Origin of the sequence: Actinomadura sp. NBRC 104412 (assembly GCF_030269515.1) — a bacterium.
Classification (GTDB): domain Bacteria; phylum Actinomycetota; class Actinomycetes; order Streptosporangiales; family Streptosporangiaceae; genus Spirillospora.
The window spans coordinates 57,040-113,844 of record NZ_BSTM01000017.1 but is presented as its reverse complement, the minus strand read 5'-3'; the positions used below and the strand labels follow the sequence as shown (position 1 = coordinate 113,844).

Annotated in this window: 50 protein-coding genes and 2 pseudogenes (1 of these 52 only partly in view); 15 read left to right on the top strand and 37 right to left on the bottom strand. The window is 72.7% G+C overall.

The window, feature by feature from the left end; all coding sequences use genetic code 11:
• Positions 1–43 precede the first annotated feature (43 nt).
• Together QSK21_RS21620 and QSK21_RS21615 are read right to left on the bottom strand one after the other, a co-directional pair.
• Entirely contained in the window at positions 44–1,282 is a 1,239-nt protein-coding gene (locus tag QSK21_RS21620; RefSeq protein WP_285698357.1) for a DUF349 domain-containing protein, read from the bottom strand.
• A 70-nt stretch (positions 1,283–1,352) separates the two neighbouring features.
• On the bottom strand, positions 1,353–2,141 hold the full coding sequence (locus tag QSK21_RS21615; protein WP_285698355.1) for a peptidylprolyl isomerase: 789 nt from the start codon (positions 2,139–2,141) through the stop codon (positions 1,353–1,355).
• Positions 2,142–2,456: 315 nt separating this feature from the next.
• On the opposite strand from QSK21_RS21615, the pseudogene QSK21_RS21610 reads away from it, so the two are divergent.
• The 3 genes and pseudogenes from QSK21_RS21610 to aspS all read left to right on the top strand — a co-directional run bounded on the left by QSK21_RS21610 (position 2,457) and on the right by aspS (position 6,263).
• Positions 2,457–3,201 (top strand): annotated as a pseudogene (locus tag QSK21_RS21610) (MBL fold metallo-hydrolase).
• 12 nt (positions 3,202–3,213) lie between these two features.
• The gene (gene hisS, locus QSK21_RS21605; protein WP_285698354.1) at positions 3,214–4,485 is read left to right on the top strand and encodes a histidine--tRNA ligase; all 1,272 of its coding nucleotides are present in this window, start codon (positions 3,214–3,216) and stop codon (positions 4,483–4,485) included.
• A complete protein-coding gene (gene aspS / locus QSK21_RS21600; RefSeq protein ID WP_285698352.1) occupies positions 4,482–6,263 on the top strand; it encodes an aspartate--tRNA ligase in 1,782 nt (593 codons plus the stop codon). Before hisS ends, aspS begins: the two co-directional genes overlap by 4 nt.
• 9 nt (positions 6,264–6,272) lie before the next feature.
• Here aspS and QSK21_RS21595 read toward each other — a convergent pair whose 3' ends face one another.
• The 18 genes from QSK21_RS21595 to pgsA form a co-directional block, all read right to left on the bottom strand.
• Positions 6,273–8,447 carry a RelA/SpoT family protein gene (locus QSK21_RS21595; protein WP_285698350.1) on the bottom strand — a complete coding sequence of 725 codons (2,175 nt, stop codon included), beginning with the start codon at positions 8,445–8,447 and terminating at the stop codon, positions 6,273–6,275.
• A 681-nt stretch (positions 8,448–9,128) separates the two neighbouring features.
• Positions 9,129–9,653, bottom strand: coding sequence for an adenine phosphoribosyltransferase (locus QSK21_RS21590; protein ID WP_285698349.1), 525 nt, complete (start codon positions 9,651–9,653; stop codon positions 9,129–9,131).
• Positions 9,654–9,724: 71 nt separating this feature from the next.
• A complete protein-coding gene (gene secF, locus QSK21_RS21585) occupies positions 9,725–10,903 on the bottom strand; it encodes a protein translocase subunit SecF (protein WP_285698348.1) in 1,179 nt (392 codons plus the stop codon).
• A gap of 1 nt (position 10,904) precedes the next feature.
• Entirely contained in the window at positions 10,905–12,725 is a 1,821-nt protein-coding gene (secD, locus tag QSK21_RS21580; protein ID WP_285698347.1) for a protein translocase subunit SecD, read from the bottom strand.
• A 169-nt stretch (positions 12,726–12,894) separates the two neighbouring features.
• Positions 12,895–13,422, bottom strand: a complete 528-nt coding sequence (gene yajC / locus QSK21_RS21575) for a preprotein translocase subunit YajC (RefSeq protein WP_285698346.1) — start codon at positions 13,420–13,422, stop codon at positions 12,895–12,897.
• A gap of 256 nt (positions 13,423–13,678) precedes the next feature.
• Positions 13,679–14,758, bottom strand: a complete 1,080-nt coding sequence (ruvB, locus tag QSK21_RS21570) for a Holliday junction branch migration DNA helicase RuvB (protein WP_285698345.1) — start codon at positions 14,756–14,758, stop codon at positions 13,679–13,681.
• Positions 14,759–14,806: 48 nt separating this feature from the next.
• Positions 14,807–15,430, bottom strand: coding sequence for a Holliday junction branch migration protein RuvA (ruvA, locus tag QSK21_RS21565; RefSeq protein WP_285698344.1), 624 nt, complete (start codon positions 15,428–15,430; stop codon positions 14,807–14,809).
• Positions 15,427–15,978 carry a crossover junction endodeoxyribonuclease RuvC gene (ruvC, locus tag QSK21_RS21560; protein WP_285698343.1) on the bottom strand — a complete coding sequence of 184 codons (552 nt, stop codon included), beginning with the start codon at positions 15,976–15,978 and terminating at the stop codon, positions 15,427–15,429. The genes ruvA and ruvC overlap by 4 nt, the downstream gene beginning before the upstream one ends.
• Positions 15,979–16,083: 105 nt before the next feature.
• Positions 16,084–17,238 carry a GNAT family N-acetyltransferase gene (locus QSK21_RS21555; protein ID WP_285698342.1) on the bottom strand — a complete coding sequence of 385 codons (1,155 nt, stop codon included), beginning with the start codon at positions 17,236–17,238 and terminating at the stop codon, positions 16,084–16,086.
• 64 nt (positions 17,239–17,302) lie between these two features.
• A complete protein-coding gene (locus tag QSK21_RS21550; RefSeq protein WP_285698341.1) occupies positions 17,303–18,055 on the bottom strand; it encodes a YebC/PmpR family DNA-binding transcriptional regulator in 753 nt (250 codons plus the stop codon).
• A gap of 4 nt (positions 18,056–18,059) precedes the next feature.
• Positions 18,060–18,680 (bottom strand): pyridoxal 5'-phosphate synthase glutaminase subunit PdxT, encoded by a 621-nt coding sequence (gene pdxT / locus QSK21_RS21545; RefSeq protein WP_285698339.1) that lies wholly within the window; start codon positions 18,678–18,680, stop codon positions 18,060–18,062.
• Between the two features lie 134 nt (positions 18,681–18,814).
• Positions 18,815–19,456, bottom strand: coding sequence for a DUF6928 family protein (locus QSK21_RS21540; RefSeq protein WP_285698337.1), 642 nt, complete (start codon positions 19,454–19,456; stop codon positions 18,815–18,817).
• A 165-nt stretch (positions 19,457–19,621) separates the two neighbouring features.
• Entirely contained in the window at positions 19,622–20,554 is a 933-nt protein-coding gene (gene pdxS / locus QSK21_RS21535) for a pyridoxal 5'-phosphate synthase lyase subunit PdxS (protein WP_285698335.1), read from the bottom strand.
• A gap of 118 nt (positions 20,555–20,672) precedes the next feature.
• Positions 20,673–21,719, bottom strand: a complete 1,047-nt coding sequence (locus tag QSK21_RS21530; RefSeq protein WP_285698334.1) for a DUF3048 domain-containing protein — start codon at positions 21,717–21,719, stop codon at positions 20,673–20,675.
• A gap of 158 nt (positions 21,720–21,877) precedes the next feature.
• Positions 21,878–22,423 carry a LemA family protein gene (locus QSK21_RS21525; protein ID WP_285698431.1) on the bottom strand — a complete coding sequence of 182 codons (546 nt, stop codon included), beginning with the start codon at positions 22,421–22,423 and terminating at the stop codon, positions 21,878–21,880.
• Positions 22,424–22,434: 11 nt separating this feature from the next.
• A complete protein-coding gene (locus QSK21_RS21520) occupies positions 22,435–23,604 on the bottom strand; it encodes a glycosyltransferase family 4 protein (RefSeq protein WP_285698333.1) in 1,170 nt (389 codons plus the stop codon).
• The gene (locus QSK21_RS21515) at positions 23,601–24,437 is read right to left on the bottom strand and encodes a phosphatidylinositol mannoside acyltransferase (protein ID WP_285698429.1); all 837 of its coding nucleotides are present in this window, start codon (positions 24,435–24,437) and stop codon (positions 23,601–23,603) included. Before QSK21_RS21515 ends, QSK21_RS21520 begins: the two co-directional genes overlap by 4 nt.
• A gap of 92 nt (positions 24,438–24,529) precedes the next feature.
• On the bottom strand, positions 24,530–25,240 hold the full coding sequence (gene pgsA, locus QSK21_RS21510; RefSeq protein ID WP_285698332.1) for a phosphatidylinositol phosphate synthase: 711 nt from the start codon (positions 25,238–25,240) through the stop codon (positions 24,530–24,532).
• A gap of 454 nt (positions 25,241–25,694) precedes the next feature.
• On the opposite strand from pgsA, the gene QSK21_RS21505 reads away from it, so the two are divergent.
• A complete protein-coding gene (locus QSK21_RS21505; protein ID WP_285698330.1) occupies positions 25,695–27,860 on the top strand; it encodes an elongation factor G-like protein EF-G2 in 2,166 nt (721 codons plus the stop codon).
• 82 nt (positions 27,861–27,942) lie between these two features.
• On the opposite strand, the gene QSK21_RS21500 is transcribed toward QSK21_RS21505, so the two are convergent.
• Entirely contained in the window at positions 27,943–28,581 is a 639-nt protein-coding gene (locus tag QSK21_RS21500; RefSeq protein ID WP_285698329.1) for an HIT family protein, read from the bottom strand.
• Positions 28,582–28,796: 215 nt separating this feature from the next.
• Here QSK21_RS21500 and QSK21_RS21495 point away from each other — a divergent pair, with 215 nt between their 5' ends.
• The gene (locus QSK21_RS21495) at positions 28,797–29,444 is read left to right on the top strand and encodes an Asp23/Gls24 family envelope stress response protein (protein WP_285698328.1); all 648 of its coding nucleotides are present in this window, start codon (positions 28,797–28,799) and stop codon (positions 29,442–29,444) included.
• A 170-nt stretch (positions 29,445–29,614) separates the two neighbouring features.
• On the opposite strand, the gene QSK21_RS21490 is transcribed toward QSK21_RS21495, so the two are convergent.
• The 3 genes from QSK21_RS21490 to QSK21_RS21480 form a co-directional block, all read right to left on the bottom strand.
• Positions 29,615–30,190 (bottom strand): hypothetical protein, encoded by a 576-nt coding sequence (locus tag QSK21_RS21490; RefSeq protein WP_285698327.1) that lies wholly within the window; start codon positions 30,188–30,190, stop codon positions 29,615–29,617.
• Positions 30,191–30,271: 81 nt separating this feature from the next.
• Positions 30,272–32,281, bottom strand: coding sequence for a threonine--tRNA ligase (gene thrS / locus QSK21_RS21485; protein ID WP_285698326.1), 2,010 nt, complete (start codon positions 32,279–32,281; stop codon positions 30,272–30,274).
• A 353-nt stretch (positions 32,282–32,634) separates the two neighbouring features.
• Positions 32,635–33,270, bottom strand: a complete 636-nt coding sequence (locus tag QSK21_RS21480; protein WP_285698325.1) for a class I SAM-dependent methyltransferase — start codon at positions 33,268–33,270, stop codon at positions 32,635–32,637.
• 167 nt (positions 33,271–33,437) lie between these two features.
• Between QSK21_RS21480 and QSK21_RS21475 the strand changes: the two genes are divergently transcribed.
• Together QSK21_RS21475 and QSK21_RS21470 are read left to right on the top strand one after the other, a co-directional pair.
• The gene (locus QSK21_RS21475; protein WP_285698324.1) at positions 33,438–34,739 is read left to right on the top strand and encodes a sensor histidine kinase; all 1,302 of its coding nucleotides are present in this window, start codon (positions 33,438–33,440) and stop codon (positions 34,737–34,739) included.
• A 39-nt stretch (positions 34,740–34,778) separates the two neighbouring features.
• Complete coding sequence (locus QSK21_RS21470; protein ID WP_285698322.1) at positions 34,779–35,459, top strand: response regulator; 681 nt, start codon at positions 34,779–34,781, stop codon at positions 35,457–35,459.
• A gap of 13 nt (positions 35,460–35,472) precedes the next feature.
• Here QSK21_RS21470 and QSK21_RS21465 read toward each other — a convergent pair whose 3' ends face one another.
• Complete coding sequence (locus QSK21_RS21465; protein ID WP_285698320.1) at positions 35,473–36,429, bottom strand: quinone oxidoreductase family protein; 957 nt, start codon at positions 36,427–36,429, stop codon at positions 35,473–35,475.
• 64 nt (positions 36,430–36,493) lie between these two features.
• Complete coding sequence (locus QSK21_RS21460; protein ID WP_285698319.1) at positions 36,494–37,258, bottom strand: SDR family oxidoreductase; 765 nt, start codon at positions 37,256–37,258, stop codon at positions 36,494–36,496.
• Positions 37,259–37,305: 47 nt separating this feature from the next.
• Here QSK21_RS21460 and QSK21_RS21455 point away from each other — a divergent pair, with 47 nt between their 5' ends.
• The 3 genes from QSK21_RS21455 (at position 37,306) to QSK21_RS21445 (ending at position 39,811) form a co-directional block, all read left to right on the top strand.
• Positions 37,306–38,529 carry an acyl-CoA dehydrogenase family protein gene (locus tag QSK21_RS21455; protein ID WP_285698318.1) on the top strand — a complete coding sequence of 408 codons (1,224 nt, stop codon included), beginning with the start codon at positions 37,306–37,308 and terminating at the stop codon, positions 38,527–38,529.
• Positions 38,526–39,203: a TetR/AcrR family transcriptional regulator gene (locus QSK21_RS21450; RefSeq protein ID WP_285698316.1), complete on the top strand. Its 678-nt coding sequence runs from the start codon at positions 38,526–38,528 to the stop codon at positions 39,201–39,203. Before QSK21_RS21455 ends, QSK21_RS21450 begins: the two co-directional genes overlap by 4 nt.
• 104 nt (positions 39,204–39,307) lie before the next feature.
• Positions 39,308–39,811: a luciferase domain-containing protein gene (locus QSK21_RS21445; RefSeq protein ID WP_285698315.1), complete on the top strand. Its 504-nt coding sequence runs from the start codon at positions 39,308–39,310 to the stop codon at positions 39,809–39,811.
• Positions 39,812–39,829: 18 nt separating this feature from the next.
• Here QSK21_RS21445 and QSK21_RS36370 read toward each other — a convergent pair whose 3' ends face one another.
• The 6 genes and pseudogenes from QSK21_RS36370 to QSK21_RS21420 all read right to left on the bottom strand — a co-directional run bounded on the left by QSK21_RS36370 (position 39,830) and on the right by QSK21_RS21420 (position 44,803).
• Positions 39,830–40,552, bottom strand: coding sequence for a PucR family transcriptional regulator (locus QSK21_RS36370; RefSeq protein WP_502871586.1), 723 nt, complete (start codon positions 40,550–40,552; stop codon positions 39,830–39,832).
• 550 nt (positions 40,553–41,102) lie between these two features.
• Positions 41,103–41,387: pseudogene (locus QSK21_RS36365) on the bottom strand (PucR family transcriptional regulator ligand-binding domain-containing protein); the annotation flags it as partial.
• A 53-nt stretch (positions 41,388–41,440) separates the two neighbouring features.
• Positions 41,441–42,712, bottom strand: coding sequence for a kynureninase (gene kynU, locus QSK21_RS21435; RefSeq protein WP_285698312.1), 1,272 nt, complete (start codon positions 42,710–42,712; stop codon positions 41,441–41,443).
• A 71-nt stretch (positions 42,713–42,783) separates the two neighbouring features.
• Positions 42,784–43,794 carry an amidohydrolase family protein gene (locus QSK21_RS21430; protein ID WP_285698311.1) on the bottom strand — a complete coding sequence of 337 codons (1,011 nt, stop codon included), beginning with the start codon at positions 43,792–43,794 and terminating at the stop codon, positions 42,784–42,786.
• A complete protein-coding gene (locus tag QSK21_RS21425) occupies positions 43,791–44,363 on the bottom strand; it encodes a 3-hydroxyanthranilate 3,4-dioxygenase (RefSeq protein WP_285698310.1) in 573 nt (190 codons plus the stop codon). The genes QSK21_RS21430 and QSK21_RS21425 overlap by 4 nt, the downstream gene beginning before the upstream one ends.
• The gene (locus QSK21_RS21420; RefSeq protein ID WP_285698309.1) at positions 44,360–44,803 is read right to left on the bottom strand and encodes a RidA family protein; all 444 of its coding nucleotides are present in this window, start codon (positions 44,801–44,803) and stop codon (positions 44,360–44,362) included. The genes QSK21_RS21425 and QSK21_RS21420 overlap by 4 nt, the downstream gene beginning before the upstream one ends.
• Before the next feature lie 156 nt (positions 44,804–44,959).
• Here QSK21_RS21420 and QSK21_RS21415 point away from each other — a divergent pair, with 156 nt between their 5' ends.
• Positions 44,960–45,922: a LysR substrate-binding domain-containing protein gene (locus QSK21_RS21415; RefSeq protein ID WP_285698308.1), complete on the top strand. Its 963-nt coding sequence runs from the start codon at positions 44,960–44,962 to the stop codon at positions 45,920–45,922.
• Here the strand turns inward: QSK21_RS21415 and QSK21_RS21410 are convergent.
• Genes QSK21_RS21410 through QSK21_RS21400 form a run of 3 tightly spaced genes read right to left on the bottom strand, consistent with a single transcriptional unit; the run spans position 45,878 to position 48,647 of the window.
• A complete protein-coding gene (locus tag QSK21_RS21410) occupies positions 45,878–46,762 on the bottom strand; it encodes an alpha/beta hydrolase (protein WP_285698307.1) in 885 nt (294 codons plus the stop codon). The genes QSK21_RS21415 and QSK21_RS21410 overlap by 45 nt on opposite strands.
• 29 nt (positions 46,763–46,791) lie before the next feature.
• Positions 46,792–47,430: a LuxR C-terminal-related transcriptional regulator gene (locus QSK21_RS21405; protein ID WP_285698306.1), complete on the bottom strand. Its 639-nt coding sequence runs from the start codon at positions 47,428–47,430 to the stop codon at positions 46,792–46,794.
• On the bottom strand, positions 47,418–48,647 hold the full coding sequence (locus QSK21_RS21400) for a sensor histidine kinase (protein ID WP_285698305.1): 1,230 nt from the start codon (positions 48,645–48,647) through the stop codon (positions 47,418–47,420). The genes QSK21_RS21405 and QSK21_RS21400 overlap by 13 nt, the downstream gene beginning before the upstream one ends.
• Before the next feature lie 110 nt (positions 48,648–48,757).
• Between QSK21_RS21400 and QSK21_RS21395 the strand changes: the two genes are divergently transcribed.
• Genes QSK21_RS21395 through QSK21_RS21380 form a run of 4 tightly spaced genes read left to right on the top strand, consistent with a single transcriptional unit; the run spans position 48,758 to position 54,022 of the window.
• Positions 48,758–49,477 carry an ABC transporter ATP-binding protein gene (locus QSK21_RS21395; RefSeq protein ID WP_285698304.1) on the top strand — a complete coding sequence of 240 codons (720 nt, stop codon included), beginning with the start codon at positions 48,758–48,760 and terminating at the stop codon, positions 49,475–49,477.
• Complete coding sequence (locus QSK21_RS21390) at positions 49,474–51,897, top strand: ABC transporter permease (RefSeq protein WP_285698303.1); 2,424 nt, start codon at positions 49,474–49,476, stop codon at positions 51,895–51,897. Before QSK21_RS21395 ends, QSK21_RS21390 begins: the two co-directional genes overlap by 4 nt.
• 55 nt (positions 51,898–51,952) lie before the next feature.
• Positions 51,953–52,783, top strand: a complete 831-nt coding sequence (locus tag QSK21_RS21385; protein ID WP_285698302.1) for a DUF4253 domain-containing protein — start codon at positions 51,953–51,955, stop codon at positions 52,781–52,783.
• A 54-nt stretch (positions 52,784–52,837) separates the two neighbouring features.
• Positions 52,838–54,022 carry a VldE C-terminal domain-containing protein gene (locus tag QSK21_RS21380; protein WP_285698301.1) on the top strand — a complete coding sequence of 395 codons (1,185 nt, stop codon included), beginning with the start codon at positions 52,838–52,840 and terminating at the stop codon, positions 54,020–54,022.
• A gap of 10 nt (positions 54,023–54,032) precedes the next feature.
• Here the strand turns inward: QSK21_RS21380 and QSK21_RS21375 are convergent, their stop codons facing one another.
• Both QSK21_RS21375 and QSK21_RS21370 read right to left on the bottom strand, forming a co-directional pair.
• Positions 54,033–56,033, bottom strand: coding sequence for an ATP-binding SpoIIE family protein phosphatase (locus QSK21_RS21375; protein WP_285698299.1), 2,001 nt, complete (start codon positions 56,031–56,033; stop codon positions 54,033–54,035).
• A 287-nt stretch (positions 56,034–56,320) separates the two neighbouring features.
• Positions 56,321–56,805, bottom strand: the 3' portion of a protein-coding gene (locus QSK21_RS21370) for a spermidine synthase (protein WP_285698298.1). It continues 379 nt past the right edge of the window; 485 of the gene's 864 nt are visible here — the last part of the coding sequence; the start codon falls outside the window, past its right edge — the gene reads right to left on this strand; the stop codon is at positions 56,321–56,323.

Here is a 56,805-nt window from a genome sequence, read left to right as displayed (position 1 = left end):
GGGGCGGTGCCGCCCCTCTGGTTCGGTCTCCCTGGCTCGGCCCCTAGGAGAACTCGGCGAGCGCGCGTTCGGCTTCCTCCAGCCAGGCCCGGCGGGCGGTGAGGGCCTCCTCGGCCTCCTTGACGGCCTTCTCGCGTCCGGCGTCGCGGGCCTTGGCCAGGTCCTTCTCCAGGCGCTCGATGGAGCCGCGCAGCCGCGCCACCGTGGCCTCGGCGCGGGCCCGCGCCTCGGGGTTGGTGCGCCGCCACTCCTTCTCCTCGGCGGCCCGGATCGTCTCCTCGATCTTGCGGAGCCGGCCCTCCAGGCGGTCGCGCTGGTCGCGGGGCACCGGCCCGGCGGCCTCCCAGCGCTCCTGGATCGCGCGCAGCGCCTGCCGGGCCTGCCGGACGTCCTTCACCGGGAGCAGCCGCTCCGCCTCGGCGAGGATCTTCTCCTTCTCCTCGGCGTGCCCGCGCAGCTCGGCGTCGCGTTCGGCGAACGCGGCGGCGCGGGCGGCGAAGAAGACGTCCTGGGCGCCCTTGAACCGGGCCCACAGGTCCTCCTCGACGTCCCGCGAGGCACGGCCGGTCATCTTCCAGCGGCGCATCAGGTCGCGGTAGGCGGCGGCGGTCTCGCCCCAGTCGGTGGACTCCTGCATGGCCTCGGCCTCGGCGACCAGCCGCTCCTTCTTCTTGCGCGCCTCCTCACGCTGGTCGTCCAGGGTCGCGAAGTAGACCTTGCGGCGCTTGGTGAAGGCGTTGCGGGCCGCGGACAGCCGCTTCCACAGGGCGGTCTCGGTGGGACGGTCGATGCGGTCGGCCGCCTTCCACTCCTCCACGAGCTGGCGCAGCCGCTCGCCGCCGTTCTTCCAGTGGGTCTCCTCGGCGGCGATCCGCTCGGCCTCGGCGACGATCCGCTCCTTGATCTCGCGGGCCTCGTGCCTGGCGTGCTCGCGCTGGGCCTTGACCTCCTCGCGGCGCCGCCCCACCTCCTCGGTCAGGTTGTCCAGACGCCGTACCAAGGCGTCCAGGTCACCGACCGCGTGCGCGTCGGTGACCGCCTCCCGCAACCGCGCGATGCTGGCCTGCGCCTGCGCGGGCTGCAGATCGGTGGTGCGCAGCCGCTGCTCCAGCAGCCCGATCTCGGTGACCAGCGCGTCGTACTTGCGCCTGAAGTAGGCCAGGGCCTCCTCCGGTGCGCCGGCCTGCCAGGAACCCACGACGCGCTCGCCGTCCGACGTCTTCACGTAGACGGTGCCGTCTTCGTCCACCCGGCCCCAGGGATCGGTGGCGCTGGACACCATTGCCTCCCATCACAGTCCGGTCTTCTCACGTTATGACCGGACCTTTCAAACCATAGTCGTATGGCCGCTATTACGCTGCCACCCCGGCATTGGCGACCTTGTCGACGATCCCCATACCGGAAGTGATCTTTCCGAAGACCGTGTAGTCGGGCGGCAACTCCGTGGAGTCCTTGTACACGATGAAGAACTGGCTGCCGTTGCTGTCGGGCATCTGGCTGTGCGCCATCGCCAGCGTCCCGCGAGTGTATTTGGCCCCGTCGGTGTTCTCGTTGGCGAAGCGGTAACCGGGGCCGCCCGAGCCGCTTCCGGTCGGGTCGCCGCACTGGAGCACCGAAAGCCCGCCGCTCGTCAGCCGGTGGCACTTGGTCTTCTCGAAGTACTTCTTCTCCGCCAGGAACGCGAAGGAGTTCACGGTGCAAGGCGCCTTGCCCGCGTCAAGCTCCACTTTGATATCGCCGAGGCTGGTCTTGATCGTCGCCTTCACGGTGCCCTTGTAGGCCGCGGTGGACGGCGGCTTGCCCAGTCCCTTGGGCGCTCCCCGGTCCTTTGACTCCGGGTAGTCGCATTTGGCCGTTCCGTTCTCGCCCCCGGAGACGCTCACCTTCCGCAGCTCGATCTCCTGCTTGGGCTTGCCGTCCTGGGAGTCGGCCTCCGTCGTCGGGGTCGGGGAGGCGCTGGCGGCGGCGTCGGAGCCGTCGTCGCCGGTGAAGGTCACGATCGCGGCCACGCCGCCCGCGATCACGGCCACGGCGAGTATCGACCCGATGATCCGGACGCGGCGCGCGCGGGCCTCCTGGGCCTGCCTGCGCTGCTGCTGCCGCTGGTAGCGCTGGCGCGCCAGCTCCTTCTTGCGGTCCATACCCGCCACGGTGCCTTGCCTCCGGTGTGATCAGATCAGGGGAACGTGCAGCGCATAGTAGCGGCACGAGGCCCACAGCGGATCCCCCGAACGCCGCCGGACCGCGCGCTTCCGGGCCGTCCGGGCCCGGCGCCGCCGACACGGCGATCGGCGGATCTCGTTCGCGGTGGCCAGGGCCGCGCCGGTACCCTCGAAGGCACCGCGCGGCTGGCCGGGTGTGGCCCCGGCCGCGGCGCGTGAGGACCGACGGCGCCGGGACGGCCACAGCCCTCCCGGCGCGCGCCTCGTTCCACGTGGCCTAAAGGAAGGACGACAGTGCTCGTCGCCGGGTTCCCCGCCGGATCGTTCGCCGCGAACTGCTATGTCGTGGCGCCCGCCGCGGGTGAGGAGTGCGTCATCATCGACCCCGGCCAGGACGCCGAGGCCGGGATCGACGAGATCCTGCGCGAGCACCGGCTGCGGCCGGTGGCGGTGCTGCTGACCCACGGCCATATCGATCACGTCTGGTCCGTCGCGCCCGTCTGCGGCGCCAAGGACGTCCCCGCCTACATCCACCCGGACGATCGCGACCTGCTGACCGATCCGGCCAAGGGCCTGTCGCTCGGCGCCGGGCAGCAGCTCTTCGGCGGGCTGGAGCTGAGCGAGCCCGACGACGTGAAGGAACTGTCGGACGGCGCCGTCCTGGACCTGGCGGGGGCTGTCGTTCACCGTCGACCACGCCCCGGGCCACACGCCGGGGTCGGTGACGTTCCGGCTGCCTCCCGCCGGGGAGATCCCCGACGTGATGTTCTCCGGCGACCTGCTGTTCGAGGGGTCGATCGGGCGCACCGACCTGCCGGGCGGCTCCTACGAGGAGATCCTGGCGAGCCTGGCGCGGGTCTGCCTGACCCTGCCCGACCAGACCGTCGTCCTGCCCGGCCACGGTGGACGGACCACCATCGGACGCGAGCGCGCGTCCAACCCCTTCCTCACCGGGCTCGTGCCGGAAGGTTCAGGGGGGTCGTCCCCCCTGAAAGACTCGGCGCAGACACCGGCCGAAGGGCCTTCCAAGGGATTCTGACCTGACACCATCATGAGTTCGAGTTTCCAGGCCCCCAAGGGGGTCAACGAATATGTTCCGCCGCGCGCGGACCTTCTCCAGGCCATCCGCCACGCGTTCGCCGAGCAGGCCAGGCTGGCCGGATACGGCTACCTGGAACTGGCGGTCTTCGAGGACACCACGCTCTTCAAGCGGGGCGTCGGCGAGTCCACCGACGTCGTCAGCAAGGAGATGTACACCTTCGAGGACCGCGGCGGCCGGTCGCTCACGCTGCGTCCCGAGTTCACCGCCGGGGTGCTGCGGGCGGTGCTGGAGCACAACCTGCACAAGCGGGGCGGGCTGCCGGTCAAGATCTGGACGACGGGCCCGGCGTTCCGCGCCGAGCAGCCGCAGGCCGGCCGGTACCGGCAGTTCTACCAGCTCGACCTGGAGGCGATCGGCACCGAGGACCCCCAGGTCGATGCCGAGACCATCGCGATCGCGTGGAACTGGTACCGCTCCCTCGGGCTCACCCGGGTGCGGCTGCTGCTGAACTCGCTGGGCTGCAAGGAGTGCCGCCCCGCCTACCGGGCCCGGCTGCAGGAGTTCCTGCGCGGGCTGGACCTGGACGAGCCCACCCGGCAGCGGATCGAGATCAACCCGCTGCGGGTGCTGGACGACAAGCGTCCCGAGGTCCGGGCGCAGCTCGAAGGCGCCCCGCTGATGGCCGACCACCTGTGCGCGGACTGCAAGGCCCACCACGACCGGGTCCGCGCGCTGCTGTCCGACCTCGGCATCACCTGGGAGGACACCCCGACCCTGGTGCGCGGGCTGGACTACTACACCCGCACGACCTACGAGTTCGACCACCCGCTGCTGGGCGCGCAGTCGGGCATCGGCGGCGGCGGGCGCTACGACGGCCTGTCGGAGGACATCGGCGGCCCCGAGCTGCCCGGCATCGGGTTCGGCCTGGGGCTGGACCGCACGATCCTGGCGCTGGAGGCCGAGGGCGCCGCGTTCGCCGCGCCGCCGCGCTGCCAGGTCTTCGGCGTCGCCATCGGGGACGAGGCCGAGCGGCGGGTCTTCGGCCTGGTGAACGAGCTGCGGCGGGCGGGGATCGCCGCCGACATGGCGTTCGGCGGCAAGAGGCTGAAGGGCGCGATGAAGGACGCCGACCGGTCCGGCGCCCGGTACGCGGTGATCCTCGGCGAGCGGGATATCGCCGCCGGGTCCGCGCAACTGAAGGACCTGGGAGGCGGCGACCAGGCCGCCGTGCCGCTCGACGAGATCGTCACCACGCTGAGGGAAAGGCTGTCGTCACGATGATCCGCTCGCACGAGGCGGGGACGCTCCGCAAGGAGCATGCCGGGCAGCAGGTCACGCTGGCCGGCTGGGTGGCCCGCCGCCGCGACCACGGCGGCGTCACGTTCATCGACCTGCGCGACGCCTCCGGCATCGCGCAGGTGGTGTTCCGGGAAGAGGAGGTGGGTTCGGGCGGTGCCATAGGCAGGGCGCACGACCTGCGGTCGGAGTACTGCGTCAGGATCACCGGAGAGGTCCGGGCCCGGCCGGAGGGCAACGAGAACCCCGAGCTGCCCACCGGCGACATCGAGGTGGCCGCCACCGACATCGAGGTGCTGTCGGAGGCCGCGCCACTGCCGTTCCCCATCGACGGCGACGTCAACGTCAACGAGGAGGTCCGGCTCAAGTACCGGTACCTCGACATCCGCAGGGACGCCGTGGCCAGGGCGATGCGGATCCGCTCGGAGGGGTCGTTCCTCGTCCACGAGGTCATGCGCGAGCACCGGTTCGTCAACGTCGAGACACCGACGCTGACCCGCTCCACCCCCGAGGGCGCCCGCGACTTCCTGGTGCCCGTCCGGCTGCGGCCCGGCCACTGGTACGCGCTGCCGCAGTCGCCGCAGCTCTTCAAGCAGTTGCTGATGGTGGCGGGCCTGGAGCGCTACTACCAGATCGCCCGCTGCTACCGGGACGAGGACTCCCGTGCCGACCGGCAGCCCGAGTTCACCCAGATCGACATCGAGATGTCGTTCGTCGAGCAGGACGACGTGATCGCGGTGGCCGAGGACCTGGTGGCGCGGCTGTGGAAGGAGCTCGCCGGGTACGAGGTCCCCCGGCCCATCCCCCGCATCACCTACGCCGAGGCCATGTCGCGGTACGGGTCCGACAAGCCCGACCTGAGGTTCGGCAACGAGCTCACCGAGCTGACCGGGTACTTCGCCGACACGTCCTTCCGGGTCTTCCAGGCCCCGTACGTCGGCGCCGTGGTCATGCCGGGCGGCGCTTCCCAGACCCGCAGGGAGCTGGACGCCTGGCAGGACTGGGCCAAGGCGCGCGGCGCCCGCGGCCTCGCCTACGTGCTCGTCCAGCCGGACGGCACGCTCGGCGGCCCGGTCGCCAAGAACCTGTCGGAACAGGAGAAGGCCGGCCTGGCCGCCGAGACCGGCGCCGCACCCGGCGACGCGATCTTCTTCGCGGCCGGCAAGCCGCACGCCATGCGCGAGCTGCTCGGCGCCGCCCGGCTGGAGATCGGCCGCCGGTGCGGGCTGATCGACGAGTCCGCGTGGGCATTCTGCTGGGTGGTGGACGCGCCGATCTTCGAGCCCGCCGAGGACGACAAGGGCGAGCAGATCGGCTGGACGCCGGTGCACCACCCGTTCACCGCGCCCAAGTCGGAGTACGCCGACGACTTCCAGCTCCGTCCCGGCGAGGCCCTGGCCGACGCCTACGACATCGTCTGCAACGGCCACGAGATCGGCGGCGGGTCGCTCCGTATCCACCGCGCCGAGATGCAGCAGCGGGTGTTCGACGTGCTGGGGCTGACCAAGGAGGAGGCCGAGTCCAAGTTCGGGTTCCTGCTGGAGGCGTTCCAGTACGGCCCGCCCCCGCACGGCGGGATCGCCTTCGGCTGGGACCGCATGATCATGCTGCTGGCCGGGGTGGACACCATCCGGGACGTGATCACCTTCCCGAAGGCCGCGTCCGGCCACGACCCGCTGACCGGCGCCCCCACCCCGATCACCGAGGAGCAGCGCGCCGAGGCCGGGGTCGACGTGATCCCCGAGGACTCCCCGGAGGAGTGACGGCCCGGGTCACCGGTGGGTGCCGCTGGTGACCCGGTACACGTCGTACACGCCGTCGATGGACCGGACGGCCTTCAGGACATGGCCCAGATGCTTGGGGTCGCCCATCTCGAAGGTGAACCGGCTCACCGCCACCCGGTCACGGGTGGTGGTGACGGACGCCGACAGGATGTTGACGTGCTGGTCGGACAGCACCCGCGTCACGTCCGACAGGAGCCTCGGCCGGTCCAGGGCCTCCACCTGGATCGCGACCAGGAAGACCGAGTCCTCGCCGGGGGACCACTTGACGTCGATCAGCCGGTCCGGCTGCGACTTCAGGTTGAGGACGTTGGCGCAGTCGGAACGGTGCACCGACACCCCGTGCCCGCGGGTCACGAACCCGACGATGTCGTCCCCGGGCACGGGCGTACAGCAGCGCGACAGGCGCACCCACACGTCGGAGTCGCCCGCGACGACCACGCCCGGGTCGCCCGTGCTGCGGGTGCGCTTGCGCGGCGTGGGTACGGCGATCTCGGCGAGGTCCTCCTCGGCGCTCTCCACCCCGCCGAGCGCGTCCACCAGCCGCTGCACCACGTGCTGCGCGGAGATATGCCCCTCGCCGACCGCCGCGTACAGCGACGACACGTCCGGGTAGCGCATGTCGCGGGCCAGGGCCAGCAGCGCCTCGGCCGACATCAACCGCTGGAGCGGCATGTTCTGCTTGCGCATCGCGCGGGCGATGGAGTCCTTGCCGGACTCGATCGCGGTGTCGCGGCGCTCCTTGGTGAACCAGTGCTTGATCTTGTTGCGGGCCCGCGCGCTCTTGACGAAGTCCAGCCAGTCGCGGCTCGGCCCGGCGTCGGGCGACTTGGACGTGAACACCTCGACGGTGTCGCCGTTGTCCAGGGTCGACTCCAGCGGGACCAGCCGCCCGTTGACCCGCGCGCCGATACATCGGTGCCCGACCTCGGTGTGGATGGCGTACGCGAAGTCGACCGGGGTGGCGCCCTGCGGCAGCGGCTTCACATCGCCCTTGGGGGTGAAGACGAACACCTCCTGGACCGACAGGTCGAACCGCAGCGACTCCAGGAACTCGGCCGGATCGGCGGTCTCCTGCTGCCAGTCCAGTAGCTGCCGCAGCCACTGCATGTCGCCGGCCTTGCGGCCGCCGACCGTCTCCTCCTTGTACTTCCAGTGCGCCGCGACGCCGTACTCGGCCCGCCGGTGCATGCCCCAGGTGCGGATCTGCAGCTCCACCGGCTTGCCCTCCGGGCCGATCACGGTGGTGTGCAGCGACTGGTACATGTTGAACTTCGGCATCGCGATGTAGTCCTTGAACCGGCCGGGGACCGGGTTCCATCGCGCGTGGATCGAGCCGAGGGCGGCGTAGCAGTCGCGGACGCTGTCGACCAGCACCCGGATGCCCACCAGATCGTAGATATCGTCGAAGCCGACATCCCGGGCGATCATCTTCTGGTAGATCGAGTAGTAGTGCTTGGGCCGTCCCGTCACACTGGCCTTGATCTTGGCCTCGCGCAGGTCGGCGGACACGTTCTCGATCACGTCCTGCAGGAAGTCGTCGCGGCGCGGGGCGCGCTCGGCCACCAGCCGGGCGATCTCGTCGAACCGCTTGGGGTAGAGGGTGGCGAAGGACAGGTCCTCCAGCTCCCACTTCAGCGTGTTCATGCCCAGCCGGTGCGCCAGCGGAGCGAACACCTCCAGCGTCTCCCGGGCCTTCTTCTCCTGCTTGTGCCGCGGCATGTAGCGCAGCGTCCGCATGTTGTGCAGCCGGTCCGCCAGCTTGATCACCAGCACCCGGATGTCGCGGGACATCGCCACGACCATCTTGCGGACCGTCTCGGCCTCGGCCGCCTCGCCGTACTTGACCTTGTCGAGCTTGGTCACCCCGTCCACCAGGGCGGCGATCTCGTCACCGAAGTCGGCGCGCAGTTGCTCCAGGGTGTAGGGGGTGTCCTCGACGGTGTCGTGCAGCAGCGCCGCGCACAGGGTCTCGGTGTTCATGCCCAGCTCGGCCAGGATCGCCGACACCGCCAGCGGATGGGTGATGTACGGGTCGCCGCTCTTGCGCTTCTGGTCCCGGTGGTAGTGGGCGGCCACGTCGTAGGCGCGCTCGATCAGCCGCAGGTCCGCCTTGGGATGGGTGTTGCGCAGCGTCTTGCTGAGGGGTTCGAGTACCGGGTTCATGGCGGGTCCGCGCTGGGAACCGAGGCGGGCGAGCCGGCGGCGCACCCGCGCGGCGGAGGGCGGGATCGACGAGCCCGTACCGGACGCACCTGGCGTACCGGCAGGGGCCTGGGCGTGTGTGGGCGACCGGCGTTCGGTGGACGCGGGCCGGGCCGGGCGGGCCTGCGCCGGACTCTGTGCCGGACTCTGCACTGGGCTCTGTGCCGGGAGCGGCTGGGCAGGGCTCGGACGGGCGGGTGCCTGTCCTGTGAACTCGGGACGGTCTCCAGCCGACTCCGTACGGCCCTCATCCGGCCGGTATGTCCCTTGCGGGGCCGACGCCTCGTTCGGACTGACTCCAGGGGTCTTAGGGCTTCCAGGGCGTTCTGGGGCCTGGGCGGGCTCACCGCCGCGCACGCGCTCCCTGCCTTCCGGCTTCACGGTCGCGCGGTCCGCGTCCTTCCCCGGCTCCGCCGCCGGGCCCGCCGCCTCGCCGGTCACCTTCCCGGTCACCGCGCCGGTCGATACCACCTCACCGGGCACCCAGCCTCCTAGACCTTGGGACGCCTCGACCTCCTCGTCCCCGCGGGATGCGCCCGTCCCCCGCCGGGCTCGCGACGCCGCCGGGGACGATCCCCCGGCCAGCTCCCGGGACGCTCCGCGTCCGGGTTAGGCGCCAGTGTATCCGCCGCCCATTTCGTACTAGACCGTAACCAGCGAATGAACGTCCAGATTCCCGAGCTTGTCCCGACCATGCAGGAAGGACAGCTCCATCAGGACCGAGATGCCCACCACCTCGGCGCCCGAACGGGCGACCAGGTCGGCCGCGGCCCTCGCGGTGCCGCCGGTGGCCAGCACGTCGTCCACCACCAGCACCCGCTCGCCCGGGGCCAGCGCGTCCTCGTGCATCTCGATGGTCTCGGTGCCGTACTCCAGATCGTAGGTCTGCTCGAAGGAGTTCGCGGGCAGCTTCCCCTTTTTGCGCACCGGGACGAACCCGGCGCCGAAGTGGTACGCGACCGGCGCGGCCAGGATGAAGCCGCGCGCCTCGATTCCGACGATCTTGTCCACGGTGCCGCGGCCGTGGTGGTTGACGATGGCGTCCACCACGCCCGCGAACGCCACATGATCGGCCAGCAGCGGGGTGATGTCCTTGAACATCACCCCCGGCTTGGGGTAGTCGGGAACGTCACGGATCCGGTCCTGGATCAGCGTGTCGAGGTCCACCTTGTCTCCTGATCAGGCACCGGCCGTGCCCGCCGCGTCGGGGGCACGGCCGGGTTGGGTCCGTTCTGGGGTTACTTGCCGCGACGCTGCTGGCGGGTGCCCCGCTTGGGCTGCTGCCGCGGGCCGCGCTGGACGACCTTGCGGACGGTCACCGAGGCGGGGATCGCGTTCTCGGGTGCGTCCTTGGGGGCGTCGTCCGGCGGCGGCTCGTCCGCGCCGGGCTCGGGACGGTCGTCCGCCGCCTTGGTGAGCATGGCACCCGCCTTGGCGGTCTTGGCCTTGCGCTTGGCGCTGCTCTCCCGCCGGGCGATGTTGGCCCGCAGCTCGCGGTGCTTGGGTTCGCGCTCCTTGAGCTGCACCAGCAGCGGGGTGGCCACGCAGATCGAGGAGTAGGTCCCCACGATCATGCCGACGAACAGCGCCAGCGACAGGTCCTTGAGCGTGCCCGCGCCGAACAGCGTGGTGCCGATGAACAGGATCGCCGCCACCGGCAGGATCGCCACCAGCGAGGTGTTCAGCGAGCGCACCAGGGTGCTGCTGAGCGCCTGGTTGGCGGCCTGGCTGTAGGTGACCTTGGAGGTGGGGCCGAGGGGTCTGGTGACCTCCTTGATCATGTCGAACACCACGACCGCGTCGTACAGCGAGTAGCCCAGGATGGTCAGGAAGCCCAGCAGCGTCGCCGGAGTGACCTCGAAGCCGGACCAGGCGTAGATGCCCGCGGTGATCAACAGGTCGTGAACCAGCGCCACCACCGCGGCCAGCGCCATCCGCCACTCGAAGGCCACGGACAGATAGCCGATGATCAAGATCATGAACACCAGCAGCGCCCGCCAGGCCTTCTCGGAGATCTCACCGCCCCAGGACGCGCCCACCACCTGGGTGCTGACCTGAGCCGCCTGGATGCCCAGGTCCTCGGCGATGCTGCTCTTGACCTCGGTGACCTCCGACGAGCTCAGGCTCTCGGTGGTCACCCGCCAGCCGCCCCCGGCCTTCTGGACGATGGCCTGGTGCGCGCCCCCGCTGGTGACCGCCTCGCGGACCTGCTCGATCGAGGCGCCCGGCTTGCTGAAGGTGAAGACCGACCCGCCCTTGAACTCCACGCCGAAGTTCAGCCCCTGGAGGAGCAGGCCGGCGATGGACAGCGCCAGCAGCAGGCCGGAGATCGAGTACCACAGCCGGGGCTTGCCGACGATGTCGGCGCTGATCTCGCCCCGGTAGACACGGGCGAGGACGGCACGCAGCCCAAGCATCTCAAGCCTCCTGGCTCTTGGTACGGGCGGACGAGGCCCTCGACGAGGCGCCGACCGCGGCCGGGGTGGCGGTGCCGCCACCGGCGCTGGCGGCCGCCCCGGCGGGCCGGGCCGCGGCGGTGGCCCTGGCGCGCAACCGGGACGGGTCCAGACCCGACAGCGGATGCCCGCGGCCGAAGAACCGGGTCCGCGACAGCAGGCCCACCATCGGCTTGGTGAAGAAGAACACCACGACCACGTCGATCAGCGTGGTCAGGCCCATCGCGAACGCGAAGCCCCGGACCCCGCCCACGGCCAGGATGTACAGGACCAGCGCGGCCATGAACGTCACCGCGTCGGCGACCAGGATGGTGCGCCGCGCCCGCTTCCATGCCGTCTCCACCGACGGCCGGAGCGTCCGGCCCGCGCGCAGTTCGTCACGTAGTCGCTCGAAGTAGACGATGAACGAGTCCGCGGTGATGCCGATGGAGACGATCAGACCGATGATGTGCGGCAGCGACAGCCGGAAGCCCATGTTCTCGCCGAGGATCACCACCGACACGTAGGTGATCCCGGAGGCCACCAGCAGGCTGGACACCGCCACCAGGCCCAGGCCCCGGTAGTACATCAGGCAGTACAGCACCACCAGCACCAGGCCGATCGCACCGGCGATCAGTCCGCCGCGCAACTGGTCGGAGCCCAGCGTGGACGACACCTCGTCGATGGAGCTCTGCGTGAACTCCAGCGGCAGCGCCCCGTACTTCAGCACGTTGGCCAGGTCGGTGGCGTAGGTCTGGGTGAAGCTCTCCGGAGGCCCGTCGATCTGCGCCGTGCCGCCGGTGATGGCGCCCCTGCTGATGCTGGGCGCCGACACCACCTGGCCGTCCAGCACGATCGCGACCTGCGAGCGCGGGGAGCCGGGGTTGCGCTGGTACTGCTCGTACGCCTCGGTGGTGACCTGGCCGAACTGCCGGGCGCCCTGGCCCTTGAACTTCAGGCTGACCCACCAGCTGCTCTGCCCCTGGGTGGCGTCCGGCGGCATCGCGGACGCGTCCTCCACCTGCTCGCCCAGCACCCGAACCGGCCCCAGGATGTACTTGGTGACCTGGCCGTTCTCTTCCTTCTGGTCACAGGCGGCGACGAACCGGCGGTTGGGGTCGTTGGCCCCGGGAACGCGCTTGTCGGGCACGTAGCAGTTCAGGGACTCGAACTGCTTGATCACGTTCGGGTCGTTGATGCCCGAGTAGTCCTGCGCCGCGGCGTTGGGGTCCAGCGTGGGCAGCCCGGAGGGCAGCCCGCTGGGCGAGGGGCTCGGCGAGCCCGAGGCGGACGGCGAGGCCGATCCGGACGGGGTCGGCGTGGGCGCGGCCAGGGCCTCCGACAGCGCCCGTCCCCGCGAGGTCGGCGACGCGCTCGGCGACGCGCTGGGCGACTTGCCGCCCGACGGCGAGGCCGAGGGGGAGGGGCTCCCCGACGGCTGGGCCGAGGGCGCGGGCGTCGAGGCGGCGCCCCCCAGGGGACGTCCGTCGGCCACCGCGAACACCTGGCGGAACTGGAGCTTGGCCGTGGTGCCGATGAGCTGGACCACCCGGTCCTGGCCCTCGCCGGGCACGTTGACCACGATGTTGCTGGAGCCCTGCTTGGCCACCTCGGCGTCCGAGACGCCCAGGCCGTTGACCCGCTGGGTCATGATCCGGACGGCCTGGTCCATCTGGGTGGGCGGCGGGTCACCGCCGTTGACGGTCTTGGCGGTGAGCGTGACCGTGGTCCCGCCGGCCAGGTCCAGCCCCAGCTTGGGGGTGGGCTGCCCCTGCAGGAACATCACGCCGGTGAGTGCCGCCATGACCACGAACAGCGCGAGGAGCGTGCGCCCTGAATTGGGAACGTTGCTGCGAGGCGGAGCCACTGGTCGTCTAACTTCCCGTCGTCGTCATCGGTCGTTGGCCGGTGCCGGAAGGTCCCTCACGCCGTCCGGCCCGCGTCGTCGGGCCGGGGCGCCGGAACGTCCCGGATCAGCCCGAGGACTTCTTGCCGCCCTTGCCCGCGCCGGCTCCCTGCGCGGCGGGCTTGCCGTCCTCATCGCCGGAACCGGCGTCGGCGGCGGACTCGTCGGCATCGTCGGCGGGTGCGGACTTCGTGAGGTCGGCCTTGGCCTCCCCGGACTCGTCTCCGGCCTCCCCGGCACGGTCCTCGTCCTCGGTCAGGTCGTCGCCGGACTCGCCGTCCTCGTCGTACTCCTCGGCGTCGTCCTTGAGGACCTGCATGACGGCCTGCTTCACGACCCTGATGGTCACGCCGTCGGCGATCTCCAGCTCGAGGCCGTCGTCGTCCACCGCCACGACCTCGGCGTAAATGCCGCTGGTCGTCAGCACCCGCACCCCCGGCTGCAGCGAGCTCTGCATTTGCAGCTGCTCCTTGCGCCGCTTGCTCTGCGGGCGGATCAGCAGGAAATAGAAGACCACAGGAATGGCCAGGAGCAGCAGCAGGTTGAACGCCCCGCTACCGTCCTGCTGTGCCGCAATAATCATGTCGCTGCCCATCGCTGGGGCATCCTTCCGATGTGGTTTGCCCGGCCTGTCCTTGGATCGCCCGGCTGTCGCCGATCGGCCCGGAGTCCGCTCCGAGCCGTCCGAAACTCCGAGCCATCCGAAACGCAGTGGCCGGCCGGGTACGGGTGACCGGTCCCGGAGTCTAGAGAGTGCGCAAGACACCGGCAACGACGTGACGATCGGGAACCGGTTGAAGTTCCCAAGCCGTTACTGGGCGAACGCCTCCCCGTGATCACTTCCCTGATGATCACTTCCCGGGCAGGTCGTCATCGTCCTCCAACGCGAACAGCGTACCGGCCGAATCGGCCATCGGCGCCGAAGGCGGGGGGGCGATCCCCAAATGCGCCCACGCGGCGGGCGTGGCGACCCTCCCGCGCGGCGTCCGGGCCAGCAGACCCTGCCTGACCAGGAACGGCTCGGCCACCACCTCGACCGTCTCCGGCTCCTCCCCCACCGACACCGCCAGCGTGGACAACCCCACGGGGCCCCCGCCGAACTTGCGCATCAGCGACTCCAGCACGGCGCGGTCGAGCCGGTCGAGGCCGCGGTCGTCCACCTCGTACAGCCGCAGCGCCGCCCTGGCCAGCTCCAGGTCGACCACGCCGTCCGCGCGCACCTCGGCGTAGTCGCGGACGCGGCGCAGCAGCCGGTTGGCGATCCTGGGCGTGCCGCGGGAGCGCCCGGCGACCTCGGCCGCGGCCTCATCGCTGATCACGACGTCCAGCAGCCGCGCCGACCGCTTGATGATCACTTCCAGCTCGGCCGGCTCGTAGAAGTCCATGTGCGCCGTGAACCCGAACCGGTCGCGCAGCGGGCCCGGCAGCATGCCCGCCCTGGTCGTGGCCCCCACCAGCGTGAACGGGGCGATGTCCAGCGGGATCGCGGTGGCGCCCGGCCCCTTGCCGACCACGACGTCGACCCGGAAGTCCTCCATGGCGACGTACAGCATCTCTTCGGCGGGACGGGCCATCCGGTGGATCTCGTCCAGGAACAGCACCTCGCCCTCGGCCAGCGTGGACAGCACCGCCGCCAGGTCGCCGGCCCGCTCGATCGCCGGGCCGGACGAGATCCGCAGGGGGCGGCCGAGCTCGGCCGCGATGATCATGGCGAGGGTGGTCTTGCCGAGCCCGGGACCCCCCGACAGCAGCACGTGGTCCGGAGTCCGGCCGCGCCGCAACGCGCTGTGCAGCACCAGCGACAGTTGCTCGCGCACCCGCTCCTGGCCGATGAAGTCGTCCAGTTTCTTGGGGCGCAGCGCGGCCTCGATGACCCGCTCCTCCGGGCCGCCGGTGTCGGCCGAGACGAGCCTGTCGGGCTCAGCGTCCATCGGTTCGCCTCCCCGCGGCGGCCCCCGGGCATCCGGTGCGTCCGCCGGTCACTTGCCGAGCTTCCTGAGCGCGGACTTCAGCAGGGCCGCCACCGGCGGGACCTCGGCACCGTCCGCCCCGTCGGCGGCCAGGTCGGCGGCGACCGCGGCGACCGCGGCGTCGGCGTCCCTGGTGGACCAGCCAAGGTTGATCAGGCCGCTGTGCACCTGCTCGCGCCACTGCTCGGCGGCCTGGCCGGGCGGCGGGGCGAGGGCGCCGTCGCCGCCGGTGGGGGCGCCCAGGCGGTCCCTCAGCTCCAGGACGATCCGCTGCGCGCCCTTCTTGCCGATGCCGGGCACCTTGGTCAGGGCCGTCACGTCCTCGGCGGCCACGGCGCGGCGCAGCGCGTCGGGGCTGTGGACGGCCAGCATGGCCAGCGCCAACCGGGGCCCGATCCCGCTGGCCGTCTGGAGCAGCTCGAACACCGCCCGCTCGTCGTCGTCGGCGAACCCAAACAGGGTCAGCGAGTCCTCCCGGACCACCAGCGACGTCGGGACCGTCGCGTGGTCGCCCACCCGCAGGCCGGCGAGCGTGGCGGGGGTGCACTGGACGGACAGGCCGACGCCGTGGACGTCGATGACGGCGCCGTCCGGCCCGGCCGCGGCCACCCGGCCGCTGACGAAGGCGATCACTGGGCCGCCCCTCCTCTCGTCCGCGAAGTCCGCGCCGTCCGGGCCGCCGCCTGGGCCGCCGTGAGCCGGGCCTGCGCACCGCCGCGCCACACGTGGCAGATGGCCAGGGCGAGGGCGTCGGCGGCGTCGGCGGGCCTGGGCGGGCCGTCGAGGCGGAGCAACCGCGTCACCATGTTGGCCACCTGTGCCTTGTCCGCGCGGCCGTTGCCGGTGAGGGCGGCCTTGGCCTCGCTGGGCGTGTGCGTGGCCACCGGCAGGCCGTGCCTGGCGGCGACCAGCATCGCGACCCCGGCGGCCTGGGCGGTGCCCATCACGGTGCGCACGTTGTGCTGGGAGAACACGCGCTCCACCGCGACCACGTCCGGGCTCAGCTCCTCGATCAGCTCCTCGATGCCCGCCTCGATGCCCAGCAGCCGGGTGGCGACCGGGTCGGCGGGCGCGGTGCGGACCACCGTGACCCGCACCAGCCGCAGCGGGGCGCCCGGCGCGCCGTCGACCACGCCCGCCCCGCACCTGGTGAGCCCGGGGTCCACGCCCATCACCCGCACGCGCGCTCCTTCGATCATCTGTTCGGCGGGCCACGCTACCGGGCCCCGCGGACAATCGTGCCGCATCGCGCGGCCGTGTCGGCGCGACGAACTCGAGCTGTGGGCTCAGAAGGAGTCGAGTGTGAAGGGGGCGGCGGCGAAGACCGAGTCCAGGACGGGGACGTGGCCGTCGAGCAGCCCGGCGCCGCGCAGCGTGGCGCTGGGCACGCCCGCGTAGAGAGCGGCCAGGCCGCGCGGCCCCACACGCACGGCGGAACGGGACTCGGCGGCGCGCTCCAGGCGTCCCTGGCCGTCCTTGACGACCAGCCACCAGAAGCCGGAGTTGGCGCGCATCCACGGGTCGTCGATCTCCAGGAGGACTTCGGCCGACACCCCGGCCGGGTAACCGCGGGCCTCGATCGCGGCGGGCGCGTTCACCACGCGCAGCATCCAGCGGTCCAGCTCTCGCCACCCGTCCCCGCGCTCTTTGGTGAGCCAGAACACCGGGTCGTGCGGCGACAGGCACGCCCGCACCTGCTTGGCGACCGACGAGCCGGAGCCGACGATGCCCCACAGCGCGCGCAGGGTCTCCGCCGAACCCGCGACCAGCGTGTCCACCTCAAGGGACGTACCGCCCTCGCCCCAGTGGTAGTCGAGGACACCGTCCTCGGCGAGGTAGACGTAGTCGTCGTCGCCCTCCGCCAGGAAGATCCGCCAGGCGTCCTCGCCCCAGTCGATGGGGCCGCTGCTGCGCGCGTCCCGGTGCACCCTCCGGATGATCTCGGCGATCTCGGCGGCGTCGTCAGGCCCCGCGCGGCGGAGTTCGACCGGCGACCCGGAACCGAAGCCGCGTAGCGCCTCGGCCGGGAACGCGGCCTGGTGCATGGCGCCCGCCAGTTCCCAGCCGAAGGAGCGGTAGAGCGGTGCGGTCGCGGGATACAGCACCGAGAGCGGGTGCCCGAACGCGGCGCAGCGTTCCAGCACGTCCTGAACGAGCTCGCGGCCGATTCCGCGCCCGCGCGCCTCGGGGGCGACGGCGACACCGCAGACGCCGCCCATGGACACGGCGCGGCCGTGCCACCACTGCGCCATGTCATAGATCCGGGCCATGGCGACCGGCCGGCCGTTCTCGTAACCGCCGTACTGGCGCCCGGACCGGACGAGGAGTTCCCCGAGCATGCGCGAACGCGCCCAGGTCGCGTCCGACATGGCCCCGAAGGACCGGGACCACAGATCGCGGAGGTCGTCGACGCTCTCAGCGTCCAGCACCCGGATTTCCATGCAGACGAAACTACGCCACCGGCCCGCGGGCGGCACACGCGATCTCGACCGGGCGTCCGGCCGATCAGGCGTCGATGGCCGCCAGGACCTCGTCGGAGACGTCGAAGTTGGCCCAGACGTCCTGCACGTCGTCGGAGTCCTCCAGGGCCTCGATCAGCCGGAAGACCTTCTTGGCGGTCTCCTCGTCCAGCGGGACCGAGACGCTGGGCAGCCAGCTGGAGTCGGCCGACTCGTAGTCGATCCCGGCCTCCTGCAGGGCCGTGCGGACGCTCAGCAGGTCGCCGGCCTCGCAAACGATCTCGAAGTTCTCGCCCAGGTCGTTGACCTCCTCGGCGCCGGCGTCCAGGACGGCCATCATCACCTCGTCCTCGGTGGTGCCCGCCTTCGGGACGATCACCACGCCCTTCCTGTTGAACAGGTAGGACACCGAGCCGGGGTCGGCCAGCGAGCCGCCGTTGCGGGTGAGGGCCACCCGCACCTCGGACGCGGCGCGGTTGCGGTTGTCGGTGAGGCACTCCACCAGCAGGGCCACGCCTCCGGGCGCGTACCCCTCGTAGGTGATGTTCTGCCAGTCGGCGCCGCCCGCCTCCTCACCGGCGCCGCGCTTGCGCGCGCGCTCGATGTTGTCGTTGGGGACGGAGTTCTTCTTCGCCTTGAAGATCGCGTCGTAGAGCGTGGGGTTGGCGTCCGGGTCGCCGCCGCCGGTGCGGGCCGCGACCTCGATGTTCTTGATCAGCTTGGCGAAGAGCTTGCCCCGCTTGGCGTCGAGGGCCGCCTTCTTGTGCTTGGTGGTCGCCCATTTGGAATGGCCGGACATTCGCTTACTCCTCCTCCATCGCCCGGCGCACCAGATCGGCGAAGTAGTGGTGCACGCGGTGGTCGCCCGTCAGTTCGGGATGGAACGCGGTCGCCATCAGGCGGCCTTGGCGGACGGCGACGATCCTACCGATGTTCGGGCCGCCCTCGGCCCGCCCGATCACCTGGACGCCGTCGCCGACCGACTCGACCCAGGGGGCGCGGATGAAGACGGCGTGGAACGGCGCGTCGCCCATGCCCTCCAGCGGAACGGAGGTCTCGAACGAGTCGACCTGGCGGCCGAACGCGTTGCGGCGCACCGTCATGTCGATGCCGCCGATGGTCTCCTGGCCCTCGACGCCGTCCAGCACCCGGTCCGCCAGCATGATCATGCCCGCGCAGGAGCCGTAGGCGGGCATGCCCGCCTCGATCCGCTTGCGCAGCGGTTCCAGCAGCTCGAAGGTGCGTGCCAGCCGCCACATGGTGGTGGACTCGCCGCCCGGGACGACCAGCGCGTCCACCCGCTCCAGTTCCTCGGGGCGGCGCACCGGCACGGCGCGCGCTCCGGCGCCCTCCAGGGCACGGGCGTGCTCGCGCACGTCGCCCTGCAAGGCCAGAACGCCGATGGTGGGCACAGCAGTGGTCACGAGAGAACCTTCCAGGAAGATCGGCTCAAGGATGGCGCGAAGGGACCGTCAGGGTTCCGCGTCAAACCCTAGACGGTGGTTACAACGTTCCCAGCACGCGTGGGTCTTCCCACGCGGCAGGCTGCGACGGGGCGTCAGCTCAGCTTGAACCGGCGTAGCGGAAGCTCCAAGGGGAGGAAGCCGTCGTCGCCGCGCTCGGCGATGCCGCGGCCGAACATGTGCGCCTCGGCCAGCGCCAGCCCGAACTCCTCCTGGTCGAACGGCAGCGGGACGTCGCGCGCCCCGTCCGGCCCGTCGCCGCCCAGGTCGTCCAGGGCCTTCCAGAACGGCGCCTCGGCGGCGAGCCTGGCGCCCTGGTCGACGACCACGCCGTCCTCGGCGGTGACGAACACGTCGCGGCGCAGCGCGCCCGCCTCGTACCAGCGGAACCAGCAGCCGGAGATCACGCTGTGCAGGACCAGCACCCCGCAGCGCGCGCCGGGCAGCGCCGCGGCGGTCCGGTCGGCGATCCTGCGGGCGTCCTCGTCCAGGCCGAACAGCCGCCGGTCGCAGACCAGCAGCGCGCGGTCGAAGGCGCCGACGAACAGCTCGTCCTCGTACGGCCACAGCGCGAAGTCCAGGACGGTGTCGCCGGTCTCGGTGAGGGTGGCGGCGGGGTAGAGCCCGCGGGCCAGCCGCGCCGCCGCCTCGGGATCGGGGTCGGGGCCCAGACCCGGCCGGAAGACCCCCGCGGGATCACCGGAACTCGCACAGGCCAGCGCGACCGACCACGCCATGAGCACGTCCCTTCCACGGCCGCCCTGACGCCCGGGGCCCGCTCCTCCCCCTGCGACCGCGCGTGCCAGCGTAAACCCTGGCGGGCGGGTTGGGGAGGGCGGCGGGCGGGAGTGCGTCCGAAGTAACCATCCGGTCAGCCCGCGCGCGTGCGCGGGCCTCCGGGCTCACCAGCCGCGGTGGGCGAACTTCTGGTCCTCGCCCAGGGAGGCGACGTTGATGCCGACCATGGCCTCGCCCAGGCCGCGCGACACCTTGGCGATCACGTCCGGGTCGTCGTGGAAGGTGGTCGCCTCGACGATGGCCTTGGCGCGCTTGGCCGGGTCGCCGGACTTGAAGATGCCCGAGCCGACGAACACGCCCTCGGCGCCCAGCTGCATCATCATCGCGGCGTCCGCCGGGGTGGCGATGCCGCCCGCGGTGAACAGCACCACCGGCAGCTTGCCCAGCTCCGCGACCTCCTTGACCAGCTCGTACGGGGCCTGGAGCTCCTTGGCGGCGACGTACAGCTCGTCCTCGGGCAGCGACTGGAGGCGGCGGATCTCGGCGCGGATCCTGCGCATGTGCGTGGTGGCGTTGGAGACGTCGCCGGTCCCGGCCTCGCCCTTGGACCGGATCATCGCCGCGCCCTCGGTGATGCGGCGCAGCGCCTCGCCCAGGTTGGTGGCGCCGCACACGAACGGGACGGTGAACGCCCACTTGTCGATGTGGTTCTCGTAGTCGGCCGGGGTCAGCACCTCGGACTCGTCCACGTAGTCGACGCCGAGCGACTGCAGCACCTGGGCCTCGACGAAGTGCCCGATCCTGGCCTTGGCCATCACCGGGATGGACACCGCGGAGATGATGCCCTCGATCATGTCGGGGTCGCTCATCCGGGAGATGCCGCCCTCGGCGCGGATGTCGGCGGGCACCCGCTCCAGGGCCATCACGGCGACCGCGCCGGCGTCCTCGGCGATCTTGGCCTGCTCCGGCGTGACCACGTCCATGATCACGCCGCCCTTGAGCATCTCGGCCATGCCGCGCTTGACCCGGGCGGTCCCGGTGGCGGGCGCGCTGGCGGTCTCGCTGCTGGCCGGGGTGGCGGGAGTGGGAGTGGACACGGGCCTACCTCACGTGAACTGATGATGGGTCGGAAAGTCCATCGTATTGCGTGCTCGTCCTATTCCAGGACCGGCCACCCCCGGCGGCCCGGCGCCGACTGCCCTGCCAGGGGACGCGCTAGGGGATGCGGGGCTTGCCGTCGTTGACGAGCACCACCCAGACCTGGCCGCGGGCGAACGTCATCGGCCTGCCGTCGGCGGTGGTGAAGGTCGTCCCCTGGTCCTCCGACGGCCGCGACCAGGTCGTCTCGTAGGACCTGCCGTCGCGCAGGACGATGGCGCGGCCGGTGCCCGTCGTCTTGATCTCCGGGGTGTAGTTGCCCAGGAAGTCGTGGAACTGCGACCGGGTGGTCCGGGCGTACTGGATGACGACGGTCTGCCCGCCGAGCACGCCGCCCTCGGCCGCGGTGTCCACGCGCCCGTCGTGGGACGCCAGCCACCGCTTCTGCTTGGCCGACCAGGTGAAGGCCATCCGGGTGGACGGCCAGCGCGCCGTGAAGGTCTTGGTGGGCGTGCCGCCCGGTGGGGCCTCGCCGAAGCGGAAACCGATGTCGCGCGGCCCCTCGGCCTTGGGAGCGCGCTTCAGCAGGGCTTCAGGGTCGGCGTAGAGGTTGTAGGGGGCCGGTTTGGGGCCGAAGCGGTAGTAGGCGCCGCCCGCCTTCTCCTCGGAGATGTCGTACACCGGGGCCTGCGCCACGTACTTCTTCATCTTGCTCTGGACGCCGGAGAACGCGAACGCCGGGCGCCCGAACTGCGGCAGGATGTGCAGGTCGGAGATGCGGGCGCTGCGGACCGGCCCCACCCGCGCGGGCAGCCTGGACGAGTACACCGCCATCAGCCGGGTCTGGCCGCCCTCGACCTGCTCCACGTACACGATGTCGGCCGAGCGCACCCCCGTCTGCGGCAGCGCGTTCCGGGTGTTCTCGATCTTCACGGCGAGCACCGGGTTGTCCACGCCCCGCCGGCCGCCCGTGAAGGGGTGGGTGGCGGGAGCGGTGGTCGTGGACGCGCCGGCCTGCGGGGCCGCCGCGCTGGGCGGCATGGCCGGCTCGGGTCCCGCGCTCGAACAGGACGCCAGGGCGCACCCCAGGACCAGGGCGCCGACCCCGGCCCCCACGCGTCCGGGGGTCCCCTGGCCCCGCAGCGGTGACCGTACGTTACGCACGCTTTACCCTCCCTTGGCGGATGGGCCCGAGGGTAGCGAATACGGACGTGAGCTTTGTCCGGGTTCAACCCCGTTGACCGGCCTGGTGGGCGTCACCGGAGAGGGGGCGTTCGGTTACCCTCCGGTCGACTCGCCCATCGCGCCGTGAGCGGCGGGGGTCAGCCGCGCAGGGCCAGCGGCGGGTCGTCGTCGATCTCGAAGAAGTCCGGGAGCGGCGCCCGCCCGGCCAGCGGCAGCACCCGGATCAGCGTCTTGCGCCGGGCCGTCCGCGCCTGCGCCACCGCGTCGTTGTAGAACCTGCGGGCGTAGACGACCTTGGCCGCGGCCCCGCCCAGCTCGTCCAGCACCACCTCCCCGTCGCCCTTGGCCTTGAGGGTGTCGGCGAAGTCGGGCTGGTCGACGACCGCGCGCAGCGCACGGGACAGATCGCTCTCGGCGAACTCGCGCGACTCGGCGTCCGCGGTACGGGCCTCGTGCGCCGCGGTGGCCAGCACCAGGCTGGTGGCCGGGTCCAGCAGCCGCGAGGCCGCCAGCTCCAGCGCGACCGCCGCGCGCCGCACCAAAGCCGCGTCCAGCGCCGCCCGCGCCGTCTCCACCCGGACGTGCAGGCGGTCCAGCCGGGTCGCCCGCCAGGAGACGTACACGGCGACGAGGAAGGCGACGGCGACCCAGAACAGGACGTCGATGATCCAGTCGTAGAGCATGGTCCCGGCCATCAGGCCCCGAGACCGGACTCGACGACCCCGGTGCCGTCCAGCGCCACGGTCTCGTACACCCGCAGCACGTCCCGCGCCACCGCGGACCAGTCGTAGCGGCGGACGGCGGCGCGCGCCTCGGCCGAGAGCTGCTTGCGCCGGGCCGGATCGTCCAGCAGCTCGCCCGCCGCCGCTGCCAGCGCCTTGTGGTCCCCGACGGGGAACAGCGCCCCGGCCCGGCCGCCCAGCAGCACCCGGTCGAACGCCTCGATGTCGCTGGCCAGGATCGGCGCCCCCGCCGACATCGCCTCTGCCAGCACGATCCCGAAGCTCTCCCCGCCCAGGTTGGGCGCCACGAACACGTCCACCGAGTGGTAGGCGCGGACCTTGTCCTCCTCGCTGACCATGCCCAGGATCACCACCCGGTCGCGCAGCTCGGGCGACACCTTCGCCCGCACGTCGCTCGCGTCGCCCGGCCCGGCCAGCAGCAGCCGCAGCCCCGGACGCTCGCGGCCCAGGATCTCGAACGCGCGCAGCAGCACCGGCAGCCCCTTGCGCGGCTCGTCCATCCGGCCGAGGAAGCCCAGCGCGCCGCCGGAGCCGTCGCGGGCGCCGTCCTCCCCGTCCGTGCGGCCCTTCCAGCCCGGTAGCGGGTCGGCCATCGCGTACCGCTCGGTGGCGACCCCGTTGGGGATCAGCACCGCGTCGCCGCCCAGGTGCTCCACCAGCGTCTTGCGGGCCGCCTCCGACACCGCGATCCGGCCGGTGATCTTCTCCAGGGCGCTCTGCAGGATGGGCGCGGTCACCGACACCAGCCGCGACTTCTGGTACGAGGCGTGGAAGGTGCCCACGATCGGGCCGTCCGCCGCCCAGCAGGCCAGGATGCCCAGCGACGGCGCGGCGGGCTCGTGGACGTGCAGCACGTCGAACCCGCCCTCGTTGATCCACCGCCGGACCCGGCCCGCCGACAGGAACCCGAACGCCACCCGTCCCACGGAGCCGTTGTAGGGCACGGGGACCGCCCGGCCCGCCGGCACCACGAACGGCTCCAGCGGCGTGTCGTCGTCGGCCGGCGCGATCACCGACACCTGGTGGCCGAGGCCGATCAGCGCCTCCGCCAGGTCACGGATGTGCTGCTGGACGCCGCCCGGCACGTCCCACTCGTACGGGCAGACGATGCCGATCTTCACCGGCCGGCCTCCCCCAGATCCTCCACCCAGACCTTCTGGAGCATGTGCCAGTCCTCCGGGTGGGCGGCGATGCCCTCCTCGAAGACGGCCGCGACCTCCTGCGTCATCGCCCGCACCCGCTCCTGCCTGGTGCCGGTCTCCGGCGCCGGGACCTCGTCGTGGACACGCGCCGCCCAGTACTCGCCTTCGTACCACAGGGTGACCGGGATCAGCGCGGCGCCGGTCTGCACGGCGAGCGCCGCCGCGACGCCGGGCATCCGCGCGGTCGCGCCGAAGAACTCCACATCGATCCCGCTTTCGGTGAGGTCGCGATCGACCACCAGGCAGACCGGCCGCCCGTCCCGCAGCCGCTGCGCCATCCGGCCGAACGCGGAGGCGCCCTTGTGCGCCAGCACCTCCATGCCCAGACTCTCGCGAAATTCAACGAAACGCTGGAAAAGAGACTCCGGCTTGAGCAGTTCCGCCACAGTGGTGAACGGGTGTCCCTGGTGTACCAGCCAGGCGCCCGCCTGCTCGTAGTTGCCCATGTGCGGCAGGGCCAAGATCACGCCGCGGCCCGCCTCCAGGTTGGCGAAGATCTTCTCGTGGCCGGTCACCCGCATCCGGCCGACGATCCGGTCGCGGTCGTACTCGGGGAGGCGGAACACCTCCAGCCAGTACCGGAAGTAGGAGCGCATCACCTTCTTGCTGAGCGCGCGGACCTCGGCGTCGACGGCGTCCTTGCCCAGCACCCGGCGCAGGTTGCGCTCCAGTTGCCGGACCCCCCTGCCGCGCCGGTGCCAGGTGCGGTCGGCCATCGCGGTGAAGAGCCTGCGCGCGGCCCGCTCGGGCATCTTGCGGACCACGGTCCAGCCCGCGGCGTAGGCGGCGTCCACCAGCGCGTCGCGCGCCGTCCCCGGCGAGGACCGCCGCACGCTCACGCGGGTCACGCCCGCCGCTCCGCGCGGCTTCCGGCCCCGCGCCCGCGCACGCCGCGGGGCTCGGTCTTGGGCTCGGCCTGCGTCACGGGCCTCGCCCCCGGGTCCTCCGGCGCCGCCGCCTCGGCCAGGGCCTGCGAGCGGACGGTCGCGAACCGCTGCCCCACCGTCACGGTGCTCAGCACGGCCAGCGCCCACAGCGCCAGCGCCAGGACGTACGGGACGCCGATCCCGTCGAGGCCTGCGGCGACCAGCGCGACGATCAGCCGCTCGGACCGCTCGGCGATGCCCACGTCGCACCGGTAGCCCAGCCCCTCGGCGCGGGCCTTGGCGTACGACACCACGACCCCGGCGACCAGGCAGTACAGCGCCACCCAGGACAGGCCCTCCTGCCCGTCCCGGTACAGCCCGACCAGCAGCCCGGAGAAGATCGCGGCGTCGGCCACCCGGTCCATGCTGGAGTCCAGGAAGGCGCCCCATTTGGTGATCTTGCCGGTGACCCGGGCGACCGCGCCGTCCAGCATGTCGAACAGCACGAACGCGGTGATGACCATGGTGCCCCAGAAGAACTCCCCGCGCGGGAAGAAGCCCAGCGCGCCCACCAGCACGCCGGCCGTGCCGACCACGGTGATGGCGTTGGGCGTGATGCCGGTCCGCGCGACGGCGCGGCCGACCGGATTGAGCACATGGCCGAGCGCGGGCCGCACCTTGTTCAGCATCGCGGGCCGCCCTGCCGCGTCGTGTCCAGCCGCGTCGTGTCCAGCATCGCGTCCGATCCCCGTCCGATCCCGTGTCGAGGCGGGCGGTCCCCCACCGGGACCACTCCAGAATCGCGCAGGGGCCGCCAGCGGAGACGCGGCGGGGCGCCCGGCGCGCGCCCATCGTAGTGCGAGCGCCCGGCAGCGGGCGCCCGCGAGACGCGGGGCGGGATTCGTGAAGCGTCAACCAGCCACACCGTGGGGAGGTTCACCCACGAGAAGAAAGGGGACGTTTGCGGTTCACCCCTTGTGATCCTGGCCGTCACGGGAAAAGGTGTTGACACGGGTGTGACGCTGGTCACGCACGTCGGATGGAGTGGCTTGGCGCCGCACTCGGACGAGGAGGACCCTGCCTGCCAGGGCCGGGCCCTCGACCGCACACGGCCCCGCGCGGGCACGTCCGAGGAGGTAGTCAATGGCTGACAAGGGAGGCCATCCGGGAGCCCCCGGCAGGGCACCGGAGGCCGGCCGGCCCGACAAGGTGCGCAACGTCGTGCTGGTCGGCCACTCGGGAGCGGGCAAGACGACGCTGGCCGAGGCACTGCTCGCCGCGACCGGCACCGTCCAGCGGCGCGGCCGCGTCGAGGACGGCACGACGGTCAGCGACTTCGACGAGGTCGAGCTGCGCCAGCAGCGCTCGGTGAACCTCGCGCTGGCCCCGCTCATGCACGGCGACATCAAGGTCAACCTGATCGACACCCCCGGGTACGCCGACTTCGTCGGCGATCTGCGCGCCGGACTGCGCGCCGCCGACGCCGCCCTGTTCGTGATCTCGGCGGTGGACGGCATCGACGGCCTCACCCGGATGCTCTGGGAGGAGTGCGCGGCGGTCGGGATGCCCCGCGCGGTGGTCATCACCAAGATCGACCAGAACCGGGGCGACTTCGACGACGTGGTGATGAGCTGCCAGGACGTCTTCGGCGACGGCGTGCTCCCCTGCTACTTCCCGGTCGGCTCGGGGGACGGCCTCACCGGCCTGATCGGGCTGCTCACCCAGCGCTGCCTGGACTACTCCACCGGCGCGCGGGTGGAGTGCGAGCCGCAGCCGGAGTACCTGGACCAGATCGCCGAGCAGCGCGCGGCGCTGATCGAGGGGATCATCCAGGAGAGCGAGGACGAGACCCTCATGGACCGGTACCTGGCCGGTGAGGACATTCCCGTCAAGGAGCTGATCGAGGATTTGGAGACCGCGGTGGCGCGCGGCAGCTTCTACCCGGTGCTGGCCACGTCCGTGCCGCACGGCGACCACCCCGGCCCCGTCATCGGCATGCTGGAGCTGCTGGAGGTCATCACCCAGGCGTTCCCGTCCCCGCTGGAGCACGGCATCCCGCCCGTCACGACTGTGACCGGCGGCGCGGCCGAGGACATCGCCTGCGACCCCGAGGGCCCGCTGGTGGCCGAGGTGATCAAGACCACCTCCGACCCCTACGTCGGCAGGATCTCGCTGGTCCGGGTGTTCTCCGGCACGCTGCGTCCCGACACCACGGTGCACGTCTCCGGCCACGGCCTGGAGGACCGCGGCCATGAGGACCACGACGTGGACGAGCGGGTCGGCGCGCTCAGCTCCCCCCTCGGCAAGACGCAGCGCGTGGTGTCGGAGTGCGTGGCCGGGGACATCTGCGCGGTGGCCAAGCTGAACCGTGCCGAGTCCGGCGACACCCTGTCCGACCCCGGCTCCCCGTTGCTGATGGCTCCCTGGTCGATGCCCGACCCGCTGCTCCCGGTGGCGATCCAGGCCAAGTCCAAGGCCGACGAGGACAAGCTGAGCCAGGCGCTGGGCCGGCTCGTGGCCGAGGACCCGACGCTGCGGCTGGAGAACAACTCCGAGACCCGGCAGCTCGTGCTGTGGTGCATGGGCGAGGCCCACGCCGACGTCCTGATCGACCGGCTCCGCTCCCGGTACTCGGTCGAGGTCGAGCGGGTGGACCTGCGGGTGCCGCTGCGCGAGACGTTCGGCGCCAAGGCGCAGGGCCTGGGACGGCACGTCAAGCAGAGCGGCGGCCACGGCCAGTACGGCATCTGCCACATCGAGGTCGAGCCGCTGCCCTCTGGCGAGGGGTTCGAGTTCGTCGACAAGATCGTGGGCGGTGTGGTGCCGCGCCAGTTCATCCCCTCGGTGGAGAAGGGCGTCCGCCAGCAGATGGCGCGCGGCGTCGCCGCCGGCTACCCGCTGGTCGACATCAAGGTGACGCTGTACGACGGCAAGGCGCACTCGGTGGACTCCTCCGACATGGCCTTCCAGGCCGCGGGCGCGCTCGCCCTCAAGGACGCCGCGGCCAAGGTGCCGATCCTGCTGCTGGAACCGGTGGACGAGGTGTCGGTGCTGGTCTCCGACGACTATGTCGGCCCGGTCATGTCGGACCTGTCCTCGCGCCGCGGCCGGGTGCTCGGCTCGGAATCGGTGCCCGGCGGCCGCACCATGATCAAGGCCGAGGTCCCGCAACTGGAGATCATCCGGTACGCGATCGACCTGCGCTCGATGTCACAGGGCACGGGCACGTTCAGCCGGACCTTCCTGCGGTACGAGCCGCTGCCGTCCCACCTCGCCGAGAAGCTGGCCGCCGAGCAGAAGGAAGACTGAGCCCCCCGGAGACCTGGAGGCCCCCGGAAACCTGGAGGACGAGACGACGGAGCGGCGCCCGGCGCCCGCGCGGGGGCGCCGCTCAGTCGTCCGCGGGCCAGGCGTCGGCCAGGATCTGCCGGGTGTCGCGCAGAAGCTGCGGCAGCACCTTCGTACGGCCCACGACCGGCATGAAGTTGGTGTCGCCGCCCCAGCGCGGCACGACGTGCTGGTGCAGGTGCGCGGCGATGCCCGCGCCGGCCACATGGCCGAGGTTCATGCCGACGTTGAACCCCTGCGCGCCACTGGCCTTGCGCAGCGCGGTCAGCGAGCGCCGGGTCAGCCTGGCCAGCTCGCCGTACTCGGCCTCGTCCAGCTCGGTGTAGTCGGCCACGTGCCGGTACGGGACGACCATCAGATGCCCGGAGTTGTACGGGTACAGGTTGAGCACCGAGTAGACCCACTGGCCGCGGGCCACGATCAGGCCGTCCTCGTCGCTCATCTTGGGGATCTCGCAGAACGGGCAGCCGTCGTCGGCGCCCGCGCCGGTGGGCTTGCCCTCCCCCTTGATGTACGCCATCCGGTGCGGCGTCCACAGCCGCTGGAAGTCGTCGGGCACGCCGGCGCCACCCAGCTCCTCCTCGACCTGGGGCCCCGGCCCGGACACGGGGGACTGGGCGGGATCGGCGGGCGCGTCGTCGCGCGCCTGCGGCATCACGGGCTCCTCCGGCTCTGCGCTCAAGGCGGCGTTCTCCTTCGGGTTCACGGCCTGACCAGCAGCATAGAGAGGGATGCGCGACGGCTTGAAGCCGGGGAGGCCGGCGGCGCCGCGACCCGCGCACACAGCAGAAATCAGGACGAGTCAATAAACTTGGAGCGAGTCGGCCGACGCGGGCGCTTCTCTGCGCCACCATGGGTGTCCCTGGACGGGACGGGCGATCTACCGCGGGAGCCGACATGACCGACCTCGACAAGCACTTTCCGGCGAACGGAGCGGAGCCGGAGCGCCCCGAGGCGAGACCCGCGACCTACTACCCCGGGATGCCGTCGTCCGGGACGCCGTCCACCGGCGGCGTGCCACTGGCCGCGCCGGCCCCGGTGATGTCACCCGCCCCTGCGGCACCGCCCGGGGCCGCGCCACCGCCGGGCACCGCGCCACCGCCCGCTCCGGCACCCGCACCGGCCCCCGCGTCCGCCCCGGCCCCCGCGTCCGCTCCGGCACCCGCGCCCGATCGGCCACCACCACCCGCTCCGGCCACGGCCGCCGCCGCGCCGGAGGCCGTGGTGAAGGGCCGCATCACCATCGAGGACCAGGTGATAGAGAAGATCGCGACGATGGCGGCGCTGGAGGTGGAGGGCGTGGCCGCGTCCTCCGCCCGCGCCGCCGGCCCCGCGTCCGGCCAGCCCGGGGCGCCGGGCAGCCCCGCGCACGACAACGAGGTGTCCCTGGACCTGCGGCTGGCCGTCGAGTACGGCTGCGCGGTCATGGACGTGGCCAAGGAGGTCAAACGCAACGTGGCCCGGATGGTCAGCCTGATGCTGGGCCTGCGCGTGGCGGCCGTCGACATCACCGTCGAGGACGTGCGCGCGCCCGCCCGCGACTAGCTGTACAACTAGCCACGGGACGGCCCGGACACCGACACGCATCGGGGTCGTTCCCCTCCCGCCCGTAAGGAACGACCCCGATGACCCCGGCGGCCGTACAGAGCCGCCAGATCCAGCACTTTAGACATCATGACGGCCCATACCAAGCGATTTCGCAGGTTACCGGCGGGTCAGGCCCTCGGGCGGGCGTAACAGGTCTGTACCGCCACGCCGACCGAGACCGTGGTGACCTTCACCCGTTCGACCATCCGGGCCGTGACCCCGCCGAACCGGAACGTATACGGGCCGGGCCGCCGCACGCCGGCCTGCCGGGAGACCGGCGGGCGCCCGCGCAGGGACGCCTCGGCGCGCGCCAGGCCGCTGGCCGACACGTTGATCGTGACCTCCAGCCCGGTGCCGCCGTCCCGGTAGAAGGCGGTGCCGTCCGGGCACCAGGTGACCGTGCCATCGTCCCGCTCGGGCCCCGGCGGCCCGCCGCCCCGCGCCTGGCCCTGCGGCGCGTTCCCGCCCCCGGGCCGCGAGGGCGTGGCGCGGGGGGCGAGCTCCGTGGGCATGGGGGCGGCCGAGGCGGTCCCCGAGGGGGACGTTCCGCTCGCGGCGCTCCCGTCCGGAGCGCCGCCGTCCTCGCGGAACAGCGGCACGAGCAGGACGACGACGGCGGCCGCGACCAGCGCCAGCGAACCGCCGTACCCGCCGATCAGGCCGAGGGCGGGACCGTTGGGCCGGAGCCTTCTCCTCGGCTTCATCCCGTCGGCCTCATCCCGTCGGCCTCATCCCGTGGGCTTCCTCCCGTGCCGCCCTCCCGCGCCGTCGCGTCCCGCAGGGGGTCAGACCTGGACGCGGCTCCGCACCGCCTGCACGATCTCCTCCACGGCCTCGCCGATCGGGACGCCGTTCTTCTGCTCCCCGCTGCGGTAGCGGAACGACACCGCGTCCTTGGCCACGTCGTCGTCCCCGGCCAGCAGCATGTACGGGACCTTCTGCTTCTGCGCGTTGCGGATCTTCTTCTGCATCCGGTCGGCGGAGGCGTCCACCTCCACCCGGATGCCCCGCTCGCGCAGCAGGGAGGCGACCTTCTCCAGGTGCGGGACGTGCGCGTCCCCGATCGGGATGCCGACCGCCTGGACGGGCGCCAGCCACGGCGGCATCGCGCCCGCGTAGTGCTCCAGCAGCACCCCGAGGAATCGCTCGATCGACCCGAAGAGCGCCCGGTGCAGCATGACCGGCCGCTGCCGGGAGCCGTCCGCGGCCTGGTACTCCAGGCCGAACCGCTCCGGCAGGTTGGGGTCGACCTGGATGGTGGAGAGCTGCCAGGTGCGGCCGATGGCGTCCTTGGCCTGCACGGAGATCTTCGGGCCGTAGAACGCCGCGCCGCCCGGGTCGTCCACCAGGTCGAGGCCGAACCCGTCGGCGGCCTTCCGCAGGGCCTCGGTCGCCCAGTCCCAGTACTCGTCGGAGCCGATGAACTTCTCCGAGTCGTCCCTGGTGGACAGCTCCAGGTAGAACTCCTCCAGGCCGAACTCGCGCAGCAGGTCCAGCACGAAGGTGAGCAGGTTCCTGATCTCGCCGACCATCTGCTCGCGGGTGCAGTAGATGTGCGCGTCGTCCATGGTCAGGCCGCGCACCCGGGTGAGTCCGTGCACCACGCCCGACTTCTCGTACCGGTACACGCTGCCGAACTCGAAGAGCCGCAGCGGCAGCTCCCGGTAGGACCGCCCGCGCGCCCGGTAGATCAGGTTGTGCATCGGGCAGTTCATCGGCTTGAGGTAGTAGTCGGCCCCGTCCAGCTCCATGGGCGGGAACATGTCGTCCTTGTACCAGCCGAGGTGCCCGGAGACCTCGAACAGGTTCTGCTTGGAGATGTGCGGGGTGTTGACGAACTCGTACCCCGCCTCCTCGTGCCGGCGGCGCGAGTAGTCCTCCATGACCTTGCGGATGATGCCGCCCTTGGGGTGGAAGACCGCCAGGCCGCTGCCGATCTCGGGCGGGAAGGAGAACAGGTCGAGCTCGGCGCCGAGCCTGCGGTGGTCGCGCTTCTCGGCCTCCTCCAGCATCCTCAGGTACTCGTCCTGCTTCTCGCGGGACTCCCAGGCGGTGCCGTAGATCCGCTGGAGCTGCGGGTTCTTCTCGCTGCCCCGCCAGTACGCGCCGCCCGAGCGCATCAGCTTGAACGCGGGGATGTCCCGGGTGGTGGGCAGGTGCGGGCCGCGGCACAGGTCCTTCCAGCGCCGTTCGCCGGTCTTGGCGTCCAGGTTGTCGTAGATGGTCAGCTCGCCCTCGCCCACCTCGACGTCGGAGCCGTCCTCGGAGCTTGCGGCGCCCTTGAGGCCGATCAGCTCCTGCTTGTAGGGCTCGCCGGCCAGTTCCTCGCGCGCCTGCTCGTCGGAGACGGCGCGCCGGGAGAACCGCTGCCCCTGCTTGACGATCTCGCGCATCCGCTTCTCGATGCGCTTGAGGTCGTCGGGGGTGAACGGCTCGGGGACGTCGAAGTCGTAGTAGAAGCCGTTCTCCACGGGCGGGCCGATGCCGAGCCTGGCCTCGGGGAACAGCTCCTGGACGGCCTGCGCCAGCACGTGCGCGGCCGAGTGCCGCAGGATCGCCCGGCCGTCCGGCGAGTCGATCTCGACCGGCTCCACCTCCTCGCCGTCGCGCACCTGGTAGTCCAGGTCGCGCAGGTCGCCGCCGACCCTGGCGGCGATCACGGTGCGCGCGCCCTTCTGGGGGGACGCCCCCGCGGGGCCTCCGGCGACCCCGAGCACCTGGCCGGCGGTCGACCCGGCGGGCACCGACCGCTCGCGTCCGTCCAGGGTGATGCGCAGCTCGGGCACGGTGGACACGGGTACTCCTCGCGATCGTGAAGTGGATTCGGCGTGGTCCGGCTCTGGGCGGACGCTCGATGGTATCGAGTCCGGCGGGCCGCCGGACGGGTCGTGCCCCATGGTTGGCTCCAGTTTCTCGTCAGGTTCCGGTGGCGGGAGGAGCGACCCGTGGCGGCCCCGGCACGACGAAGGCCCCGGGATCGCTCCCGGGGCCCACGCTGGTCCGTCCTGGTCAGGACGTGCGTCGCTCGCGCCGGGAGATCCCCGGCGTCGTCGTCCGATACGCGCGCATGTCCGCCATGCGTCCATCCTAGCCGACGGGGAGCGAACCTTCCCTCAGAAAGGGGGCTGAGCGGCGTTGAGCAAGGGGCTCAGTCACGTACGGCCAGCCCGATCAGGTGCGGCTTGGCGGGGTTCGGCAGTCGCGAGGGCGGGAAGTCGAAGCGGCGCTCGCGCCGCACGGTGAAGCCCGAGCTCGCGATCAGCTCCCCGGTGGGACGGGAGACGTGGCAGCCCGCCGCCACGTACGGCCAGATCACGTCGGCGTACCTTTGGAACGCCGCCTTCCTGCGCGTGGTGGCCCGCACATGCTCGTAGTAGCGCAGCTCCCCGCCGGGACGCAGGACGCGGCGCAGCTCGGCGAGGGCGCGAACCGGGTCGCGGACCGAGCACAACACCAAAGAGACCACGGCCACGTCGAAGGAGGCGTCGTCCAAGTCGAGGCGTTCGGCGACCCCGGCCCGCACCTTCACCGGGACCGGGGCCGAGGCGGCGGCGGAGACGGCGAGGGCGCGCAGCGTGGGCTCCGGCTCGATCGCGACCACCTCGGTCACCGACGCCGGGTAGTGAGCGAAGTTGGGGCCGTGCCCTGCGCCCAGTTCCAGGACCCGCCCGCTCGCCCCGGCCAGCAGCTCGTCGCGGTTCGCGGCCCCGCCGACCTTCGCGCGGGAGGCGTCCACCCGTGGGTAGGCGCGGGCGAATCGCGGATGCCTGAGATCGTCCGTCATCCCCGCAGTCTCGGCCACACCGCGCCGTCCCGTCGAGACGGCCCCCCTGTCCATGCCATGAACACGGTTCGATGGCCATGACCGGGTCTGATACCCAGGGTTCTGTGAAGATCTCCCTCCTTCGGGGCACGCCACCGGTCCGTGCGGCGTCTTAGGCTCACAGTGCGATGAACCGATCACCCCTGCTGCCGGGAAGCGGACACCCGGCGCGCCACGAGCAGGCCCGCGGCCAGGCGGACCACCACGACCATGTCCGGCTGCTGCGGGGGGCGCGCTCGGCGGTGGTGCCGGGTCCGCACGATCCGCGTGGCGTCCCGCTGCCCGCACGGCTGTGGCTGCGGATCCCAGTGCTCCTGCTGCTGGTGGCGCTGGGGCTCGGCCTCACCGCGGGCTCCATCGCCATCCCGATCGCGGCCGAGCACCGTCCGTCCGGGTCCAGCACGCTGCTGGGCCTGTTGCAGGCGGCTCCGCTGCTGCTGGTCGCGCTGCGCCCGCTGGCCGCCTGGCGGATCGCCGGGGCCGGGCTGCTGCTCGGGGTCCTCCAGGTGCACGGCGAGTTCTGGCCGTGGCCGGTCACGGCGTTCCTGGCGCAGTTGCTGATCCTGTTCTTCGTCGCGATGGCCGGCGACCGGGAGACCCTGCTGGGGGTCGGGGCGATCACCATCGGCGGGCTGATCCTGCCCGCGGTGCTGTTCGGCATGCCCGCCTGGTTCGGCGCGATCCTGGCCGGCCTGGTGCTGGTGGTGCTGGCGTTCGGGGACGCGGTGAGCGGCCGCCGCACCGCCGAGGCGATCCTGCGCGAGCAGGAGGAGCTGCGCCGCCAGGACCTGGCCAGGCAGGCCGTCCTGGAGGAGCGCGCCCGGATCGCCAGGGAGCTGCACGACGTGGTGGCGCACCACATGTCGGTGATCGCGATGCAGGCCGAGGCCGCCCCGTACAAGATCCCCGATCTGCCGGAGGCGGCCCGGCACACCTTCCACGTGGTGCGGGACGCCGCCCGGGAGGCGCTGACCGAGACCCGCCGCGTGGTGGGCCTGCTGCGCTCGGACGACGAGGGCGCCGAACGCGCCCCGCAGCCGGGTCTGGACAGGCTGGACGACCTGGTGTCGGGGGCCCGCAGGTCGGGCCTGGCGGTGAGCGTCGACGTCGTCGGGGTGCCCAGGCCGCTGGCCGCCGGGGTCGACCTGTCGGCGTACCGGATCGTCCAGGAGTCGCTGAGCAACGCGGCGCGGTACGCGCCCGGCGCCCGCGTGCTCGTCGAGATCCGGTACGGCGCGGACCGGCTGGACGTGGGCGTCGCCGACGACGGACCGCGCAGCACCCCGGCGGAGTCGCAGGGCGGCGGGCACGGCCTGGTCGGCATGCGCGAGCGCGTCACCATGCTGGGCGGGACGATGGAGGCCGGGCCGCTCCCCGAGGGCGGCTGGGCGGTCACCGCGAGCCTCCCGTACGGCACCGACGCGCCTTAGGAGGACGGCGCGGTCCACGGCAGGCGTTAGGTTCTTCTCGTGACGATTAGGGTGCTGATCGCCGACGACCAGATCATGATCCGCGACGGGCTCGCCGCGCTGCTGTCCTCCGACCCGGAGATCGAGGTGATAGGGCAGGCCGGGAACGGGCGCGAGGCGGTCGACCTGGCCCGCGAGCTCGATCCCGACGTCGTCGTGATGGACATCAGGATGCCGGAGATGGACGGCCTGGCCGCCACGGCCGAGCTGGTCGGCGAGCCGCCCGCGCAGGACGCCGACCCCGCGGACCTCCGTCCCAAGGTGCTGGTGCTGACCACCTTCGACCTGGACGAGTACGTCTACGAGGCGCTGGGCGCGGGCGCCAGCGGGTTCCTGCTCAAGGACGCCTCGGCCGCCGACCTGGTCCACGGGGTGCGGGTGGTCGCGTCGGGGGACGCGCTGCTGGCCCCGTCCATCACCCGGCGGCTCATCGGGGACTTCGCGCGGAGGCGGCGCCACCAGCGTCCCAGCCCCGGCGCCACCTCCTCGCTGACCCCGCGCGAGCTGGACGTGCTGCGCCTTATCGCGCGGGGCCTGTCGAACGCGGAGATCGCCGCCGAGCTGGTGCTGGCCGAGCAGACCGTCAAGACCCACGTCGGCCACGTCCTCACCAAGCTCGCGCTGCGCGACCGCACCCAGGCCGTGGTGTACGCGTACGAGAACGGCCTCGTGGGAGGGTGAGGGCCGTCCCGCCTCAGCGGGACGGGTCGAGGACGAGCTTGCCGGTGGTGCGGCGGGCGCGCAGGTCCTCGTGGGCCCGGCGGACCTCGCTCAGGCCGTACTCGCCCCCGGCGACCACGCGGATCCGCCCGTCGGCGGCGAGGGCGAACAGCTCGGCCAGCGCGGTGCCCATCACGTCGCCCGGCAGCCGGAACGCGTGGGCGAGCCACATCCCGGCGATCGTGATCGAGTGGGCCATCAGGGTCGCGGGCTGGACGGGCGCGGGCGGCCGCCGGGAGGCCATGCCGTAGAAGGCCAGCCGCCCGAACGGGGCCAGCGCCCGCAGGCTCTGGTCGGTCACCGTGCCGCCGGTCATCTCCAGCACGATGTCGACCCGCCTGCCGCCGTTGGCCTCGATCAGCGCCGACCTCAGGTCGGGCTCGGCGGGATCGACGGCGGCGTCCGCGCCGAGGCTCAGCGCGAGCTCACGCTTCTCCTTAGAGGAGGCGGTCGCGATGACCCGTCCCGCGCCCCACACCTTGGCGAGCTGGACGGCCAGGCTGCCGACGCCGCCGGCGGCGGCGTGCACGACGACCGACTCCCCGGGTGCCAGCGGCGCGCTGCGGCGCAGCAGCATCCACGCCGACGCGCCCTGGATGACCATGCCCAGCGCGGTGACGTCGTCGATCCCGCCGGGGACGTCCCAGGCCATCGACTCCGCCGCCACGGCCTTCTCCGCGTACCCGCCGCCGCCCGTGAGGGCGACCACGCGCCGACCGTCCGGGGTGCGCCCGACGACCTCGGCGCCGGGGACCATGGGCAGGGACTGCTCGGCCAGGTAGCTGTTCTCGGCCTGGTGGGTGTCGGCGTAGTTGACGCCCGCCCTGGACACCTCGATGAGGACCTGCCCGGGGCCGGCGGCCGGCTCGGGAAGGTCGGCCGGCTTGAGCACCTCGGGGCCGCCGAACTCGGTGATCTGGATCGCGCGCACGTGCCTCTCCTCTGCCCTCTCCTGTGCGGACTCTGCGGACTCTGCTGACGGCTCGGCGAACGGCTCAGCGGGGTCCGGGGACGCCGCGGAACCTGAAGGGGCCGCTCTCGCGGCCGGGGACGACGAACCACGCCTCGCCGGCGCCGTCCGCGTTGAGGATCGCCATGAACGCGGTGACCACGTCGGCGACGTCCAGGATCGGGAAGCCGCTCTTCTCCAGTTCGGCCCTCATCTCGCCGAGGATCGCGGTGTCGGCGAAGGACGGGCACAGCGCGTTCACCCGGATGCCCTCGGGCGCGTGCAGCGGGCCCAGCGCCCGGACGAGGCCGACGACCGCGGCCTTGTTGGCGCCGTAGACGGGGTCGAACGGGGTGGCGGTGAGGGCGGCCATGCTGGCGGTGGCGATGATGTCGCCGCCGCCGCGGGCGCGCAGCGCGGGGAGCGCCGCGTGCATCCCGTACACGACGCCGTCGAAGTTGATCGCCATGGCGCGCCGGTAGTTGCCGAGGTCGAAGCCGTCCTCGCCGATGCCGCCGCCGGTCTCGCCGAGGTGGGTGGAGACCCCGGCGTTGAGGAAGGCCACGTCCAGACCGCCGTAGGCGTCGACCGCCGTGGCGACGGCGGCCTGGTTGTCGGCGGGTTCGCGGACGTCGCAGCGGACGAACCGGCCGTCCAGTTCCTCGGCCAGCGCGGCGCCCCGCTCCTCGTCGACGTCGGCCAGGACGATCCGCACCCCCTCGGCGGCCAGGCGCCGCGCCACCGCCGCGCCGATGCCGTTGGCCCCACCCGTGATCAGCGCGGTTCTGCCCGTACCGTCGAAAGGCGCCATCAGGACCCGACCTCCCAAGTAACTGACTCGTCAGTTACTCTAACGGAATGGACTTCGGTTTGAGCGAACGGGCCCAGGACTACCTCGGCCGCCTGCAGGAATTCATGGACTCGCACGTCTACCCCGCCGAGCCGGTCTACGCGGACCAGCGGCGTGAGCTCACGGCCGCCGGTCAGGAGAACACCGTCCCGCCTGTCGTCGAGGAACTCAAGGTCGAGGCCCGCAAGCGCGGGCTGTGGAACCTCTTCCTGCCCGACAGCGAGGACCCCGCGCACGGCCTCTCGGTCACCGACTACGCCTCGCTGGCCGAGATCACCGGCCGCTCCCCCGAGCTGGCCCCCGAGGCCCTCAACTGCGCCGCGCCCGACACCGGCAACATGGAGGTGCTGCACCTGTTCGGCACGCCCGAGCAGAAGGAACGCTGGCTGCGGCCGCTGCTGAACGGGGAGATCCGCAGCGCGTTCGGGATGACCGAGCCGGACGTGGCCAGCTCCGACGCGCGCAACATCGCCACCAGGATCGAGCGGGACGGCGACCACTACGTCATCAACGGGCGCAAGTGGTGGATCACCGGTTCCGCCGACCCCCGTTGCAAGATCATGATCCTTATGGGCAAGACCGATCCGGAGGGGCACCCGTACCGGCAGCAGTCCATGGTGCTCGTGCCGCTGGACACCCCCGGCGTGGAGATCGTCCGGCCGCTGCCCGTGTTCGGGTACTGGGACCAGCACGGGCACTGCGAGATCACGCTGACGGACGTCCGCGTCCCGGTGGAGAACCTGGTCGGCGAGGAGGGCGACGGGTTCGCCATCGCCCAGGCGCGGCTCGGCCCCGGCCGCATCCACCACTGCATGCGCGCCATCGGCATGGCCGAGCGCGCGCTGGAGCTGATGTGCCGGCGCGCCGTGTCGCGGGTCGCGTTCGGCAAGCCGCTGGCGCGGCAGGGCGTGGTGCAGCAGCAGATCGCCGAGTCCCGGATGGCGATCGAGCAGGCGCGGCTGCTCACCCTCAAGACCGCCTGGTTGATCGACAAGAAGGGGGTCAAGGAGGCCCGCTCCGAGGTCTCCGCCATCAAGGTGATCGCGCCGCGGGTGGCGCTGGACGTGGTGGACAAGGCCATCCAGGTGCACGGCGGCGCGGGCGTCAGCGACGACACGCCCCTGGCCTCCATGTGGGCGCACCTGCGCACGCTCCGCCTCGCCGACGGCCCCGACGAGGTGCACGTCCGTTCGGTGGCACGGACCGAGCTGGGTAAGTACGTGAGCACGTGACCGAGCCAAGCGTGCGGAGGAGGATGCCGCACGCCCGGCGGCGCGAGCAGTTGCTCCGGGTGGCGCTGGGCGAGTTCGGCAGGCGGGGCTACCACCTGACCCAGATGGAGCATGTGGCCGCCGCCGCCAAGGTGTCCAAGGCCCTGCTCTACCAGCACTTCACCTCCAAGGAGCAGCTGTTCACCGAGGTGACCGAGTCGATCGTCACCGACCTGACCGAGCGGCTGAACGTGGCCGTGCGGGCGCAGCACGACTCGGGCGAGGGCATCCGGGCGATGATCCGGGTGCTGTTCGACTACGCCACCGCCGAGCCGGACGCGTGGGAGCTGCTGATCCGGCATCTCGACAAGCCCGACAGCGGGCCCGGGACGCGGGAGCTGCGGGATCTGCGCGACCGTCTCGGCACGGCGTTCGCCGATCTGCTGCTGCGGCGGCGCCGCGCCGACCCGACGCTGTCGCCGTCCGCGCTCGCCGCCAACGAGCGGCGGGCGCGGCTGCTGGTCCCGCTGATGTACGGGTCGATGCTGTCGATGGTGTCGTGGTGGCTCGACCATCCCGACACGCCGCGCGACCGGGCCGAGCAGATGGCGCTGGAGTTCATCTGGCTCGGCCTGGACCGGCTGCGCTCCGGCGAGCGGCTGCCCCGGCACGGTCCTCCGCCCGGAAACTCCTGACATTTGCCCTGATATTCCCAAGGGGACGGTCAAGCCTCACTTGACTGTAACGATTTCGACTCGGACGGTTCCGTGTCCCGCCCCATCGGCGCAACGATGCCGGTGTGGCTGCCAACGGGAGTGGCGCGACATCGCAAGCCGGTCTGATCGCCGACCGGCTGCGCGAATGGCACGGTGTGTCCAAGGTCCGGGCGGACTGCGGGGTGGGCATCGCCCTCGCCACCGCGGGACGGCAGTTCCTGCACCTGCATTCCGACGAGTCCGCCGAGCTGCGGCTGACCCGGCCGGTGGTGGAACGGCTGGGCGCGGTCCTGGGCTCGTTAGGCACGGTGGCGATCCAGCCCCGCGGGGAATGGATCACGGTGCGCCTCGAGACCGGCTCCGACGTGGGCCTGGTCGTCTCACTGGCCAGCGTCGCCATCAAGGCCAACGCGACGGCGCTCGCGCCCGGCGGCGGCGTGCCGTGCAGCGCCGCGGCCGGCGGCATCCCGCCCGAAAGGCTCGCCAAGCTCTTCACCGCCGGGCCGGGAGGGTCCCCGATGCCGCTCAGCCAGTTCCCGCTTCTCACCCGCGGCGCCCCGCGCGAGGACGCCGAACGCTCCGGCTGAGCCGGACCGGCCATCCGGCTAGGACGGGTCGCCGGGCGGGCAGCGGAGCGCGAGGTAGAGGTCGGTGCGGTCGCGCATCGAGTTCATGCTGCGGCCGGTCATCTCCTCGATCCGCTGGATGCGGTACCGCAGCGTGTTGACGTGGACGTAGAGCAGATCCGCCGAGCGCTGCCACGATCCCGCCGTTTCCAGGAAGGTGTCCAGCGTCCGCAGCAGCTCGGTGCCGTGCTCGGCGTCGTAGACCTCCAGCGGGCCGAGGAGCCGTTCACGGTACGAGCGCCGCACGCCCTCGGGCAGGACGTCCAGCAGCACGCCGTGCGAGTCGAGGTCGGCCTCCGGGACGACGGTGACCGGGCCCGCGCCCGTGCGCGCGAAGCCCAGGCCGCGCAGCGCCGCGTCCACCGCCGCGGGCAGCCGTCCCGGGTCGTACTCGGCCTCACTCACCCCGGCCGCGACCGTCCGTCCCTCCATGACCAGCGGATAGCGGGCGGGCAGGCCGCGCAGCGCCTCCCGGATCGCGGCCGCCTGATCCTGCCCGTTCACCAGGGCGATCACCGCGCCGTCGCGTTCGCACAACAGCACCCTGCGGGCCCGCCCGGACAGCGCGCCGCCCACGATCCACGCGCGTGGCAGCGCGGCGTCCATCGCGACGGCGACGGCGACGATCGGCAGGCCGGTGTCGGCGCCAAGCGCGCGGAGCCGCGCGGCCAGGGCCGTGCCGTCGGCGCCGGGACCGCCCATCGCGTCCAGCAGGTCGCCGACGCGCCGCTGCTCCTCGCTCCGGCGGTCGTCCACACGGTCGAGTTCGAGGCCGAGGAGGGGCAGGGCCGTGCGCAGCGCCGCCTCCCAGGTCGTATCGGTGCCCGTGTCCGTGCCGGGACCCGGGCAGACCAGATGGCCGCGGACGTCCCCCCGGGCGCCGCGGATCGCGTGCACCGACCGCGGCGGCGACCCGTCGCCGCCCGCCACCCCGATCGGTGAGCGCTGCGGATCCGCCGACACCCGCCGCCACACGCGTTCCACCTCGGCGGGCGCGGGGACGCCCCCGGCGAAGGCCAGGACGGTGGCCAGCGGCGACAGCACCCAGCAGTCCAGTCCCGCGTCGTCGCGCAGCAGCCGGACGAGGCCGCGCAGCCCGTCGGCGCGCCGGCACGGCGGGCGAGGACGCCTCGGCGACGAGCGCGGCGATCGCGCCGAACGCCGCGTCGTCGCCGGCCCTCCCGCCGCCGGAGCGGTCCACGGTGAGCAGCGGCAGCCCGCGGCGCTCGCACTCGGCGGCCAGCGAGCCCGGCGGTTCACCGAGCCTGTCCAGGCCGACCACCAGGGCCGCGGCGCCGCGTTCGGCGAGCGCGGAGGCGAACGCCGCGCAGTCGTCCGGGCGCCGGTACCACCGCCCCGTGGTCAGCACCAGGTCCCCGGGCCGCACCAGCCCTCCCGGGTCGGGCAGGTCGGTGGAGCGCACCCGGCGGATCCTGCGGCCGAGCGAGCCCTGGCCCGCCACCAGCGTGAGCGGGACGTCCTCGTGCGCGAGCAGATCCGCGACCCGCAGGATCGCCGGTGCCGTTTCCGTCGCCATGATCTCGCCTCCGGAGCCGATCCCGGCCGCCGAGGGCGTACGGCGGTTACGGATCAGCCGTGCGGCTCCAGGTCGAGCGTAGCCCGCAGAGCCGCCGCGGCGCGGTGGCAATCCTCGAAGGTGCAGTACAGCGGCGCCGGCGCGAGCCGGACGACATCGGGCTCGCGGGCATCGGCGATCACCCCGGCGGTCGCGGCGAGCCGTTCCACGACCCCGGCGGCGTCCGGCACGCGGATCGACACCTGGCATCCGCGCATGGCCGGGTCGGCGGGCGTCAGCATCTCCAGCCCGCGAACACTCTCCAGCCGCGCCGCCAGGTAGCCGGTGAGACGCTCGCTCTTGGCGCGCAGCGCGTCCATCCCCACCCGGTCGAAGATCTCCAGGGACGCCAGGACGGGGGCGAGCGCCAGGATGGGCGGGTTGGACACCTGCCAGGCGTCGGCCGAGCGAGGCGGGGAGATCTCCGGCCGCATCTCGAACCGGGTCGCCGGATCGGTCCCCCACCAGCCCGACAGCCTCGGCAGGGCGGCGTCCCGTCCGTGCCGTTCGTGGACGAAGCAGCCCGCGACCGCGCCGGGGCCGCTGTTGAGGTACTTGTACGAGCACCAGGCGGCGAAGTCCACGTCCCAGTCGTGCAGGCGCAGGGGGACGTTCCCCGCGGCGTGCGCGAGGTCCCAGCCGACCACGGCCCCGGCGGCGCGGCCCGCCTTGGTGATGGCGCGCATGTCCATCAGCTGGCCCGTCAGGTAGTTGACTCCGCCGAGCAGCAGCAGCGCGACGTGCCGTCCCTCGCGTTCCAAGTAGTCGATGACGTCCTCGGTGCGCAGATGTTCCTCGCCCTCGCGCGGCCTGAGCCGCACCACGGTACGCTGCGGGTCGAGGCCGTGGTGGACGGCCTGGCTCCGCACCGCGTAGGAGTCGGACGGGAACGCGGCGTCCTCGATCACGATCCGGGTGCGGTCACCGGACGGCCTGTAGAAGGTGGCCATCATCAGGTGCAGGTTCACCGTCAGCGAGTTCATCGCCACGACTTCGTGCGGAAGCGCCCCCACGAGCCGCGCGCACGGTTCGCGTGCCAGCTCGTGGTAGTCCACCCAGGGGCGGCGGCCCTTCGTGTGCGCCGCGACGGCGAGCCGCGACCAGTCCTCCAGCTCCTCGGTGACCCAGCGGGCGGCGCTTTTCGGCTGGAGTCCGAGGGAGTTCCCCGCGAAGTAGGCCGCCTCCGCGTACGTGCCGCCGGGCGCGGGCGGGATGTGGAAGGCGTCCCGCAACGTGGGCAGCGGATCGGTCGCGTCGAGACGGACCGCCTCCTGCGCGTCGTTCACCTCTCGTCCCTCTCCCCGGCCCTATCCATGGCACTTATCCAGGGCCCTATCCATGGCCCTTATCCAGGGCCCTATCCATGGCCCTTATCCAGGGCGAAGAAGCGCTCGGCGTTGCCGCCCAGAATCGCCGCGCACGCTTCCTCGTCCAGGTCCTCGCACGCCCGGACGGCCGCGCCCGGCTCCAGCTCGCCCAGCGGGAACGGGAAGTCGGTGCCGAGCATCACCCGGTCCCTGCCCATGACCTCCACCAGCAGCCGCACGGCGCGGGGGTCGAAGACCGCCGAGTCGACGTAGAAACGGTCGGTGTACGCCGAGGGCGGGCGCGGGGAGTCACGGCGGACGATGTCGCGGTTGTGCCAGGCGTTGTCGGCCCGTCCCAGCAGGTAGGCGAAGCTGCCGCCGCCGTGGCAGAAGCACAGCCGAAGCGAGGCGGGCAGCCGCTCGAACGCGCCGGACAGGATCAGCGTCAGGATCGACAACTGCGTCTCAGCCGCCATGCCCACCAGCCACGGCAGCATGTAGCGGCCCGCCATGCGGTCGTCGCCCAGCATGTCCCACGGGTGGACGAGCACCGGCATGCCCTCAGCCGCGCAGTGCGCGAGGAAGTCGACGATGCCCGGGTCGTCCAGGTAGCGCGCGCCGACGTGGTTGCCGATGTGGACGCCGCGATGCCCGGCCGCGGCGGCCTTGGTGACCATCGCGCACGCCAGGGCGGTGTCCTGCAACGGAACCTGGCACAGCGGCATCAACCGGCCGGGAGCCTGGGCGCAGTACTCCAGGATCCGCTGGTTGACCAGCTCGCACCATGCGGCGGCGCGGGCGGCGTCCGTCCCGTACCCGAACATCAGCGGGGTGGACGAGACCGCCTGCACGTCCACGCCCAGGCGGTCCATCGCGGCGACCCGCGCCGCCGCGTCCCACAGCTCCGCACGCACGGGACGGTACGTCTCCTCGCCGCTCATCATCATGCCGGTGCCGTCGCCATGCGTGCGCAGCCACGGCTCGCCCGCGCCCGCCAGAACGCGCGCCTCGTCCCGGGAGATGCGCGGGAAGACGTGCGCATGCACGTCCACCACTGTCATGAGCGGACGCGAGTCTGGGGCCGGGCCTCCTCGGGCCACTCCTTGCCGGGGTGGACGGCACCGCAGTTACCGCACGTGCGGTCGCCCTCGTAGAAGCCCTGGAACACCGGGGGCAGGTCGTCCACGATCGACCGGACCTGCAACTCGGCGCGATGCACGAGGTGATGGCAGTTCAGGCAGTACCACTCGAAGCCCTCCGGCATCCCCTCGGGCCGCGCCACCTCGACGACCAGGCCGATGCTGCCCGGCTCGGGGCGCTGCGGCGAGTGCCGGACGTGCGGGGGCAGCAGGAACACGTCGCCCTCGTTGATCTGCACGTCCACGGGGGGCTTGCCCTCCTCCTCCATGACACGCAGCACCATGTTGCCCTTGAGCTGGTAGAAGAACTCCTCGATCGGGTCGTCGTGGAAGTCGGTGCGCTGGTTCGGCCCGCCGACCACCATGACGATCATCCCGGCGTCCTCGAACACCTGGACGTTGCCGACCGGCGGCTTGAGCAGGTCGCGGTGCTCGTCGATCCACCGCTGGAAGTTGAACGCGTGGCCGTGGGTCAGCTTCGGCAGGGTCATCGGAATCCCTTCTCGGCCTGGGTTCGTTCGGGGAGGTACGCCACGCACGCCATCTCGATCAGCAGGTGCGGGTGCGGGAGCTGGTGCACGGCGACGGTCGTGCGGGCCGGCCCCGTCTCGTCGAAGTACTCGCCGTACACCTCGTTGTACCCGCCGAAGTCGTTCATGCTGACCAGGTAGGCGGTGACGTTGACCAGGTCGGACAGGTCACCGCCGGCGGCGCGCAGCAGGTCGCGGACGTTCTCGATCACCGCGCGGGTCTGCTCGCGGATGTCCAGGTCGGTCACGCCCATCGGGTCGGCGCTCGCGCCCGCGAACGTCCCGTCCGGGCGGCGCGAGCTGGTGCCGGACACGAACAGGAAGTCGCCGGCCCGCTTCACGTGCGGGAACCGCCCGCGCGGCGGGGCCTTCCCCTCGACCACGATCGCGTCGTCGCTCATGTCCCGCCGTTCATGTCCCGCCGTTCATGTGCCCGCCGTTCATGTGCCCGCCGTTCATATGCATGGCACCTCTACCCGTGATGATTCAGCAGCCCGCTATGCCTTTCCAATACCCTTCGGGATGAGGGGTATACGATTCGGGCATAGCATGCGGACATGCGGTCCCTCGACCTCCTCGACGGGCGGCTGAAGCTGCGGCATCTGGTCCTGGTGGTGGCCATCGCCGACCACGGAAGCGTGCTGCGCGCCGCCGAGCGTCTGCACGTGGCCCAGCCCGCCGCCACCCGCTCCCTGCGCGAGCTGGAGCGGATCCTGGACGTCCCGCTGTTCACCCGCGGCCCGCGCGGGATGACACCGACGCTGTTCGGCGAGGCGTTCACCGAGCACGCGCGGGCCGTCCTGGCGGAGCTGCGCCGGGCCGGGGAGCGGATCTCCGGGCTGGCCGACGCCCAGGTCGGGACGGTGACCATCGGGACGCTGCTGGCCGGTTCCAACGTCCTGCTGCCGCGGGCCATCGCCGCGCTCAAGGCGGCCAGGCCCGGCCTTACCGTGATCGTCCAGGAGGCCACCTTCGACGCGCAGGTGCCGCGGCTGCTGGACGGCGAGATCGACCTGATCCTGGGCCGGCTCAACCCGATCGACGACCTGCACGGGCTGCGCCAGATCACCCTCTACGGCGAGCCGGTGCGGCTCGTCGCCCGGCACGGCCATCCGGCCCGCTCCAGACCCGGCCTGAGCCTGCGCGACCTGACCGGCTACCCGTGGGTGCTGCCGCTGGAGCGGACCGCGCTCCGCCGGGAGCTGGAACAGGTCTTCCGCGACCAGGGCCTGCGGCTGCCCGCGAACCTGGTCGAGTGCACCTCGATCCTGACCGTCCGCACCCTGGTCAGGGACACCGACATGATCGCGGCGCTGCCGGACCTGGTGGCCCGCACCGACGACGGGATCGCGCCGCTGCCGGTGCCGCTGGAGCCCGTCCGCCGCCAGGTCGGGGTGACGCTGCCCGCCGGGCGGTCGCTCACCCCGTCCGCCCGGCTGATGCTGGACCACCTGCGCGAGCAGGCGGCGCTGCTGTCACGGCTCCCGGACGAGGCCGAGCAGGGCGCGGCTCACCCGTGACGCGGGGTCGGCCAGGTCCAGGACGACGTCGAAGTGGTCGCGGCCCTCGACGACCATCAGCTCGGCGGCCGGTCCCCAGTGCCGGGCGAAGCGGCGGGACTGCTCCAGGAACCCGGACCCGTCGTGCTCGGCGACCGCGACGACCGTCCTGCACCGGCGCTCGGCCGGGAGCAGTTCCGGGCTCAGCGCCGCCGCGCGCCGCACGTCCAGTCCCAGCCACTCGTTGACGTAGACGCGCACCAGCGGGCGGATGTCGAACAGGCCGCTGAACGGCATCGCCGCCTTCACCACGTCCTCCGGCAGGCCCAGCCCGCGCTGCCAGCCGCCCACCATGGTCATCGCGGTCAGGTGCCCGCCCGCCGAGCTGCCGCCGACCACGAGGCGGCCGGGGTCGATCCCGTGCTCGCGCCCGTGCCGGTACACCCACGCGACCGCCGCCCGCGTCTGCCGGACGATCTCCTCCAGCGTCGCCTCCGGGGCGAGCGTGTAGTCGGGGACGACCGTGGCCACACCCTGCTCATGCAGCATCCGCGCCATGAACGCCGAATCCGCGCGCGACAGCGCCCTCCAGTACCCGCCGTGCAGGAACATGAAGGCGGGCCGCAGGTCCCCTTCGGCGACGCCCCACACGTCGAGGCGCTCCCCGCTCGCCTCGTCGTAGACCACGCCGGGGTGACCGGGCAGCCCGTCCACGGCCGCGTCCGACATCTCCCGGTAGCGGACCATCAGGCGTCCGAACAGTTCCTCCCCCGCCTTGGCGCGCACGTTGTAGGCGGCGTCCAGCTCGGCGTCGCTGCGATCGCGGCCGGGCCAGTCCTCCGGATCCACCAGATCGTCCATGCGCGAATGCTCCCACGGCCGCGAGCGGCTCACGAGTTGAGGTACGCCAGGACGGCCAGGACGCGGCGGTGCCCCGAGTCGGTGTGGGGCAGGCCGAGCTTGGTGAAGATGGACCCGATGTGCTTGCTGACGGAACGCTCGGTGATGAAGAGCGTGGTCGCGATGGTCGCGTTGTCCAGGCCCTGGGCCATGAGCCCCAGCACCTCGCGTTCGCGCGGCGTGAGCGCGCTGAGAGGGTCGTTGCGGGACGCGATGAGCTGGGAGACGACCTCGGGGTCCAGGGCGGTGCCTCCGGCGGCCACGCGGTCGAGGGCCTCCAGGAACTCCTCGACCCGGCCGACGCGGTCCTTGAGCAGGTAGCCGACGCCCGCGGCGCCGCCCGCGACCAGCTCGGCGGCGTAGGTCTCCTCGACGTACTGGGACAGCACCAGGACGGGCAGGCCCGGCAGTTCCCTGCGGGCGGCGATGGCGGCGCGCAGCCCCTCGTCCCGGAAGCCGGGCGGGAGCCGCACGTCCAGGACGGCGGCGTCGGGCCGGTGCTCCAGCAGGGCGGGCAGCACGTCGGGACCGCTGGAGGCGACGGCGGCGACCTCGTGTCCCCCGCTGGTCAGCAGCAGCACCAGGCCCTCCCGCAGGAGCGCGTTGTCCTCGGCGATCACGACGCGCACGGCAGCTCCACCTCAAGGGTCGTGCCCCGGCCGGCGGGGCTGTCGATGCGGACGGTCCCGTCGAGCGCCGCCACCCGGCGGCGGATCCCCGCCAGCCCGCTGCCCTTGGCCGCGTCGGCGCCGCCCTTGCCGTCGTCCCGTACCAGGACGCGCAGGGACCCGCCGGTGCGCGACAGATGGACCTCGGCGCGGCCCGCGCCGCTGTGCCTGGCGATGTTGGTGAGCGCTTCTGCGACGGTGAAGTAGGCGGCGGCCTCCACGGCGGCGGGGGCGCGCCCGGGGTCGCCCAGGTCCAGGCCGATCGGGATGTGCTGCCCGGCGGCCAGGGCGCGGATGGCGCCCGGCAGGCCGCGGTCGGACAGGATCGGCGGATAGATGCCGCGGATGACGGTGCGGAGCTGGGCGAGGGCCTCCTCCACGCCCTCCCGGGCCTCAAGGAACAGGGCGCGGGCGGCGCCGGGATCGGTGTCGAAGCGGCCGTCGGCCAGGCCGAGGCGCAGGACGGCCGCCACGAGCTGCGCCTGGGTGCCGTCGTGCAGGTCGCGTTCGATGCGGCGCAGCTCGGCGCCGTGCGCCTCCAGGGCCTCGGCGCGGGTCTCGGCGAGCCGTTCGACGCGGCGGGCGAGCGTGACGCCACGGGTGGGACGCAGCAGGTACTCGGCGAGCAGCGCCTGTCCGCGCACGATCCACGGCAGGCCCCAGAACAGGATGGCCGCGTACATCGCGGCCTGGAGGAACGGCATCGTGAGCGCCTTGGGCCAGCTGTCGATGGCGATGAACGCCGACGGCGAGGTCCCCGGGGCCGCCCACCACCACAGCGGCAGGGTCAGCGAGACGATCAGGGACGGCCACAGGCCGACCGCCATGATGGCCACGACCGGTCCGGTGAGCCCGTGCAGCGCCATCCACGCCAGGTCGCGCCAGGTGGAGGCCGAACGCAGCAGATGCGCCGCCTGCCGCAGCGCGGGACCGTCCGGTGGTTCACCCGGCCCGGGGATCTCGCGGCCGAGCAGCCGTCCGGCGCGGCGCCGTTCGATGCGTGTCAGCGCCCGTACGGGACGCATCAGGTCGGGCAGCAGGGGCAGGGCGACGACCAGCAGGGACAGCCCCACGACCACCGGAAGCACGATCAGCCCCGCCAGCGCCGGCAACCCGGTGCGCAGCCCTTCGACCAGGGCGAGTGTGGCGGCGCCTGCGCGCCTCAACGCGGTCCTCACGCGAGAACGGTAATCGACGGTTTGAGCCGTTGTCGGTGTAGCGCGCTACACCATTGATCCGGTAGTGCGCACTGATGTGGCCGCGCGGTAGCCGAACCTACGTTCGGCCCATGAACACGGCCACGGGCACGGCGGTACGCCTGGAGCGCGTCTCCAAGACCTACGGGCACGTCACCGCTCTCGACGACGTCACTTGGGAGTTCCCGCGCGGGCGGCTCACCGCGGTGATGGGCCCCTCGGGATCGGGCAAGAGCACCTTCCTGCATTGCGCGTCCGGTCTGGACAGGCCGACCTCGGGGTCGGTCCGCATCGGCGAGGTGAACCTGAACTCCCTCAGCGAGGCCAAGCGGACGCGGCTGCGCCGCGACCGGATCGGCTTCGTCTTCCAGGCGTTCAACCTGATCCCGTCGATGACGGTGGAGCAGAACGTCACGCTGCCGCTGCGCCTGGCGGGCCGCGAGGCCGACCCCGCGCTGCTGGCCGAGCTCGTGCGGCGCGTCGGGCTGGCGGATCGCACCGCGCACCGTCCCTCCGAGCTGTCGGGTGGCCAGCAGCAGCGCGCGGCGATCGCCCGGGCGCTGATCACCGAGCCCGACGTGGTGTTCGCCGACGAGCCGACCGGCGCGCTCGACCCCCGTACCGCGCGGGAGGTGCTGCGGCTGCTGCGCGAGGCGGTGGACGCGCTCGGCCGGACCATCGTCCTGGTCACGCACGACCCGGTGGCGGCGGCGTGGGCCGACTCGGTGCTGTTCCTCGACGCCGGGCGGATCGTGGACGAGCTCGCGCGCCCGTCGGTGGAGGCCGTGCGGCGCCGCTGGGAGGTCCTGTGAACGCGCGGTACGGGATCTTCGCGGCGCTGGCGTTCGCCGCCGCGCTCATCGGGTCGTGCGGGGTGCTGCTGGAGTCGGCGACGCGGGCGCACGCCCCGGTCGCACGGTACGCCGAGGCGGCGGCCGTGGTGACGGGCCCGGGGACGGTGTCGGCGAAGGTACGGTCGCCGGGCTCGGAGCCGGAGCTGCGGCGGCGTCCGGTGACCGAGCGGCCCCGCGTGCCCGTCGCGGCGGCCGGGCGTCTGCGGCGGGTGCCGGGCGTCCGGGACGTGGTCGCGGACGTGTCGTTCCCGGCCGCCCTCGCGGACGGGACGACCTACACCGGGCACGGCTGGAGCCGCCTGGCCGTGCTGCGCGCGGGCCGCGCGCCCCAGGCACCCGGTGAGGTCGCGGTCGACGCCGCGGCCGGCCTCAGGCCGGGACAGCGGACGACGCTTCAGGTGAACGGGGCCCCGCAGCCGTTCGTGGTGTCGGGGATCGTGGCCGCGGGCCTCTACGTCGCCCCGGGGACCGCCGCGGCGCTGAGCGGGCACCCGTCCCGCGCGGACGCGCTCGTGGTCTTCGGCGACCCGGACGTGGCGAGGCTGCGCGCGGCGGTGCCCGGCCTGCGGGTGGCGACCGGCGACGCGCGCGGGGACGCCGAGAACCCGGCCGTGGCCGCGGCGCGGCCGGACATCGGCGACATGGCCTCCTCGCTCGGCGCAGCGTCGGTGATGGTCGCGCTGATCGTCGTCGGCGGGCTGATCGCGCTGTCGATCCGTGAGCGCGGCCACGAGTACGCGCTGCTGCGCGCGATCGGCGCCACCCCCCGCCAGGTACGGCGCGAGATCATCCGGGAGAACGCGCGGACCGCCGTGGCGGCCGGCCTGCCCGGCGGCATCCTGTCGCTGCCGCTGGGTGCGACCGCGCACGCGGCGATGCGGCGCAACGGGGTGCTTCCGGACGGGTTCGGGCTGGGGCTGAGCCCGCTGCCCGCGCTGGCCGCGTGCGGGATCGTGATCGCCATCGCGGTGGTGTCGGCGCGGGTCGCCTCGATGCGGCTGACGCGGATCCATCCCGTCCAGGCGCTCGGCGAGGCCGCGGCGGAACGGCGGCGCACGCCCCGCTGGCGGACCGTCACCGGCCTGGTGTTCCTGGCGCTGGGGCTGGGCTCGCTGGGCCTGTCGGCGGCGGCGTCGGGCCCCGAGGCGGCGCTCGGCGTCGGCGGCCTGGTGATCTCCCAGATGGCGGCGACGGCGCTGCTGGCCCCGGTGATCGCGCGTGCCGGTGCACGGGTGCTGGGCGGCGCGGCACGGCGCGTGGACCCGGTCTCCGGCGGGCTGGCCGCGCACGCGGCGGGCGCCGCGGCGTTGCGGGCGGGTGCGGTGCTCACCCCGGCGGCGCTTGCGGTCGCGTACGCGGGCGTGCAGGTGTTCGTCCACACGACGATGGTGCGCGCGGCCGAGGTACAGGCCGAGGACGCGATGCTCGCCCGGCACGTGATCGTCTCGGACGGCGCGGGCGTGCCCGCCGAGACCGCGCGGACGGTCCGGGCGGTCCCGGGCGTGACGGCGGCGACCGCCGTGAAGGACACGACCGTGGTGATGGTCGTCCGGGAGCTGGGCGAGGAGGAGCTGAGGTCCGTCCCGGCCCGCGGCGTGAGCCCGGAAGGCCTGGAGCGCACCCTCGACCCGAAGGTCGTCGCCGGGCGGCTGGGCGACCTGCGCGGTGACACCGTCGCGCTGAGCCGGAACGTGGCGGGCGGCGCCGAGGTGGGGGCGGTCCGGCCGATGTGGCTGGCCGACGGCACCCCAATCCGCCCGCGGGTGGCGGCGATCTACGAGCGCGGCGCGGGCGTCGGTGACGTGCTGCTGCACCGCGACCTGGTGGCCGCGCACGCCACGTCCCCGCTGGACGACCAGGTCCTGGTCGCGGGCGGCGCCGGAGTGGAGCGCGTCGCCGCCGGCTACACCGGGACGAGGACGATCCCGGCCGGGCGGGCACGGGCCGAGCGGTCGCGGGAGCTGCGGGCGCAGGGTTTCGTCACCCGCGTCGCCGCCGCCGCGATCTCGGGGTTCGCCGTCATCGGGCTGGTCACCACGCAGGCGCTGGCCACGGCGTCGCGCCGCCGCGAGTTCGAGCTGCTGCGGCTGACCGGCGCGACCCGGCGGCAGGTGCTGCGGTCGCTGCGGCTGGAGACCGCGATCGTCCTGGGCACCGGGGTGGCGACCGGCGTGCTGGTCGCGGGCGTCGCGCTGGTGATGTTCGCGGGCGCGGTCGGCCTGCCGCTGCCGTCCGCGCCGCCGGTGCCGCTCGTGCTGATCCTGGCGCTGGTGGCGGGGCCCGGAGCGGCCGCGACCATGCTTCCCGCCCGCGCGGTGCTGCGGCGCCGAACGGCCGAACCCGGCGTGCGGTCCCCCGCGCGGGGCGCGCGCCGTTAACATCTGCGGAGTGCCAAGATCGGTGTTGGCACGACGTGCAGCGGAACGGCGTGAGATGGACGACCTAGAGCTCCGGCTTGACCTGCCGGGGAACCTGCCGCAGCTGTTCGCCGACGCGAGCGTCGAGCGGACGCTGCCGGTCGCGCTGCCCGCGGGGGACGTGGTGTGGCCGGACCCCGGCTACCCGCAGCACCAGTTCGTGCGGCGGCCCGCGTTCTGGGTCAGCGACGAACCCGTCGACGGCGAGCTGTGGGGGAGGCTCCGGGCCGAGCACGGCACGTCCGGCCTGTGGCCCCTGCTGCTGGACGAGTCGGACCAGCCGTGGGCGGCCGGGCAGGTGGCGCCCGAGCCGGTCTCGGACATCGCGAACTACGCGCCCGGCGCGTTCATGCACGAGGTGTGGGCGGACTGGGCCGAGCAGGCGCCCGAGGCCGACATCGAGGACCTCGCCCCGTTCGGGCTGCACTGCCCGGGGCCCGCCGACCCCGGCCACCTGCTGGACGACCCGGACGCCCTGGCCGACCGGCACGCGCGCGTCCTGGCCCGGCGGGGGCTGTCGCTGGGGCTGGCGGCGGTGGACCGGGGCGCCGACGCGCTGACCGCGATGGGCTGGCAGGGTGCGCTCAACCACAACGAGTGGACCGCTCCGCTGTCGGCCGTCGTGCGCAGCTGGGAGGACCGCTTCGCCGCGCGGGTCGTCGGCCTGGGCTTCAACACCCTCGAGCTGAGCGTCGCCGCTCCCCCGATGACGACCCGGCACGCCCTGCACGTCGCCGCCGAGCACTGGGCGTTCTGCCCCGACATCCTGTTCCAGGGGCCCGGCACGCTGGCCGGCTACGCCGAGGAGATCCGCGGCAAGACCTGGTGGTCCTTCTGGTGGGACTAGCCTGTGGGACCCGCTGGTAGGAAGAGGTCCCGCTTGTCTACTATGCGGTAACACGTGGCCGGGACGGAGGGCGCGACGGGAGGGCGGGTGCGCGGGCGCGGGTCGGGCAGGACGCTACCGGCGATCATCGCGGCGGCCCTCGCCGCCACGCTGGCCGCCGACATCGCCCTCCTGGTCTCCTGGCGCCCGGACCGGCCGTCCGGCGACGGTGATCTGGTCTCGGTCGAGGGGAACGCGCTCCCCCGGGTGCCGCCCGTGGCGCCCCTCACCAAGCGCTACACACCGCATCTGCTCGTCGCCGCCGACGGACCGCTCCCTGCCGACGCGGTGGAACGGACGCGGCGGCTCAAGGGCGTCGCCGGGATCACCGTCGTGGACGCGGCCCGCGCGCAGGTCGGCGACCAGCGCCTGGGCGTGCTGGGCGTGGACCCCTCCACGTTCCGCGCGTTCGCGCCCGAGCAGACGGCCCGGTCCGACCAGCTCTGGCAGACGATCGCCACCGGCGGTCTGGCCGTGTCGTTCGCCGCGGGCCGGAACGGGTCCCTGCCGCTCGGCGGCGTCGTCCAGGCCGGGCGCGGCGACCGTCCGGGACGGGTCCGGGTCGGCGCCTACGCGGCGATGGGCATCGGCGACGTCGACGCGGTCGTCTCCCGTGAGCAGGCACGCGCGCTCGGGATGCCGCAGGGCAACGCGATCGTGGTCAGCGCGCCCAAGACCGACACCAAGGCCCTGACCGAGAGGCTGCGGAGGATCCTGCCGCGCGGCACCAGGTTCGCCCCGCTCAACACGGCCTCGCGCACGCCCTCCGAGCCCCGCGCGCCCCGGCAGGCCGAGGTGGCGGCCCGGCCGGACGGCGTCCAGGGGGTCCGGTCGGTCGTCACCGGCAACATGATGACGCGCACGATGCGCGATCTGGTGATGGAGATCGACACCAGGTTCGGGCCGTTCCCCACCATCGGCTGCTTCCGCTCGGGCACCGACGCCCAGGACCACGCCCACGGCAAGGCGTGCGACTTCATGGAGAGCGTCGGCGGGCGCATGCCCAGCGCGAGCGCGATGCGGCACGGCGACCAGGTCGCCCAGTACGCCATCAGCAACGCGCGCCGCCTCGGCGTCTCCTACGTGATCTGGAAGCAGCACATCTGGAACGTGCGGGGCGGCGGCTGGCGTCCCATGGCCGACCGGGGCAGCCTCACCCAGAACCACTACGACCACGTGCACATCTCGGTGCTGCGCTGACGGGCGCCGGCTAGGGCAGCTCCTGCTCGGCCCACACCGCCTTGCCGTGCGCCGTGCGGCGGACGCCCCAGCGCTGCGACAGCCGCCCCACCACGTGCAGGCCACGGCCCGCCTCCTCCATCTCCCCGTTCTCCTTGTGGCGGACCCGGGGACGGCCGTCGGAGGAGTCGAACACCTCGCACACCAGCCCGCCCTCGCGCACCAGCCGCAGCGTGACCCGCCCGCCCGCGTGCCGGATCGCGTTGGTGACCAGCTCGGAGGCCAGCAGCTCGGTGGACGGCGACAGCTCCTCCAGGCCCCACCCGGCGAGCTGGGAGCGGACCAGGCCGCGCGCCCGGCGCACCGCGGCCGGGTCGGCGGGCAGGTCCCAGGCGACGTGGTGGTCCTGCGGGATGCGGCGCAGCCGGGCGACGAGCATGGCGATGTCGTCGCGGTGCTGGTCGTCGAACACCCCGTCCAGGGTGGCCTGGCACAGCTCCTCCAGGGGACGGGACGCGGCGCCGCGGGCGAACGTGCGGCGCAGCCGGGCCAGGCCGTCGTCGATGTCGCGGGCCCGGTTCTCCACCAGGCCGTCGGTGTAGAGGAACAGCAGGGTGCCGTCCTCGACGGTGAACTCGCGGGTGACGACCGGGCCCTCCCCGATGCCCAGCGGCGGGGCGGGCGGCACGTCCAGGAACGCCGCGTCGTCGCCGGGCGGGGCCAGCAGCGGCGGCAGGTGCCCGGCGCTGGCGACCTCGCACCGCCCGGTCACCGCGTCGTACAGGACGTACGCGCAGGTGGCGAAGTGCGGCTCGCGCTCGCCCAGGGTCCGCATCAGCGAGTCGAGCCGTTCCAGCGCCTCGGCGGGCGGCAGGTCGAGGGCGGCCAGCGTGTGGATGGCGGTGCGCAGCCGTCCCATGGTCACCGCGGCGCGCACGCCGTGCCCGGCCACGTCCCCGACGACCAGCGCGACCCGGCCGCCGGGCAGCGCGATCGACTCGTACCAGTCGCCGCCCACCTCGATCATCCGGCTGCCCGGCAGGTAGCGGTGGTGCACCTCGACCGAGGACGGCGCGGACAGCCCGGTCGGCAGCATCGCGCGCTGGAGGGTGAGCGCGGTGGCCCGCTCCCTGCCGTACCTGCGGGCGCTCTCGATGAAGATCGCCGCCCGGCTGGCGTACTCCATCCCGATCTCGATGTCGTACGCGTCGAACGGGCGGTGCCCGACGTTGCGGGTGCAGATGAAGAAGCCGAGCAGCGTCCCGTCGGTGAAGATCGGCAGGATCAGCATGGAGGCGCCCTTGAGCAGGTCGGCCACCGGAGGGCGGCGCCAGACGTCGGCGATCCGCACCGCGCCCTCGCCGCCCAGGTTGACCAGCACCGGCGCGCCGGTCTCCAGGCACCGCGTGTACGGGGTGCCCGCGGGATAGGTGACCACCTCGCCGGTGGGGAAGGTCGCGTCCCACATCGGGTCGCCGTCGTCGAAGGCGATCGCCATGCGCCGCATCGGGGGCGTGCCGCCGGGCGCGGCCGGCGGCGGCTCGTCGGCCTCCACCAGGCTTTCCATCAGCAGCAGGCCGCCGGAGTTGCAGAAGTGCGGGACGAGCACGCTCATGAGGCCGCGTGCCAGCAGCTCCAGGTCGAGCGTGGCGCCCAGGCGGGGCAGCGAGTCCTCCAGGAGGGCGCGGCGGATCACCGCGGGGTCCAGGAACCGGTCGCCCAGCGGCACCGGGACGCGGATGACGGCGAGCGCGGCGAGGCCGGGCGTGCTCCCGCTCATCGGGTGGACGGTGACGACGGCGTCGTAGGTGCCGCCCTGCCGGGTCTCGACGGTGAGCATGGCCGTGCGCTCCCGCTCGGACCGCAGCGCCTCGTCCAGGGGTTCCTGGGCGCCGGCGATCAGCTCGCCCAGCCGGGCCCCCAGCAGGTCCTCCGGGCCGGTGCCCAGCACCGCCGCGGCATTGCGGTCGAACTGGACGATCGCCCCCGAGGCATCCATGCCGAGAATAAGAATTCGGGTGGACGACTGCATCGTTCAATTATGGGACATTGGTTGCGCCTGCGCAGGGAGATGCGCGAACGCCGTACACTCCCGCGACATGCCGCAACGCCCGGCACCCGTCGAGCCTTGGTTACCCCATGCGTTTTTCTATTCACGTTCTGCGACCCTGCGCACTTCACAAGGGGGTCGCACGGCTCGCGTGGGGCGGGTTCCTGATCACCACGGCAATGCGCCGACGGAATTGCGGCGAACGTTCCGGCGTGTCGTTTCGCGGCATATTTTCCCGCGGTAAAGGGGCGGGCATGGGCGGCGGCGCGTCAGGAGCGGCCGAAGACCTGCGGCGGCGGTTCGGGAGCCCGCACGTCCTCGCCGTCGCGCAGCGGCGCGGAGCCCCCGCAGAACCCGCCGAGCACGTCGCCCGCCATCACGCGGACGGGGAACGCGGCGCCCGCCCCGCGCCGGGTCACCTCGTCCACCGGCAGCGGCTCGCCCGACGCGGCGACGATCAGGTTGCCGAACCGGCGCCCGCGCAGCACGCCCGGCTCCCCGAGCAGCATCACGTGCCGGAACACCGACCGCACCGTCGCCACCACCCGGCGCGCGTAACCCAGCCGGAACCCGTCGGCGACGTTCATCAGGTAGACCCCGCCGGGCCGCAGCACCCTGCGCACCTCCAGCGTGGACTCGCGGGTGGCCAGCTCCACCGGCATGGACCCCTCCACGAACGCGTCCATCACCACCAGGTCGTCGGCCTCGTCGGCCAGCGCGGCCATCCCCGACCGGCCGTCGGTGATCCTGATCC

Excerpts from the sequence above, each read along its gene's own strand:
- QSK21_RS21430 (WP_285698311.1), bottom strand. The coding sequence starts at position 43,794 with ATGACAGTGGTGGACGTGCATGCGCACGTCTTCCCGCGCATCTCCCGG.
- QSK21_RS21495 (WP_285698328.1), top strand. The coding sequence starts at position 28,797 with ATGACCGACCTCGACAAGCACTTTCCGGCGAACGGAGCGGAGCCGGAG.
- QSK21_RS21550 (WP_285698341.1), bottom strand. The coding sequence starts at position 18,055 with ATGTCCGGCCATTCCAAATGGGCGACCACCAAGCACAAGAAGGCGGCC.
- pgsA (WP_285698332.1), bottom strand. The coding sequence starts at position 25,240 with ATGCTGAACAAGGTGCGGCCCGCGCTCGGCCATGTGCTCAATCCGGTC.
- QSK21_RS21415 (WP_285698308.1), top strand. The coding sequence starts at position 44,960 with ATGCGGTCCCTCGACCTCCTCGACGGGCGGCTGAAGCTGCGGCATCTG.
- QSK21_RS21480 (WP_285698325.1), bottom strand. The coding sequence starts at position 33,270 with ATGACGGACGATCTCAGGCATCCGCGATTCGCCCGCGCCTACCCACGG.
- QSK21_RS21455 (WP_285698318.1), top strand. The coding sequence starts at position 37,306 with ATGGACTTCGGTTTGAGCGAACGGGCCCAGGACTACCTCGGCCGCCTG.
- QSK21_RS21420 (WP_285698309.1), bottom strand. The coding sequence starts at position 44,803 with ATGAGCGACGACGCGATCGTGGTCGAGGGGAAGGCCCCGCCGCGCGGG.
- QSK21_RS21490 (WP_285698327.1), bottom strand. The coding sequence starts at position 30,190 with ATGAAGCCGAGGAGAAGGCTCCGGCCCAACGGTCCCGCCCTCGGCCTG.
- QSK21_RS21395 (WP_285698304.1), top strand. The coding sequence starts at position 48,758 with ATGAACACGGCCACGGGCACGGCGGTACGCCTGGAGCGCGTCTCCAAG.
- QSK21_RS21620 (WP_285698357.1), bottom strand. The coding sequence starts at position 1,282 with ATGGTGTCCAGCGCCACCGATCCCTGGGGCCGGGTGGACGAAGACGGC.
- yajC (WP_285698346.1), bottom strand. The coding sequence starts at position 13,422 with ATGGGCAGCGACATGATTATTGCGGCACAGCAGGACGGTAGCGGGGCG.
- ruvB (WP_285698345.1), bottom strand. The coding sequence starts at position 14,758 with ATGGACGCTGAGCCCGACAGGCTCGTCTCGGCCGACACCGGCGGCCCG.
- QSK21_RS21425 (WP_285698310.1), bottom strand. The coding sequence starts at position 44,363 with ATGACCCTGCCGAAGCTGACCCACGGCCACGCGTTCAACTTCCAGCGG.
- QSK21_RS21515 (WP_285698429.1), bottom strand. The coding sequence starts at position 24,437 with ATGCCCGAGCGGGCCGCGCGCAGGCTCTTCACCGCGATGGCCGACCGC.
- aspS (WP_285698352.1), top strand. The coding sequence starts at position 4,482 with ATGATCCGCTCGCACGAGGCGGGGACGCTCCGCAAGGAGCATGCCGGG.
- QSK21_RS21385 (WP_285698302.1), top strand. The coding sequence starts at position 51,953 with ATGGACGACCTAGAGCTCCGGCTTGACCTGCCGGGGAACCTGCCGCAG.
- QSK21_RS21505 (WP_285698330.1), top strand. The coding sequence starts at position 25,695 with ATGGCTGACAAGGGAGGCCATCCGGGAGCCCCCGGCAGGGCACCGGAG.
- QSK21_RS21460 (WP_285698319.1), bottom strand. The coding sequence starts at position 37,258 with ATGGCGCCTTTCGACGGTACGGGCAGAACCGCGCTGATCACGGGTGGG.
- QSK21_RS21615 (WP_285698355.1), bottom strand. The coding sequence starts at position 2,141 with ATGGACCGCAAGAAGGAGCTGGCGCGCCAGCGCTACCAGCGGCAGCAG.
- QSK21_RS21595 (WP_285698350.1), bottom strand. The coding sequence starts at position 8,447 with ATGAACCCGGTACTCGAACCCCTCAGCAAGACGCTGCGCAACACCCAT.
- QSK21_RS21475 (WP_285698324.1), top strand. The coding sequence starts at position 33,438 with ATGAACCGATCACCCCTGCTGCCGGGAAGCGGACACCCGGCGCGCCAC.
- QSK21_RS21410 (WP_285698307.1), bottom strand. The coding sequence starts at position 46,762 with ATGGACGATCTGGTGGATCCGGAGGACTGGCCCGGCCGCGATCGCAGC.
- hisS (WP_285698354.1), top strand. The coding sequence starts at position 3,214 with ATGAGTTCGAGTTTCCAGGCCCCCAAGGGGGTCAACGAATATGTTCCG.
- QSK21_RS21540 (WP_285698337.1), bottom strand. The coding sequence starts at position 19,456 with ATGGCGTGGTCGGTCGCGCTGGCCTGTGCGAGTTCCGGTGATCCCGCG.
- QSK21_RS21525 (WP_285698431.1), bottom strand. The coding sequence starts at position 22,423 with ATGCTCTACGACTGGATCATCGACGTCCTGTTCTGGGTCGCCGTCGCC.
- secD (WP_285698347.1), bottom strand. The coding sequence starts at position 12,725 with ATGGCGGCACTCACCGGCGTGATGTTCCTGCAGGGGCAGCCCACCCCC.
- QSK21_RS21375 (WP_285698299.1), bottom strand. The coding sequence starts at position 56,033 with ATGCAGTCGTCCACCCGAATTCTTATTCTCGGCATGGATGCCTCGGGG.
- secF (WP_285698348.1), bottom strand. The coding sequence starts at position 10,903 with ATGCTTGGGCTGCGTGCCGTCCTCGCCCGTGTCTACCGGGGCGAGATC.
- QSK21_RS21555 (WP_285698342.1), bottom strand. The coding sequence starts at position 17,238 with ATGGAAATCCGGGTGCTGGACGCTGAGAGCGTCGACGACCTCCGCGAT.
- QSK21_RS36370 (WP_502871586.1), bottom strand. The coding sequence starts at position 40,552 with ATGGGCGGTCCCGGCGCCGACGGCACGGCCCTGGCCGCGCGGCTCCGC.